The sequence below is a fragment of the Streptomyces sp. TAA204 genome, assembly GCF_000424965.1.
The window spans coordinates 1-57,671 of record NZ_KE384281.1; the positions used below are offsets into that span (position 1 = coordinate 1).

Genomic DNA, 57,671 nt, shown 5'->3' on the forward strand with positions numbered 1-57,671 from the left:
GATTGCCCACGTGTTACTCACCCGTTCGCCACTAATCCACCCCCGAAAGGGCTTCATCGTTCGACTTGCATGTGTTAAGCACGCCGCCAGCGTTCGTCCTGAGCCAGGATCAAACTCTCCGTGAATGCTTCATCAGCAACCACCGAAGAGCGGCACCACCGGGAGGAATCATCCCGGCATGCACAACATCCTCGCTGATCAATCTCAAAGAAACCCCACCCCACAAAACTATGAGGCACGAGGTATCAACATATCTGGCGTTGACTTTTGGCACACTGTTGAGTTCTCAAAGAACGGACGATCCCTTCAAAACCCCTCACAGGGCCTCTCCGGACGTTTCCCTCTCGGTGAAACCGACCTTACCAGAATTGCTTTCCGATTCCGTTCCCGGGTCGGTCCGCGGATTCCAGTGCGCGGGCGCCTCCGGACGAAGATCGTCCGGTACCCGCTGAGGTGGAGCCGTAAACGTACTCGAGCGGAGCGCCAGGAAGCAAATCGAGGCGCCCCGCCCGGTGTTGGGCGTCAGACCTCCACGACCACGGGGAGGATCATCGGCCGGCGGCGGTAGGTGTCGGACACCCACTTGCCCACCGTGCGCCGGACCAGCTGCTGCAGTTGGTGCGTCTCCGCGACGCCGTTCTGCGCCGACTTGGCCAGGGCCTCGCCGATCTTCGGCACGACCTGTTCGAAGTCGGCGTCGTCGATGCCCGATCCGCGTGACTGGATGTGGGGACCGCCCGCGATCTTGCCCGTGCTGCTGTCCACCACGATGAAGACCGAGATGATGCCCTCGTCGCCCAGGATGCGGCGGTCCTTCAAGGAGGACTCCGTCACATCGCCGACGGAGAGGCCGTCCACGTAGACGTACCCCGCGTGCACCTTGCCCGAGATCTTGGCCTTGCCGTTCAGCAGATCGACGACCACGCCGTCCTCGGCGATGACCACCCGGTCACGGGGAACGCCGGTCTGAGCCCCGAGTTCGGCGTTGGCGCGCAGGTGGCGCCACTCGCCGTGCACCGGCATCAGGTTCTTGGGCCGGCAGATGTTGTAGAAGTACAGCAGTTCGCCGGCGGAGGCGTGGCCGGAGACGTGGACCTTGGCGTTGCCCTTGTGGACGACGTTGGCGCCCCAGCGCGTCAGGCCGTTGATGACCCGGTACACGGCGTTCTCGTTGCCGGGGATGAGCGAGGACGCCAGGATCACGGTGTCGCCCGGGACGATGCGGATCTGGTGGTCCCGGTTGGCCATCCGCGAGAGCGCCGCCATCGGTTCGCCCTGGGAACCCGTGCAGACCAGGACCACTTCGTCGTCGGGAAGGTCGTCGAGCGTCTTGACGTCGACGACCAGGCCCCCCGGGACGTTGAGATAGCCCAGGTCGCGCGCGATGCCCATGTTGCGGACCATCGAGCGGCCGACGAAGGCCACCCGCCGCCCGAACTCGTGGGCGGCGTCGAGGATCTGCTGGATGCGGTGCACATGGCTGGCGAAGCTCGCCACGATGATGCGTTTCTGCGCGCTCGCGAAGACCTGCCGCAGGACGTCCGAGATCTCCCGCTCCGGCGGGACGAAGCCGGGGACCTCGGCGTTCGTCGAGTCGCTCAGCAGGAGGTCGATGCCCTCCTCACCCAGGCGCGCGAAGGCACGCAGATCCGTGAGGCGCCCGTCGAGCGGGAGTTGGTCCATCTTGAAGTCGCCGGTGTGGACCAGCATTCCGGCGGAGGTGCGGATGGCGACGGCCAGCGCGTCCGGAATGGAGTGGTTGACCGACACGAACTCACAGTCGAAGGGCCCGATGCGCTCGCGGTGGCCTTCGGTGACCTCCAGCGTGTACGGGCGGATGCGGTGCTCCTGGAGCTTCGCCTCGATGAGCGCGAGGGTCAGCTTGGAGCCGATGAGGGGGATGTCGGGCTTCTCGCGCAGCAGGAAGGGGACGCCGCCGATGTGGTCCTCGTGCCCGTGTGTGAGCACGATGCCGTCGATGTCGTCGAGACGGTCCCTGATCGAGCTGAAGTCGGGCAGGATCAGGTCGATGCCGGGCTGCTCCTCCTCCGGGAAGAGGACGCCGCAGTCGACGATCAGCAGGCGGCCCGAGTACTCGATGACCGTCATGTTGCGGCCGATCTCGCCCAGGCCGCCCAGGGGTGTGACCCGCAGGCCGCCGTCGGGGAGTTTCGGCGGCGAGCCGAGTTCGGGATGCGGATGACTCAAAAGACTCTCCTCACCACGCGTGCCACGGCCCCCTGCCTCCGGCTCGGGGGTCCCTGTGGGGCACGTGGCACGCGCGATATTCGTTAATGCGTTTGATACGAATGATGCGAATTCGTCTGTCGACGTCTGTGCTCAGATCTGTACGCCGCCGTGTGCGAGGTCATGCCTGAGCTGGTGGGTCTCCTCGGGGGAGAGCTCCACCAGCGGCATCCGCAGCGGCCCGCCGGGCAAGCCGCGCAGCGTGAGGGCGGCCTTCGCCGTGATGACACCCTGGGTGCGGAACATGCCCGTGAAGACCGGCAGCAGCTTCTGGTGGATCTCGGTGGCCTTCGTGACGTCGCCGCTCAGGTGGGCCTCCAGCATCGAGCGCAACTCGGGCGTGACGAGGTGCCCGACGACGGAGACGTAGCCGACCGCGCCCACGGACAGCAGCGGAAGGTTCAGCATGTCGTCACCGCTGTACCAGGCGAGCCCGCTCGTGGCGATGGCCCAACTGGCACGCCCCAGGTCGCCCTTGGCGTCCTTGTTGGCGACGATACGCGGGTGCTCGGCCAGCCGGACGATCGTCTCGGTGTTGATCGGGACGCCGGACCGGCCCGGGATGTCGTACAGCATCACGGGGAGATCGGTCGCGTCGGCGATCGCGGTGAAGTGACGGAAGAGCCCTTCCTGCGGTGGCTTGCTGTAGTACGGCGTCACCGCCAGGAGGCCGTGGGCGCCGGCCTTGGCCGCGTCGCGGGCCAGTTCGAGGCTGTGCGCGGTGTCGTTCGTGCCGGCTCCGGCGACGACGTGGGCGCGGTCTCCGACCGCTTCGACCACGGCCCGTACGAGCTGGGCTTTCTCTACATCGCTGGTGGTCGGGGACTCGCCGGTGGTGCCGTTGACGATCAGGCCGTCGTTCCCGGCATCCACCAGATGGACGGCGAGCTGCTGCGCGCCGTCGAGATCGAGAGCGCCGTCTGCGGTGAACGGCGAGACCATCGCGGTCAGGACCCGCCCGAAGGGCGTGTGCGGTGTAGAGGTCGGAGCCATGGGGTCCACGCTACTCGCAGCCCGCCCTCTCGCGCCCCCTCGGGGCCGTGGTGAAGGTCATCCCGGATGCGGGCCCGCGTTCCGCAGGAGAGACCCGGCACTGCCCGCTCGGGGGTTCAAGCAGTGCCGAGCCTTGTTTTCAGCGTAGACGTACTTCACGAAAGCCCGCAATACGGACAGAGGGAGGCTACGGGGCCACCCGGCCGTTGGCGTTGAAGGCCGCGTAGGTCAGAGGCATCAGCTTCGCCCACTGCTCCTCCATCAGCTCCCCCACCATCTCGATCTCGCGCTGCGGGAAGGAGGGCACCTTCGCCTGCTCGTGCTGGGTGCGCAGACCGAGGAAGTGCATGAGCGAGCGGGCGTTGCAGGTGGCGTACATCGAGGAGTACAGCCCGACCGGGAGGACGGCACGAGCGACCTCCCGCGCGACACCCGCGTCCAGGAGCCGCCGGTAGGTCTCATACGACTGACGATAGGACTCCTCCATGGCGCCGGCCGTCAGCTCGTGCTGCTCCGGGGTCCCCTCGGTGAACTCGTACTTGCCGGGACGCCCCTGCTGGACGAGCTTGCGGGAGGCGGCAGGTGTGTAGAAGACCGGCTGGAGCTCGCGGTAGCGGCCGGACTCCTCGTTGTAGGACCAGCCGACGCGGTGACGGTGGAACTCGCGGAAGACGAAGAGCGGGGCGCTGACGAAGAAGGTCATCGAGTTGTGCTCGAAGGGACTGCCGTGCCGGTCCCGCATCAGGTAGTTGATGAGCCCCTTGGAGCGCTCGGGGTCCTTGTGCAGCTCCTCCAGCGACTGCTCTCCTGCCGTGGAGACCCGCGCCGCCCAGAGCACGTCCGTGTCGGCGGCACTGTGCTTGACGAGCTCGACGGTAACCTCACCGCGGAAGGCGGGGGCGGGAGCCTGATCGGGGGTTTCGGTCACTGGCGGGTCCTTCCGGTACGTACTGCTGCCAGGGCGCGCCCAGCCTACGGCGCTCCGTCGACAGTCCGCCGACGTACCACCGCGGGAGGCTCCGCCGCGGGAGTCAGGCAGTTGACGGACCGCCTCGCGCTCCTCGGCCGGGATCAGGGCCGCTCTCACTTCCTGCGCCTGAAAAGACCCTTTCGTCCGGACAAAAGGGTCTGTCTTTTGAGAAAGGGCACCCCGGTGCACGAAGTCGTCAGGGCGCTTGATATTTTTCACAGAACGTTCGCGGGATGAGGCACTTCACCGCCCTCCGCGGCGTTCTTCCCCATGAACCCCGTTTCTACGATCCCGACAGGAGTCGCCTGCCCATGCCCAGCCGCGGAGAGTCCGTACCGTTCGCGTTCATTGCCGACGCCGACCGGTTCCGCAGCAATGTCACGCCCCCGCCGCGTGCCGAACGCAGCCTCACCCAGCGGGCCGGCAGTGCGCTGTTCGGCCTGACCGTGGTCGCGGGGCTGATCGGCTCACTCCTTCTGGGCGTTCCGGCTCTCGATCCGGACGAGCAGGATCGTCAGGGCGGCTCATCCGCCGCCGAGGGCCGCTGAGCCCCTGCCGCCGCAAGGCCGCCTCCCGTGCGCCCCGCCACGGCCGGAGACGTCCCGCCTCCGGCCGTCCGGCACCCTCTGACACGCCGCCCGGACCAGCCGGGCTGGCCGGTGCCCGTATAGCTCGCTAGTGTCCTCGCGCACCACCCGATCGAGTCCACATGCGAGCGAGGACCAGCAGTGCCCCTGCAATTTCTCACGGCCGAAGGCCAAGCAGGCACGGCCGAGGCGGCGGAGACCCCGCTGCCGCACGACGCCCGCGAGCGCTGGCGCCGCCCGTACCGTCCCGGTCCCTGGCGCGTGGCAGCCGGAGCGCTGCTTCTGCTGCTCGCCTCCTACCTCCTCTTCTCCGCGCTGATCATCGCGCTCGCCGGTTCGCTGCCGGGCGCAGCGGTGTGTCTGGGCTCCGCGCTGCTGGTGGTCGCCCTCGCACTGCGGCTGCTGCGCATGGGCATGTGGGTGTGCGCGCACGGGCTGCGGCGTGTCGGGCTGCTGACCACCGTGACCCTGAACTGGGGCGAGGTGGCGGCTGTCCGTACGGTGCAACAGCCCGTCCGGTGGCTGGGGCTGCCCCGTACCGTGCAGGGCCAGGCGCTGGCCGTCGTACGCGCAGGTGACGGCGAACCGCTGCGCACCCTGTTGACGGACCACAACGCGGACTTCCTCGCACGGCCCGAGGCTTTCGACCGCGCGGCCGACGTCCTGGAGGGCTGGGCCGCGGAGTCACGCCAGTGCCACGACGGCTAGGACGCGGGGCTGTCCTGGCCCTCGCCGGCGCCGTCGCGTGCCCCGTCGCAGCCACTGTCGGCATTGCCGTTGCCCTTGCCCTTGCCCTTGCTGGCGCCGTCGCCGTCGCCGTCGCCGTCGCCGTCGTGCAGTGAGATCGCACGCTGCATGGCCCTGCGTGCCCGCGGGGTGTCACGTGCGTCGTGGTAGGCGACGGCGAGGCGGAACCAGCTGCGCCAGTCGTCGGGAGCCCGTTCGGTCTCGGCCTGCCTTCTGGCGAACACCTCGTCGGCGGAGTCCCTGTCGATGCGCCCCGACGGCGTGCGCCTCAACTCGTCCACTGGGAGCTCGCCCTCGGCCTCCAGTTCACGGGCGAGCCGGCCGGCGTTCCGGGCGAAGCGCGTGGTGTGCCACAGGAACCAGAGGCCGATCAGCGGCAGGACGAGCACCGCGAGACCGAAGAGCACCGTGACGGGCGTCCCCTGCTGGATCAGCAGCACTCCGCGGCTGCCGACCAGCACGAAGTAGAAGACGAGCAGGAGCGCCAGCGTGAAGTAGGTGATCTTCGCGCGCATGTGCTTCATCGGTCCAGGTCGAGGAAGTGCTCCAGCCCGAAGGTGAGCCCGGGGACGGAGCCGACGCGGCGCACTCCGAGCAGCACACCGGGCATGAAGGAGCTGCGGTGCAGCGAGTCGTGCCGGATGGTGAGCGTCTCGCCCTCGCCGCCGAGCAGCACTTCCTGGTGCGCGACGAGCCCGCGCAGCCTTACGGCGTGCACCGGTACCCCGTCGACGTCGGCGCCGCGCGCCCCCTCCAGGGAGGTGGTCGTGGCGTCGGGCTGCGCGGGCAGTCCGGCCTCCTCGCGGGCCGACGCGATCAGCTGCGCGGTGCGGGCGGCCGTGCCGCTGGGGGCGTCGGCCTTGCCGGGGTGGTGCAGCTCCACGACCTCCGCCGACTCGAAGAAGCGGGCTGCCTGCGCGGCGAAGCGCATGGCCAGCACGGCGCCGATGCCGAAGTTGGGGGCGATGAGCACACCGGTCGCCGGTGAGGCGGCCAGCCGGTCGCGTACGGTCTGCAGCCTCTCCTCGGTCCAGCCGGTCGTGCCGACGACTGCGTGGATGCCGTTGGCGACGCAGTGCTCCAGGTTGCCCATGACGGCTTCGGGGTGAGTCAGGTCGACTGCGACCTCGGTGCCGGCGGCGGTGAGTGCGTCGAGGCTGTCGTCGCGGTCGAGGGCGGCGGCCAGCTCCATGTCTTCGGCGGCCTCCACGGCACGTACGGCCTCGGACCCCATTCGTCCGGCGGACCCCAGTACGGCCACACGCAGCTTGCTCATTGTCTCGATTCCTTCGCGGTGTGCACGGGTCGGGAGGCGGAGGGCGGTGCCGGCTCGGGCGGGTCAGGCGACCGCGTCGTGGAGCCGGTCCGACTGGCGGTCGGTGAGGGGGCCGATGACGGCGAGCGACGGGCGCAGACCCAGCACGTCGCGGGCGACGGCCCGTACGTCGTCGGGTGTGACGGCGGAGATCTTGGCCAGCATGTCGTCGACGGACAGCTGCTCCCCCCAGCACAGCTCGCTCTTGCCCAGGCGGTGCATGAGAGCGCCGGTGTCCTCCATGCCGAGGACGGTGGAGCCGGCCAGCTGCCCGACGGCACGCTGCAGTTCGTCGTCCGGCAGCCCGTGGGTGGCCGCATGGTCCAGCTCGTCCCGGCAGATCTTCAGCACATCGGCCACCTGACTGGGGCGGCACCCGGCGTAGACGCCGAAGAGGCCGCAGTCGGCGAAGCCGGAGGTGAAGGCGTACGTGCTGTAGGCGAGCCCGCGCTTCTCGCGGATCTCCTGGAAGAGGCGGGAGCTCATGCCGCCCCCGAGGGCGGTGGTGAGGACCCCGAGCGCCCAGCGGCGGTCGTCGTTGCGGGAGACGCCCGGCATGCCCAGGACGAGGTGGGCCTGTTCCGTGCGGCGGTCGGAGAGTTCGACGCGTCCGCGTGCGCGTACGGGGCGCGCACCGGTGCGCGGCCCGGCCGGTTCCGCGCCGGCGTCCGCGGTGCCGAGGGCACCCGCCCGGTCGAAAGCGGTCCGCACCTGCTCCACGACGGTGTCGTGGTCGAGGTTGCCCGCCGCGGCCACGACCAGGCGCGGCGGGTCGTAGTGCTTGCGGTAGAAGCGGGCGATGCGCTCACGCGTGAGGCCGTTGACCGTCTCGACGGTGCCCAGTACGGGACGGCCGAGCGGCGAGTCCCCGAGCATCGTGTGCGCGAAGAGGTCGTGAACGCAGTCGCCGGGGTCGTCCTCCGTCATCGCGATCTCTTCGAGGATGACGCCGCGCTCGGACTCGATCTCGGCGGGGTCGAGCACGGAGCCGGTCAGCATGTCGCCCACGACGTCGATGGCGAGGGGGAGGTCGGTGTCGAGGACGCGTGCGTAATAGCACGTGAACTCCTTGGCCGTGAAGGCGTTCATCTCGCCGCCGACAGCGTCCAGCGCGGCGGAGATCTCCAGGGCGCTGCGCCGCCGTGTCCCCTTGAAGAGCAGATGCTCCAGGTAGTGGGTGGCTCCGTTGAGCGCCGGGGTCTCGTCACGGGAACCGACGTGCGCCCAGATCCCGAAGGTGGCGGAGCGCACGGTGGGCACGGTCTCGGTGATGACCCGCAGTCCGCCCGGCAGGACGGTCTTGCGGACGTCTTCGCCGCCGGACATCTGCTTCACCCTCGCTGTTGTACGGGCGACGGCCCGCCCCTCCGTGATGGTGGGGCGGGCCGTCGCACGGTGCGTACGTGTCACTGGTCACCGGCGGCGGCGTCCGCCGACGCGCCGTCCTGCTCCGGGGACGCCTCGGAACCCTCGGCCTCCTCCTCCAGGACGGGGATCAGCGAGAGCTTGCCGCGCTGGTCGATCTCGGCGATCTCGACCTGGACCTTCTGGCCGACGCCGAGGACGTCCTCGACGTTCTCCACACGCTTGCCGCCGGCGAGCTTGCGGATCTGCGAGATGTGCAGCAGACCGTCCTTGCCGGGAAGCAGGGAGACGAAGGCACCGAAGGTGGTCGTCTTCACGACCGTGCCCAGGTACCGCTCGCCGACCTCGGGCATCGTCGGGTTGGCGATGCCGTTGATCGTGGTGCGGGCGGCCTCGGCGGCCGGGCCGTCGGCGGCACCGATGTAGATGGTGCCGTCGTCCTCGATGGTGATGTCGGCGCCGGTGTCCTCCTGGATCTGGTTGATCATCTTGCCCTTGGGGCCGATGACCTCACCGATCTTGTCCACGGGGATCTTCACGGTGATGATCCGCGGGGCGTTCGGGGACATCTCGTCCGGGACGTCGATGGCCTCGTTCATCACGTCCAGGATGTGCAGACGCGCGTCGCGGGCCTGCTTGAGCGCCGCGGCCAGCACGGAGGCCGGGATGCCGTCCAGCTTGGTGTCCAGCTGGAGAGCGGTGACGAACTGGCGCGTTCCGGCGACCTTGAAGTCCATGTCGCCGTAGGCGTCCTCCGCACCGAGGATGTCGGTGAGGGTGACGTAGTGCGTCTCGCCTTCGATCTCCTTGGAGATCAGGCCCATGGCGATGCCCGCGACCGGTGCCTTCAGCGGCACACCGGCGTTCAGCAGCGACATGGTCGAGGCGCAGACCGAGCCCATGGACGTCGAGCCGTTGGAGCCCAGCGCCTCGGAGACCTGGCGGATCGCGTACGGGAACTCCTCGCGGGTCGGCAGCACCGGCACGAGTGCGCGCTCGGCGAGGGCACCGTGGCCGATCTCGCGGCGCTTGGGGGAGCCGACCCGGCCGGTCTCACCGGTGGAGTAGGGCGGGAAGTTGTAGTTGTGCATGTAGCGCTTGCGGGTCACCGGAGAGAGGGTGTCCAGCTGCTGCTCCATGCGCAGCATGTTCAGCGTGGTCACGCCCAGGATCTGGGTCTCGCCGCGCTCGAAGAGCGCCGAGCCGTGCACCCTCGGGATGGCCTCGACCTCGGCGGCGAGCGTCCGGATGTCCGTGACGCCGCGGCCGTCGATGCGCTTCTTCTCCTTGATGACGCGCTCGCGGACCAGTTCCTTGGTCAGCGTGCGGTACGCGGCGGAGATCTCCTTCTCGCGGCCCTCGAACTGCGGGATCAGCTTCTCGGCGGCGAGGCTCTTGACCCGGTCCAGCTCGGCCTCGCGCTCCTGCTTGCCGGCGATGGTCAGGGCCTGTGCCAGCTCGTCGCGTACGGCCTCGGTCAGGGCGTCGAGCACGTCGTCCTGGTGGTCGAGGAAGACGGGGAACTCGGCGACCGGCTTGGCGGCCTTCGCGGCGAGGTCCGACTGGGCCTTGCACAGCACCTTGATGTAGGGCTTGGCCGCATCGAGACCGGCGGCGACGACCTCCTCGGTCGGCGCCTCGACGCCGCCCTTGACGAGTTCGACGGTCTTCTCGGTGGCCTCGGCCTCGACCATCATCACCGCGACGTCGCCGTCGGGCAGCGTACGGCCGGCGACGACCATGTCGAAGACGGCGTCCTCGAGCTCGGTGTGGGTCGGGAACGCCACCCACTGACCGCGGATGAGGGCGACGCGGGTGGCGCCGATGGGGCCGGAGAAGGGCAGGCCCGAAAGCTGAGTGGAGCAGGAGGCGGCGTTGATCGCGACCACGTCGTAGAGGTGGTCGGGGTTGAGCGCCATGATCGTCTCGACGATCTGGATCTCGTTGCGCAGGCCCTTCTTGAAGGAGGGGCGCAGCGGGCGGTCGATCAGGCGGCACGTGAGGATCGCGTCCTCGGACGGGCGGCCCTCACGGCGGAAGAAGGAGCCGGGGATCTTCCCGGCCGAGTACATCCGCTCCTCGACGTCGACCGTCAGGGGGAAGAAGTCCAGTTGGTCCTTGGGGTGCTTGGAGGCGGTGGTGGCCGACAGCACCATGGTGTCGTCGTCCAGGTAGGCCACAGCCGAGCCGGCTGCCTGCTTGGCCAGACGGCCGGCCTCGAAGCGGATGGTGCGGGTGCCGAACGTGCCGTTGTCGATGACGGCTTCGGCGTAGTGGGTCTCGTTCTCCACCAGGGATATCTCCTCGTCTGCGTCCGCCGCCCGTGTGGCGGCGGACCGTCTGCGGAGGAGCGCTCCGTGTGCGAACCGGTCTTCGATCGAAGCACCCGGAACCGTCTGGGTGTCCGGGGGCCACTACCGAGGACCGGCGACGGGCGGGGCGCCCCTGCCGCGTCTCTGTCTGCTGTGCGGTTGTTCGGTTGTTCGGTCGTGCCTTGTGGATCTGTGCCGGGGCGCCACTTCGGACGTCCCGCACGACGACGTCGTGCACGCCGTGCTGGGACCAGACTACAAACCTTCCGGTCCCCGGAGATACGGCGAAGGGAGCGGCCCCCTGCGAACGGGAACCGCTCCCCTCACCGGTGTCTCAGCGGGCGCCCGCCGCGCCGCGGCGGATGCCGAGGCGCTCGACGAGGGCACGGAAGCGCTGGATGTCCTTCTTCGCCAGGTACTGCAGGAGGCGGCGGCGCTGGCCGACCAGCAGCAGCAGACCACGGCGCGAGTGGTGGTCGTGCTTGTGGCTCTTCAGGTGCTCGGTCAGGTCCGAGATCCGGCGGGAGAGAAGCGCCACCTGGACCTCGGGGGAGCCGGTGTCACTCTCCTTGGTGGCGAACTCGGAGATGATCTGCTTCTTGGTCGCGGCATCGAGAGACGACACGCGTACTCCTCTTGGGGTTCTTGCCGACGAGCGCCCCTGGTCTTCGTCTCAGGGGATGCTTCGGATACTCGTGGGGCCGGGTCAGCTTACCAGCGCGGAACGGGCGTCCCGCCGCCCCCCTGCCGGGGCGGACAGGACGCCCGTCACACGCGTCGCGCCCGGGTGGAGGCGTCAGCTCGTCATGCTGCGCGCCGCGGAGTAGATCTCCATCACCGCCAGGCACAGCGGCAGCAGCGACAGGAGCACGAACGTCTCGAAGATCTCCAGGAAACGGCCCCAGAAGGGGGTCAGACCCTTGCGCGGGACGATCAGTCCGACAGCGGTGACCAGTGCCGCAGCCGCAGCTATGGAGGCCGTCAGCCAGATCGTACGCAGGTCGAGCGCGCCCGCGTCACCGGCGGCGATCTCCCGCAGGATCTCGGCCGGGGGGTTGAGGGAGAGACCCAGGGCCAGCAGCGAGATGGCCGTGATGCCGGCGACGAGGGCACAGCTGACCTGGGAGGTGTACCGGAAGAGACGGGCGCGCAGCAGCATCGCCATACCGGCGGCCAGGGCGAGCAGCTGGCCCCAGCCCGAATCGGAGAAGCCCAGCACGGCGGAGGCCGCCACGACCACGGCCGCACATCCGCCGACGAGACCGACCAGCATCTCGTGGCCGCGGCGCGCCTGGGCGGCGATGCGCTCGGCGTCGACGGGGCCGCGGGTCTCGGGAGCCGCGTCGGGGTCGGTGTCGTAGTCGACGGCGGACGTGCCGGGTGCCTCGTAGCCGATCGGCAGCCGCGCGAAGCGCGCGGAGAGGCCGGGCAGGAACGCGACGGTGCCGACGGCGAGGGGGACGCAGATGGCGGCCGTCTCTACCGCCTCGATGTCCGTGATGCTCGCGACGAAGGTGACGAGGGTGCCGATGACGGCGGCGAAGGCGACGGCCACGAACGGTCCGTCGCCGTTGGGCGTCACCGCGATGAGCACGACGGAGGCGACGAGGACGGCGACGCAGCCCAGCAGGAACTGCAGCCGCCCGATGCCCTCCCCCTCGGACAGGGGCAGCAGACCGGAGCCGGCGATCATCACGTGCGGCATGGCGCCGAGCCCGAGGGCGATCGCCGAGGCGCGGTCTTCGTAGACCCTTCCGCGTACGGCGGCGAGAGCGACGAGCATCACACCCGCAACGGTGGCGAGGATGCCCGGGAGGCTGTGCATGTCGTGCGCGACGGGGTCGGCGTACCACAGCACGAACGCCATCAGCGTCAACAGCACGCCGCCGCCGATGAGTCCGGCACCGCGCAGGAGGCTGTCGCCCCACAGCTTGCGGTCCCGGGTGACGGCCGAGGCGACCGCGTCGGAGACGTCGTCGAAGACGGCGGGCGGCAGCGACTCCGCGAACGGCCGCAGGCTGAGCACCTCGCCGTCGAAGATGCGCTGGGCGACGAAGGAGCGGGAGCTGTCGAGCACCGTGCCGTCACGGCGCACCAGGTGGTAGCCGACCGGCGCGCCCTCGCCGGGGGTCTGCCCCGACAGCCGGAGGATCTCCGGGTAGATGTCGGCGACCGGAATGTCCTCCGGCAGCGCGACGTCGATGCGGCTGTCCGGCGCGACGATGGTGACCCGGCAGAAGCCCGTACCGGACGGGGCGCCGGAGCCGCCGCCGGAGCTGTGGCCGGTGGCCGCCGCAGAGGCCGTCGTACTCACCTGTGAATCCCCCTCATTCGCCTTCTCCCACCGCCTGTGCCGGGACGCCTGAACACGTGGCGCGCACCATGGGCACGCATCGCACACCGGATGCTCACACGCTCGTCATCCGCCCGCCCGACGAGGGCCGCCGGGGCGCCGATTCGCAGGTGTGCACACAATGCGCGTCACCCTACCGCTCCACGCCGGCTCGTAGTGCAAGTAGGATCCACTCGCGCGGATGGAGTCCGTCGCCACGGGGGCGTCGGCATCGAATTGTCCCGTCCGTACGAGGGAATTGGTGCGCACGTGAGCCAGATCGTCGTCAAGCGTCCGCCAAGGGCTCTGCCGCCTGACGTACCCACCGAGCAGGTGCAACTGGAGCCTCCCCCCGAGCTGCCGCGCGGCCAGCAGGAGGGCATGCTGCTGCAGATCATGCCGATGCTCGGCATGGGCGGCTCGGTGGTCTTCTTCTTCATGCCGAACGCTCACCCCTTCATGCGCATCATGGGCATGGTGATGATCGCTTCGACGGTCGCCATGGCCGTCGCCATGATCATCCGTCACCGCCGCGGCACCCAGGGCCAGTTGGGGCAGACGCGGCGGGACTACCTCAAGTACCTGGCACAGACCCGGCGGAAGGTGCGCAAGACCGCGCGCAAGCAGCGCGACGCGCAGTTCTATCTGCACCCCTCCCCCGACCAGCTGTGGGCGCTGGTCGCCGAGGGCAGCCGCGTGTGGGAACGGCGCGCAGGGGACGAGGACTTCGGGCAGGTACGGATCGGGCTGGGCGCACAGCAGCTCGCCACGCCCCTCGTCGCGCCGGAGACCGCCCCCGTCGACGAACTGGAACCGCTGACTGCCGGCGCCATGCACCAGTTCCTCAACACGCACGGCACGCTGGACGGACTGCCGATGGCGGTGTCGCTGCGCGCCTTCTACCACATGACGATCAGCGGCGACCCGGAGTCCGTACAGGGCACCGCCCGCGCGCTGGTCGCCTCGCTCGCCGCGCTGCACTCACCCGACGACCTGCTGATCGGGATCGCCGGCGGACGCGGCGCGGTGCGCAAGTGGGAGTGGGCCAAGTGGCTCCCGCACGCGCAGTCGTCCGACTCGACCGACGGGGCGGGGGCCTCGCGTCTGATCACCGACGACGCCGGCGAGCTGGAGGACCAGCTGGCCTCCCGGCTGGAGGGCAGGCCGCGCTTCAACGCCGCCGGCCAGCCGCTGCTGGAACAGCCGCACGTACTGATCGTGCTCGACGGTGCGATGGTGCCGCCGAACTCCATGCTCGCGGCCGCCGAAGGGCTGCAGGGCGTCACGGTCGTCGAGGTCGTGCCGGGAGAGATGGAGGGCGCGCGCGGCGGGCTGTCCGTCGTCGTACGCCCCGGCACGCTGGAACTGCAGTCGGGGCAGGGCCTGGTCTACGACGGAACGCCGGACGTCCTGTCCGAGGAGGCCGCCGAGGCCGTGGCGCGGCAACTCGCCCCACTGCGCATGGGATCGGGCGGCGACGACGACGAACCGCTGCTGGCGAACCTGGAGTTCACCGAACTGCTCAACCTCGGAGACGCCGCCTCCGTCGACGTCTCCCGCACCTGGCGGCCGCGCTCCGTGGCGGAACGCCTGCGCGTACCGATCGGTGTCGGTGAGGACGGCCAGCCCGTCATGCTCGACCTCAAGGAGGCGGCACAGGACGGCATGGGCCCGCACGGTCTGTGCGTGGGCGCCACCGGTTCCGGCAAGTCGGAGTTGCTGCGCACGCTCGTGCTCGGCCTGGCCGTCACCCACTCCTCGGAGACCCTCAACTTCGTTCTCGCGGACTTCAAGGGCGGCGCGACCTTCGCGGGCATGGCGCAAATGCCGCACGTTGCGGCTGTGATCACAAACCTCGCGGACGACCTGACGCTCGTCGACCGCATGGGCGACTCCATCCGGGGCGAACTCAACCGCCGCCAGGAGATGCTGCGCGACGCGGGCAACTACTCCAACATCCACGACTACGAGAAGGCGCGTGCCGCGGGCGCACCGCTCTCCCCGATCCCCTCGCTCGTCCTCGTCATCGACGAGTTCAGCGAACTGCTCACCGCCAAGCCCGACTTCATCGACATGTTCATCCAGATCGGCCGCATCGGCCGGTCGCTGGGCGTGCATCTGCTGCTGGCGTCGCAGCGGCTCGAGGAGGGCCGCCTGCGCGGCCTGGAAACGTACCTGTCCTACCGCGTGGGCCTGCGCACCTTCTCCGCAGCCGAATCCCGGGCCGCGCTGGGCGTGCCGGACGCGTACCACCTGCCGTCCATCCCGGGCTCGGGCCTGCTGAAGTTCGGCACGGAGGAGATGACGCGCTTCAAGGCGGCCTACGTCTCGGGCGTCTACCGTTCGGGATCGGGCGAGGACCGCCTGCCCTCCGGCCCGATTCCCGCCGACCGGCGGCCCGTTCCCTTCACCGCCGCCCATGTGCCGGTCGTGAGCGTGGAGCCGGACCCCAAGGCCGCGTCCGTACCGGCGCCGCGCCCGGCCGAGGACGACGCGCTGGCCGACACCGTGCTCGACGTCGTCGTGCGCCGCCTCGAAGGCCAGGGCACTCCCGCGCACCAGGTGTGGCTGCCGCCGCTCGACAGCAGCGCCCCCATGGACGAACTGCTCCCCGGGCTCGCACCCGTCGAGGGCCGCGGCCTGACACAGCCCGACTATCCGCACCTCGGCCGGCTGGTGGTGCCGCTCGGCCTGGTAGACAAGCCCTTCGAGCAGCGCCGTGATCCGCTCTACCGGGACTTCTCCGGGGCGGCGGGCCACATGCTCGTCATCGGCGGTCCCCAGTCCGGCAAGTCGACGCTGATGCGCACGCTGGTCTCGTCGTTCGCGCTGACACACACCCCCTACGAAGTGCAGTTCTACGGACTGGACTTCGGCGGCGGCGGCATGTCGGCGGTGGCGGACCTGCCGCACGTCGGCGGCGTCGCCTCCCGCCTGGACCCCGAGCGCGTACGCCGTACGATCGCCGAGGCCTACGGCATCCTCTCGCGCCGCGAGGAGTACTTCCGCGCCAACAACATCGACTCCATCGCCACCTTCAGGCGGCGTCGCTCGCGCGGTCAGATCACCGACCAGCCGTGGGGCGACGTCTTCCTCGTCATCGACGGCTGGGCCAACTTCAAGAACGACTACGAGGGCCTGGACGGAGTCGTCACCGACATCGCCGCGCGCGGACTGGGCTACGGCGTGCACCTGGTCATCACGGCCACCCGCAGCATGGAGGTCCGAGCGGCGCTGAAGGACCAGTTGATGAACCGGCTGGAGCTGCGCCTCGGCGACACGATGGACTCGGAGTTCGACCGCAAGGTCGCCGCGAACGTGCCCGCCGGCGTCCCCGGCCGCGGCCAGACCCCCGACAAGCTGCACTTCATGGGTGCCGTCCCGCGCATCGACAGCATCCACTCGGACGACGAGATCTCCGAGGCCACCGCGGCGATGAACAACGAGGTCACCCGGCACTGGACGGGCCCGTCCGCACCCGCCGTACGGCTCCTGCCGCGCGAACTGCCCGCGAGCCAGCTGCCGAAGGGCGGCGACCAGCCGGAGCGCGGCGTCGCATTCGCCATCGACGAGAACAACCTGGAGCCCGTGTTCGTCGACTTCGAGACGGACCCGTTCTTCCTGGTCTTCGGCGAGAGCGAGTCGGGCAAGACGGCAGTGCTGCGGCTGCTGGCGAAGCAGATCTCGGAGCGGTACGCAGAGAACGAGGCGAAGATCGTCGTCGGCGACTACCGCCGCTCGCTGCTCAGCGCGATCCCGGAGTCGCACCTGCTGGAGTACGCACCGATGTCCAACTCCATGGAGGCGCACATGAACGCCCTCCAGGACCTGATGCAGCGCAGGGCACCCGCCTCGGACGTGACACCGCAGCAGCTGCGGGACCGCAGCTGGTGGACCGGGCCGACCATCTTCGTCATCGTCGACGACTACGAACTGGTCGCCACCTCCAGCGGGAACCCGATGTCCGCGCTGACGGAGAACCTGCCCTTCGCCCGTGACGTGGGCGTCCGCTTCATCATCGCCCGCAGCTCCGCCGGCGCCTCACGCTCGATGTTCGAGCCGTTCATGCAGCGCATCAAGGAACTCGGCGCGCAGGGCGTCGTGCTCTCCGGCGACCCCGGCGAGGGCGACGTACTCGGCAACGTACGGCCGCGGCCGATGCCGCCCGGACGGGGATTCTTCGTCTCACGCAAGCGGGGAACGCCGCTGGTTCAGCTCGGATGGATGCCGGACAGCATTCAGTGACCGACAGTGAAGTACCGTAGCGGTCAGTGGATTTCACCGGATCTCACCGAGGCTTCACCGAGGTCCGGCCTCAGCTCCCCCGCAGGGGCGCCGGGTTGGTTGCACTCTCTTGCAACACCGGCGCCCCGGTCCGTGCACATCGCCGAAAGGACGCCTGGTCAATGGCTACCGAGCAGGAAAAGGACGAGCTGTACGCCATGGACATCTCCGACGCCGTGTGGGAGAGCGCTCCGGGAGGCCCCGAGGAGGAGAGGGTCGAGATCGCTCACCTGCCGGGCGGTGCGGTGGCGATGCGCAACTCCAAGGACCCGGACACGGTGCTGCGGTACACGCAGGCCGAGTGGCGGGCGTTCGTACTGGGGGCGCGGGACGGGGAGTTCGACCTGGAGCAGTGAGGCGACGGGCCGCGCCGGTCCCCGGCCTGTCACCGGGCACGGCCCCGGGTCGCGCGGAGCCGGGTTCGAGCGCGGCCGGGTCGCGCGGGGCCGGGTCGCGCGGGGCCGGGTCGCGCGGGGCCGGGGGACCAGGAGGCTAGAAGACCGGCATCGCCGTCAACTCCCCTTGGCGAAGTACGAAGACCCGGTTTCCCGCTGCCGCCATCCTCTGCTTGCCGCCCTGGCTCGCGCTGTGCAGCCAGGCCTCGGACCCGTTGCTCGTCCGGACGGTCGCGATTCCGGCGGCGCCGGACCGGTCGAGCCCGATCCACACGCTGTGGCCCTGGACCACGGGCGGGTCGAGCGGGGGGAGGTCGTAGGAGAGGCCGTAGGCCCAGGACTGGCTGCCGTCCGAGGCCCTCCGCCGCTGGAGCTCCAGCCCGTCGGCGGCGTACACGGAACCGCCGTGAACAGCGGGCGCGGTCCAGCCGTCCGAATCCTGTGAGCCCCGGGAGACGGAGGGGAAGGACCACCGCTCCTTGCCGCTGGTCAGGTGAAGCGCTGTCAGAGAGTGACCGCCGAGATAGACAACACCGTTCCGGACAACCGGAACGAGAGACTTGCCGCCCTGCCCCCGTCGCTCCCATGCACGTTCGCCAGACCGGGAGTCGAGCGCCACGACTGATCCGTCATGGCCCGAGAGGACCAGTCGGCCGTCCTCGGCAGCCGCTTCGACGGGCGCCTCGTTCGACTCGGCCACAGCAGCAGCTACTGTCCAGAGAACTTTGCGGGACTTGAGAGCGACGGCCCGGTACTGCCCGTCACGGGTGACAAAGTAGACGGCGTCTCCGTCGGCAGCGAGCAGCCTGCTCACAAGGGCTTTCGACGTCCACAATCGCTTGCCGCTCAAGCTCGCGACCGCCGTCAGCGAGCCGCCGCCGTCGACACCCAGAACCATACTGTTGCCGAGGGCCGGGAGAAGACCTGCGCTGGGCGAGAGCCCGTTGATCTTCCATTCACGATTGCCGTCGGCAACGCTGTACGCCTCCACCCCGCCCTGCGTACCGACGACCACAACGTCCCCCAAGGGCAGCGGTGCGGGAGATGCCTTGTCCGCACCTTTGACCGGTCCCCACAGCGCACGTGGCGGATTGTCCCGGGCTCCCGGAGGAGAAAGGAGCTTCGCCGCCTTCGATGCGCGCTCCCCCTGCTCATCCGGCCTCAGCAGCCACCATGCGCCGGACCCCAGTACCGCAGCCAGAGCGGTCCCACCGCCGGCGAACAGCGACAGAGCCCGTCGGCGACCGGCCCCGGGGCTGGAGGTTTCGTCGGCCGGGAAGGCGACGAGGCGGTCGGCCTGAGCTTCGCGAGCGCTGATGTCCTCCGCGAGTGAACCTTCACGCCAAGCCTGATCAGCACGCCGCGGAGGTGCGAGGACCTGGATCAACCGGTCTGGGGATGGCCGATCGGCGGCATCCTTGGCGAGACACGTCCCGATCAGCGACCGCAGCCGAGGAGGGACGGCGTCCAGGCGTGGTTCTCCGTGGACCACCTCATACTGGACAGCGGCGATGTGGCCGGCCTCGTAGGCTCGTTGACCACTCGCCGCGTATGCGAGGACGGCGCCGAGGGAGAAGACGTCGGCCGGCGGCCCGGTGCGCTGCCCGAGCACCTGCTCGGGAGCACCGTAGCCGGGGGTGACCGGAGCCTGGCCGGTGGTGGTCAGGGTCAGGCCGTGTTCCGGACGTGCGATGCCGAAGTCGATCACTCGGGGGCCCGACGAAGTCAGCACGACGTTGGGCGGCTTGAGATCCCGGTGCACGAGCCCTGCCGCGTGCACGTCCTGCAGCGTATGCGCCAGCGCGGCTCCCAGAGCACGGACTGCGGCTTCGGGGAAGGCACCGTACCGCTCCACGGCATCGTCGAGGGTGGGCCCTGCGAGGAACTCCGTCGCGATCCAGGGACGTCCGCCCTCCGTCTGCGCTCCCAGAACCCGTGCGACACCTTTGCTGCGCACCGACGTGGCAGCCTCCGCCTCCCGTACGAACCGGCGCGCCATGCCCTGATCGTGCGCGAATTCGGGCTTGAGCACCTTCACCGCCGCGGCACCCCCCGCGCTGTCCCTCCCGAGGTAGACCTGTCCCATCCCCCCTGCTCCGAGGATGCCGATGAGACGGTACGGGCCGAGGCGGACGGGATCGCCGGGGCCGAGAGGGTTCATGATGTGTGCCTTCCGGAAGGAGAACGACAGGGACGAACAGGGGACGCGATCATTCGAGCGGGACAGCCGCAACCGTGTTACCGCTGGCGACGATCACCTTCCCCGCATCCCTGTGCACGACCGCCGACCTGAGAACGCCCCCGCCTCTCGGCCCGTTGACGGGCCACGCTGTCGCGTGGGTGCTCAGATCGACAGCTTTGAGCCATCTGCGTTCGTCGACAGTCCCGTACACGTACTTCTTTCCGACCACAGGAGGGCTTTCGAACTCCGGCACCAGCGAGTTGTTCCTCTCCTCCCAGGAGATCTCGCCGGTACCCGCGTCCAGTGCGACGAATCCGCGCTTGCCCTCGGCGACGTAGACCACGCCGTCCTTCACCGTGGGCGGTCCGTACCGACGGTTCCCCTTGACGAAGTCCTGCCCCATGTCCCGCTTCACGCCGAAGCTCCAACTCCTCCGCCCATCGCGCAGGCGGACGGCCCACACTTCACCGAAGCCGACAAACGCATGGGTGTCCGTTGCCGCGATCCGGCCGGGGGTCAGCCTGGAGTCGGCGGCGTATGAACCGGCCGGGAACGTCTTCTTCCAGAGCAGCTCACCCGTGCGAGTGTCCCGCACGGACATCTCGTTCAGCTTCGCCAGGAGCAGATACCGGCCCGCGACGGATGCGATAAGTGCCTCAGGGCCTTCGGACTGTGGAGCGCTGCCGATCGCCTGCCGCCACTTCACCTCTCCGGAGCGAAGGTCGAACCGGACGAGGCGATACCCCTTCTTGATATCGCTCACATCCGGATCGCGGGTCACCGCGTAGAGCGAGCCGTCGGCAACCGTCAGGAGTGAACTGGCGGATCCCTCGAATTCAGCGGCCCGAATCGCCGATCCCTTGAATCCTCCGGATTCAAGGTCCACTTCGGCGATTTCGAGTCCTCGCGCCGCCAAGTCGGGCATGGCCCACAGTTTCTCCCCGTCCGTGGTGACCGTGTAGCTGTACACGTCCTCCGTCATCGTCCATCGCGGTTTGCCGCTCTCGGCGTCCAGCCCCACGAGCCCGTCCTCGGTGAAAACGGCCAGCATGGACCCGACGGTCAGGGGGGCGCTGAGGCTGCTGATCTCCGCGGTGTCCCGCTTCCAGGACAAGTCCGGCGGTACGTTCGCCGGGCGGGACGACGTGGCCGGTCCGGAACCGTCCTCCGAGCCGTCGCCAGAGGCCAGGTTCCAGGCACCGAAGCCGGCACCTGCCAGCGCGAGTGCCCCACCACCGTAGACGGTCAGGATCCTGCGCCGGGGCATCCCCGGGGAACGGCCGGCAGGCAGGGTCACTTCCTCCTCGTCACTCGGCGCAGGCAGTCGCTGCGGGACGGGCTCCCACACATCGGCACACCGACGTGCAATGTCCGCGAGTACACCGCTGGGCAGGTGGTCGGCGAAGTCACTGTCACGTGCCCCAAGTTCCGCACCCAACTCCGCAGTTCCGGGCCGTTCGTGAGGATCCTTCGCCAGACACCGCGCCAGCGCGGGCACCAGTCCTGCCGGTACCCCTGACAGGTCCGGCTCGCCGTATCGCACGCGATACAGAAGATCGGCCGGCTGTCCACTCCCGAAGGGGCCATGTCCCGTGGCAGCGAATATCAGGACGCCTGCGAGGGCGAACAGGTCACCCGCTGCAGTGTGCTCCTGCCCCGTCGCCTGCTCGGGTGACATGAAGGCCGGAGTGCCCGCCGCCGCACCAGTGTTCGTCAGCCGGTCGTCACCGATCGCCCGGGCGATGCCGAAATCGATGACCTTCGGCCCGAACGCTGTGAGCAGGATGTTGGAGGGCTTGAGGTCCCGGTGGAGAACGTCGGAGCCGTGGAGTTGTCGGAGCGCTTCACAGAGCATCTGGCCCAGTGCCCGGACGCACTGTTCAGGCAGCGGCCCGCAGAGCGCGACCGCGTCGTCCAGAGGTGGTCCCAGTACGAACTCCGTTGCCAGCCAGGGAATTTCAGCGATGGGGTCGGCGTCGACGACCTCGGCGCCGTACCTTCCGCCAATGACACGCGCTGCGTCTGCCTCGAGCCGGAAGCGGGTGCGGAAGGCGGTGTCGGCCGCGATACGCGCATGCATCGTCTTCAGCGCCACCGAACGTCCACGGGGCGAGCGGCCCAGGTACACGACTCCCATACCACCGCTGCCCAGGCGGGCGACGAGGCGATAGTCGCCCAGATTCTCCGGGTCCTGGTGCGTCAACGGGTAAAGCAAGGTGATCAGTCCACTGGGAGGGCGTATACGGACTTCTTGTTCCGGACGAGTGCCTGGCCCCTCGTCCGTCCGACGACTGTTCCTGCGAAGCTGCGCTGCTTGCCGTCCCCCACGGGGGTGAAGCGCCACAGGAGTGAGCCGTTCCGCGCGGCGTGGGCGTCCACCGACGTGCCGTTGGACGCGAGAACTGTGCGACCGGAGTGACTCAGCGCGGTCGGCGGAAACTCCAGCGAAACGGAGACGAGACCGGTCTCGTTGCCGTTGTCCTTCTTCCATTTCACGGCACCGTTCGCGGCGTCCAGCGCGTAGGTGTACTTGTTGGTGTCCGTCACGTACAGAGTCCCCTTGTGGTGAACCGCTTCGCCCAGATGTCCCTCCGCCGAGGTGAAGGTCCACTTGGGGTCGCCGTCGCGGGCCGCGAAAGCTGCCAGTGTCTTCTCCACTGAGGCGACAAGCAGATCTCCGGGAGCACCGATTGTGAGGGTGTCGTCACCGGCGCCGATGCCCTTGTACCTCTGCTCCCACTTCTTCTTTCCGCTGCGACGGTCCAATGCGAAGAAGGAGCCGTCCCCCGCCTGTACGAGGAGGAGCTCACGTCTGAGCACCGAGTTCGCCTTGCCCAGGGGCTGCTTGAGGGGGACGCGCCACAATTCCTCACGCGCGGCAGCGTCGTACGCCACAACGGTGCAGTCCTCCTTCGCCGGGTCGTGGGAACGGGGTCTTGCGTCGAACCACAGAACACCATCGGAGTAGGCGAGCGGGGCGTGCAGAGCCAGGCCGTCTCCGCGGCCGTACCGTCGCTCGGACCAGTGCACCTCTCCTGTCTCGGCGTCCACCGCCTTGAGGGAGGCGCCGGGCAGAAGCAGCATGCCGTGACCGAGTGCTTCTGGCCGGCCTGTGAGCGGGAGTTCACCGAACTCCCAAATACGTTCGCCCGTACGAAGGTCGATACCCACCGCGCCCTTCCCGGTGGGGAAAGCGGCCACCCGCTCTTCCCAGATGACCGGCGGCAGTGAACTTCTCCCGGCCGGCAGGGGGGACGACCACGACGGTTGGGGCGCCGCTCCCTTGACACGACGAGGCCGTGCGGACGGTGCGGTGTCATCGCCGTCAGCGAAGGCAAAAGCGCCCAGCCCTCCAACCGCCAGCCCTGTCATGCCTGCCACGGCACCGATCAAGAGTGAACGGCGACGGGGAGTCGTGCCGTACGAAGCGGCGTCCGTCTGCGTCTCGCCGACGGGCGGAGCGGTCGCATCGGCAGCTGTCAGCGCGGAGCGCACCATCGTTTCCTGCTGCTCGATGGCTGCGGAGACCGAAACTGGAAGCCAGCTCTGGTTGGGACGGGTCAGGGCCGCCAACTGCACGGCGAGCGCCGTGCCTTGGGGGCGCTGCAATGGGTCGGGGTTCCAGCAGGCACGGATGATCGGACGCAGTTGCTCGGGTAGCGAGGACAGGTCGGGGTTCGGCCGGCCGCCGGCCGCGTATGCGAGCACCGAGCCCAGGGCATGAACATCCCCTGCCGGTTCGGGATTCCCACTGCGTGCGTCTTCCGTCGGCACACCACACTCCGGCCGGACATGAGAGTTGCTTCCCGGGCGCGATCCCGCAGCGCGCAGGAAGCCGAAGCCGAGGAGCCGTGGACCGTCGTTGCCGAGGAGGACGGATGAGGGGCTCAGTCCTGCGTACACGATTCCGCTGGCGTGGTTGGCTGCGAGCGTACGCGCGATCGCGGCTCCCAGCGCCCCGACCGTCGATTCGGGAAGGGGCTCGCCGAGCGCCGCCAATGCATCGGGCAGGAGCAGGGAGGGGACGTACGGCGTAGCCGTCCATGGCAGTTCGGAGTCGGCCGGGGCGACCGCGGTGGCCGGCAGAGAGGCCTCACCGAGCAGTCGCTTCGACTTCTCCCCCTCCGCACGCATGAGGATACGAAACGCCACATCGCGCTCCAGCGAACGGGGCGGGACGGTGACGATGACGGGGCCGCTCGAAACCTCAGTCCCAATGGCGAGGAAGTGCCTGGCGACGCGGGCCTCCCCGTCACCTCCCAGTTCACTGATGACCTGGAACGGCCCTATGTACTGCGGCTGTTCCACACCTTCCCCTTCCTCTCCTCGGCTGAGATTCGACGGCGGGTGCAAGGACTCAGCCGCCGAGATTCGCACGAATCACGTACCTACTCGACGGGCAGTGCGTACACGGATTTGTTGTGGAGCACGAACATCGTCCGGTCTGCGAAAGTGATCAGACGTCCGGGGTCGACAGCGAACCCCCCGAACGTTCCACTGACATCGGAGAAACGCCACAACAGGTCGCCGTTGCCGGCCTCGACCGCCACAATCTCGTCCTTGTTGACGATCAGGACCGTCTTGCCCGACTGGGAGACGCGCACAGAAGCGGGGTCACCGAGATCTTCCGCAGCGAGAAGCCCGTGGTCACGGTGCCAGACGAGGTCTCCGGTGTTTTCCTCCACCGCGTACAGGTTCGCCAGCGAATCCACTGCGTACACGCGGCCGTCATGTACTGCGGGCTCCCCGAACTTGGTCGCCTGGGACCGTGTCTTGAGAATCCAGAGTGTCTTACCGTCGGTGAGGTTCACTGCTCGCAGATTCTCCGGTGTCGGCATGACGAAGGCTCCCCCGGCCAGCGGCACCACGTGGGTCTCCAAGGTGACGCCGTCATAGGTCTTGACTCGGCCCGTTCGGCCGTCCTTCCTGGCGACCTTGATAAAGCGCTTCTTCTCCTGCGGGCTCGCCAGCGAGTCGTTGCCGTAGACCTCCGGGAGCACGAAAGAGTCCCCATCCGGGACCACCTTCCGGCCCTGTCTGTGACGCGGCTCGAGTGGCTGCAGCGAAAAACCATCCGGTAGGTCGCTGCGCCATTTTTCGCGTCGCTCTCCGGGGTCGAACGCGACGAGGGCAGTCGAACCGTCCTGGGCTTCCACCGTGAACCAGATCACTCCGTCCCAGGAACCGATCACGTTCTGGAGGTCTCCCTTGGCCTCCGTGTTGTCGTACTCCTGCGCCCGCCAGCGCACCTTTCCCGATTTCGGAGAGAGGAAGTTCGGCGGCCCTGTGTCGGCCAGCATGATCAGGTTCGCTCCGGCGCCGACCGGTGGCCCCAGGGGCGACATGCCGTCTGTGTTCCACAGCTTCTTCCCGGTGCGGGCGCTCAGACCTACGCACTCGCCCGCTCCCGTGACCACGAGGATCTTGTCGCGCCAGACGTACGGGGCGTTGTTGGGCGCATCACCGGCAATTCGATACGCCCACAACGGTGTCGGTGGGACTCCCGAGACCTCCCGGTGAGACGGTCCGGTCCCACCGACGATTCCCAGAGCCGACGCAGCCGTGAAACCGGACGCACCCAGCGCAATTCCCGCTGCGCCGCCTGCGGTTCCGGTGAGCAGACTCCGGCGCGAGGGTAGCCGGACGCCGGGGAGTCGGATCGCCGTCGTAGCAGCGGAACTGGATGAGCCGCGCACACCAGGCGAGTCTGCCCCGGTCGGGACCGCTACGGCGTGGCCCGGTTCCACCACTGGCCCCGCCTTCTGCGCGGCCTGGCCCGGAATCTCGTCGTTCTCGGCCGCCAATGTCAGGGCAGTCTGCTCGGCGATCGCTGCGATGACCCGTCCCGGCAGCCACCCAGGCTCCAACAATCTCGCCGAACCACTTGTTCCGCCGTCCAGCATCGTGACCGGCCGGGACGGCCCGCCTGTCGTGGCCGAGGGACCAAGCCCGTCCAGTTCGGTCGGCGGAGCCCCGGCGGGAGCTCGGTTCTCGGTACCCGGGCGGGGCGTCAGCCCCTCCAACAACTGCGCCGAAGTGGGGCGGGCCGCCGGGTCCCGCCGCATGCAGGCCAGGATGATGTCCTGCAACTCGTCGGGAAGTTCACTCCGCTCAGCTGTCATGTGCCCGGTGGCCGCGTAGGAAAGCACGGCCCCCAGGGCGTACACGTCCCCCAGTGGTCTCGGCCGTCCACCGACCAGTTGCTCGGGTGCCATGCATTCCGCCACGAGGCCGGGGGCGCCGGAACGATCTTGGCCGTCGGGCACAGCGCATCGCACTGCCCCGAACCCCTCCAGCCGGGGGCCGTCCGCCGCGATCAGGAACGATGTGGGGGTGATACCCGCGTGCGAGAAACCTGTCGAATGGAGGCTTGCGAGTGCCTCAGCCGCCACGGCACCCAGGGCCCTTACTGTCCGCTCGGGAAGTGGGCCCCTGTTCGCGGTCAAGGCCTCGGTCAGAGGGAGGGCGGGGCTGTACCGAGTGACGTACCAGGCGGGCCGGTCAGCCTTCTCAGCGATATCCACCACCTGTGTCAGCCAAGTGTGGTGTGAAGAAGCGAGGCGCCGCACCTGCTCCGCCTCTGCGCGGAAACGCGCTTCGTAGGCCCCGTCATTCGTGAACTCGTTTCTGGGCACGGTGACCACTACGGTTTCATCGCCGTCCGCTGTGCGCCCAATGTACCGTTGCTGAGCCGAAGGCAGTCGTCCCATCGACCGTTCGAAACGGCCGACAACCCTGTACGGGCCCAGTCGGCGGGGGTCGTCCAGCCGCAGCGATTCCATTCACTCCCCCAGGTAGAAATTCCCCGTGGACTCTAGTCGGCGTGCATGAATGCAAGAACGGCAGGGAGGGGCCTGGGGGACGCACGTCAAGTGGCGGTCCATGTTCCACTGAGCGGCCGGGAGTTGGTCACCTGCTGCGGTGCTGGTTACTCCTGCGTGCTGGTGCCGGGCCCGGGGAGCAGGATGTGCCTGCCTGTCCTTGCGGGCGAACACTCTCAGTGACACATGGCCGAAAGGACGAAGAGCGGCCTGATGTCTCCGCGGGCACGCTGCAACAGTTGCGTACACCCGGCTCGCGCCCCGGACCTACGTCAGACGCCCCGTCCGGCAGCTGCATTCGGGCCAATTGGTGCCCCGCCTGATGGACTGCACACAAGGCAGAGGCGTGGGCGCCTCCCGCGCACGCCCACGCCTTCCCTGCACCGACGAGTTGCGGCCTCAGAACTGGCCGGCAGCCTTCTTGTCAGTAGCGCTGTAGTCGCCACTCGCGCGCCTGACCTTGTTCGCGATGTCGCTCAGGATGTTGTGGATGTGGTCAGCCTTCTGATTCCACTTCTGCTGCATCGTGTTGTACTGAGTCTGGGCTTCGCCCTCCCAGTTGGCACTGACCCGCTGGACGGCCTGCCGAATGTCCTCCAGGTCACCACGGAGCCTGCCGGCCTGCCTGTCGATGTTGCCCGCTGCCTCCTCAAGGCTGGAGTACCTTACTGCAATCTCATCGCCGGCGCTCTGGTTGTTGGATCCCACGAGAGTTCCTCCTGTTTGTCTCTAAGTCGATCGAGTCGGAAAACGAGCCTGACCGCTTGTCAGTACGAGCTCAGCTTGGAAGTGGCCGCGCCTTCGGCGCTGCCGGTGTGGCCACCCGCGACATCGACACCGCGCATCGCGGCAGCCGCTTCGTCATCCGTGTTCCCGGTCATGGTCCGCGTGGCCTTGATGGCTTCCTGGAAGTGCGTGAGCATCTGGCCCATGCGCCTCATCTCGTCGTTGACCTCGATCTGCTTCGCGTTGAAAGCGCCGGCGCCGATACCGCGCCATGCACCTTCGAGGCCGTCGATGTTCGCCTGCAGTTGAGAGAGCTGCCCCTTGATGGAGTCGAACTTCTCGCCCAACTGCCGCTCGATTTTCGCGAGCTCACTGTCCGAAAGCCTCTGCTGGCCTGCCATTTGTTGTCTCCTGTCGTGATTTCGTCCGCCTGAGAGACGCCGGTTCGTTTACATCTGGTTCCGCCTCATCCGCATGATGGCGAATGCGCTGACCAGCACAGCGACGACCCCGGCACCCAGGCCGGAGATCGTCGAGATCTGCTTGCCGTCACCCGGCTTCGAGGAGTCTGCCACCTCGCCCTTGCCGAAGGCAGGGTCTTTCCCGGAGCCGGAAGACGCCCTGGAGCCTGTTCGCTTGCCCGTGAGCGGTCTCACCCCGGGAGCCCCCGGATCTCCTTGCCCGTCCACCAGGCTGACGGGAGCACAGATCGCACCGTAAGCGTCGCAACCGACATGCCTGCTCGGGCTCTTGCTCTTCGCCTCACGTCCCACCGCGTCGATCATTACGCGAAGGACCTGATTCACAATCCGGTCGGAGTGTTTCAACCAGATCAGGGCAGCTGACACTGACGTGGGAACAGACGCAAAGCTCGTGCCGCGTTGACACTCGCAGTACCTCTCGAAGCCTCCCTTGCAGAAGGATCCGATCTCCTCACCCGGCGCTACCGGGTCGACGTCGTCGGCGATTGCGACCTTGCCACCCTCGCCGGTCTGCATGGCCTCGAAACACCACTGCTGCTCGCCGACCCTGGCCGAACCGCCCCCCTCGGCAGGCCTCATCACGGTGCTCCCCCTCCACCCGTTCTGCCTTCGCGGACTCCGAGATGCTGAGGACGTCCGATGCCACTCTAGCCACTGGCCATCGGTGTTCCAACTGCAAACCCGGGCATACGACTTGTCCCGACCGACGGGACAGTCTCCGCCGAAGCGTGTGTCCCGTTGTCAAGGGGGCGTCTGCAACAGGAGCGAATCAGCCTGTCGACGGCGAGGCGTCGGAGCTTCCTGCGGCCTTTCAACAAGGCCGCCCCGGTGGCGAATTGCCCCGCTTCCGACCTCGCCTGTGAAGACTCCGTGACGATTCCGGCATCACATGGAAGCACCGCCTCCGTCCGCGGTGCGCCCCGTCCGCCGGCGCCAGTCGCGGTAGACCTGTGCGGTACCCATGATGACGGTCACCAGTACCGCAGCGGCCACCACCGCATAGGTGCCGATGCGCTCGTTGCGCTCCTGCGCCGTCTCCCCGAGTTCCATCGACGCCGGTGTGGGCGCCTCGGCCTGGGAGATGCCCTGGTCGGGACTCGGTGTGCTGATCGGCTTCTCGTCCTCGGTCAGAGCACGGAGCGGATCGACCACGCCCCAGCCGACGAGCCGGTCGCGTCCGGCGATCGACCGCTCGGCGGTCTGCTCGATCTGTGCTATGACCTGCTCGACGGTCCAGCCGGGGTGCTCCTCCACGAGCAGTGCGGCGACGGCTGCCACGTAAGGAGCGGAGAAACTCGTCCCGTTGTCCGTGCAGTGCCCCTTCTTGGGGACGGTCGAGACCATGTCGACGCCGGGGGCCGCCACGTCGACGAAGTCGCCGGACTGCGAGAAGGGCGCGCGTTCGTTGTTGCGGTCGGCCGAAGCCACGGCCAGCACACCGGGGTACGAGGCCGGGTAGGTGTCCTTCTCCTCGCCGCCCAGACCGTCGTTGCCCGCTGACGCGACGACCACCACACCGGCTTCGATCGCCTGCTCGACGGCCCGCTTCAGTGTGGAATCGGGCTTGAGTGCTTCGGCCGTGTCCTGGGAGATGTTGATGACGTCGGCGTCCTCGCCGACGGCGTGGTCGATGGCCTTGGCGAGCGTCGCGGCCGTGCCCCTGCCGTTCTCGTCGTTCTGCCGGATCGGGATGATCTCCGAGTGGGGAGCGAGGCCGACGAAGCGGGTCACGTCGTCGTCCATCTTGCGGGCGGCGATGATGCCGGCGACTTTGGTGCCGTGGCCGAGGGTGTCCTGCGTGCCGTTCTGCTTGCCCCGGACGACGCCGGGTTCGTCCTTCTTCTTCGTCTTCGGCAGCGTGTTGTAGCCGCTGCCCGCGTCGACGGCGTCCTTGAGCTGCGGATGCTCGGCGTCCACCCCGGTGTCGATGACGGCCACACGGACACCTCGCCCCGTGGCCTCCGCCCAGAGCTTCTCCAGGTCGACGCTCTCCAGCGACCAGGGAAGTTCCTTGTGGTTCTTCGACGGGATCTCGCACTGCTCGGACGATTCCGCCGCCGCCGGAGCGGCGGTGAGCATGCCGAGCGTGCTCACCGCGAGCACGCCGGCGACAGCCGTCGCCACCCGGCGGCGCAGGCGCACCGCGCCGCCGGACGTGCCGCGCCTGTTCGCGCTGTACGTCATTCGTCCCTCCCCCGGATCAAGAACCCTGCGGCTGCCTGGCGGCCGCGGTCGACAACCGCGGGCCGGTCGGCAGGAACTGCGACCAGGTGCTGGGGATGCGCGTCGCCTTCACGTTTTCGAACCCGAGCCGTGCCAGCGCCGATTCGTTCTTCTGCCCCGCGCCCTTCGATTCCTTGCCGTCCTTGCCGATCCCGGCGTCCTCTCCCCCGCTGTCGCCGCTCTTCTGGAGTGCGTAGCGAAGGCCCGTGTCCGTCACCAGGAAGTAGCCCCCTTCCGTCGAGGTGCCGCGCACCTGCCGGAAGAGCTGCCCGGAGCCGGGGCTGACGTACGCGCTGGCGGAGCCCGTGGGGAGCTGGGCGGGGAAGCTGTCGCCCGCCCAGGTGCTGAGCTTGGTCGTGTTGCCGCTGCCGACGCCGTGCAGCACGTTGCAGAGGGTGTTGCGGCTTCCGTCGGAGAGGCTGGGCGAGTTGACGCTGCCGGAGGTGGTGCTGGGCCACTTCTTCCCGGCCAGGAACGGCTCTCCGGCGTCCCGCACCTTTGAGCCGATGACGTTGTGCGCGGTGCCCGCCTGTTTCAGGGGTTCTGCCGCCGGGCTGTTGAGCAGGAGGTTCGCCACGAAGTCCGTCACGGGGGCGATCCTGTCCTCCAGCACGACGTAGTGCTGATGCCCCCCGGCCGCCGATGCCTTGAGCACCATCCCGACCTGGTTGTACGCGTCGAGTTCGTCGAACCTCGCCTGGCCGCCCATCCCGGGCACCGTGGGGAAGCTGATGGGGTCGCCCTCCTTGAGCGTCTCCAGCCACTCCCGCGAGACGCGCTGCGGACGGTCGGAGTCGACGACCTGGTTCAGCAGGCCGCGGTCGTTCTCGACCGGGTACTTGATGCCGCTCCCGTCGACGGCGTACAGCTGGCTCTCCCCCTGCCCCTGGACGTACATCAACTCGCCGCCGCGCAGCTTGTCCTTGCCCGCGACCTTCTTCTCCTCGCGTTCGTTGAAGACGAAGGCGGCCTTCTGGGTGGCCGAACCGCCCTCGCCGCGCGGCCGTTCGCACACCACCCAGGTCTTCTCCTTGCCGGCCTCGGCTGCGTCGGGGAGGCGGTCGGGGGCGTAGGGGATTCCGATGGTGGCGCCGTGCGTCATCTCGCCCTTGTCGAGGAACTTCTCGTCGACGCTGATGGGCTTGGAACCCTGGTTGGGGTCGATCAGCAGTTTCGCCGAGGTGAGGTTGAGAACGGGGTGCAGCTGCGGTTCCTTCTTCTTGCCGGTGGTCAGCACGACGTATCTGGTGGTGGACTCGCTGCCGATGATCACGTTCTTGCCGGGCTCGTCCCACTCGTTGGGGGCCTTGGGCTTGAACATCCCCCACGCGCCGAACCCGGCCATGATGAGAACACCGACGATCAGGCCCGGTACGACCCCGCGGAGCGGCCGCGGAGCGCCCTCTTCCGTGCCCGTCGGGGAAGGCTGAAGGAACTGCGCAACCAGACGCCTCTTCGCGAAGGTGTACGCGTTGAGCTCGTCCCGCCGTGATGCCATGAGTGAATTGCCTCTCCCCGCTGACCGGTTGCCGTGGGCCATCGGACACCGTCACTGGTGCCGATTGTCGGACCGTCCCCCTACTATGCCGGTTGACGATCCTCTCCCGCTGCTCCGGTAGGGTGATCGCCCGGCCAACGCCCCGTGGGTTCAGGGGCGAATACGGACAAGAGGGGGCTTAGCGGCGATGGGAACAGCAACGCGCGCCCGGGGTGCCGCAGCCGGTCCCGGCGACCGGCCTCCGAACGGCCCTGCGGGCGCCGGCGGACCGGCACGTCCCCGCACCCCCGCCTCGACGGTGCTGCGCACCGAATCGCGTACGACGCGGGTCGGCCCGTTCCAGTTGCAACAACTCGTGCTGATCGAACTGGCACTTGTGGTGCTGGTGGTGGCCGCGGCGATCGACGAGCTGATGCTCCTGCCGGCCGGTGTCGCCGCCGCCGTGCTGCTGCTGTTCGCGCTGATGCGCCGTCACCAGCGTTCCATCCGTGACTGGCTGTCCACTCTCCTCGAACTGCGCGCGCGCAGGCGGATGGCCGCCCTGCCGCTCACCGAACGCCTCGACCCGAGCCTCGGTCCGGCGGTGGAGTGCGCGCCCGGTCTGCGCACGTACGCCTTCCTCGACCGCGACCGCCGCACGATAGGCATGCTGGGCGACGGCAGTTTCCTCACCGCCGTGGTGCGGGTGGAGGCCGGTGTCAGCGCGCTGAGGCCCGCGTTCGGAGCACGTGCGCTGCCGCTGGGGCTGCTGCGTGACGCCCTGGACGTGGACGGCATCACCCTCGAGTCCGTCCAGGTCGTGCAGCACGTGCAGCCGGCCCCGGCACCGCATCTGCCCGATCAGTCCGTGGCCAGGCGCAGTTACGCACCCCTTCAGGAGCAGACCGGCTCGCCCGCGCTGCGGCTGACATGGGTGGCCCTGAAGCTGGACCCGGAGCTGTGCCCCGAGGCTGTCGAGGCGCGCGGCGGCGGCGTCGAGGGCGCTCAGCGCTGCCTGACGCGCGCGGCCGACCAGTTGGCGAGCCGGATCACCGGAGCGGGCTTCCGTGCCTCCGTGCTCAACGAAGAGGAACTGATCGCCGCCGTCTCGACGTCGGCCTGTGCGAACCCGCTGGCGACAGCGCGCGCGAGCCAGCCCGACGCCCCTCCGGTGCGCCGCACCCAGGAGAACGCGAGGGCCTGGCGATGCGACGACCGGTGGCACACGACGTACGGGGTGGGCCGCTGGCCCGAGGTCGGCAGGGCGGCGACACCGCTCCCCCGGCTCGTCTCCTTGCTGACGGCCGTGCCGGCGCTGACCACGACCTTCAGCCTGACCATCGGCCGTGCGTCCCGGCGCCAGTCCGTCTCCGTCAGCGGACATGTGCGCGTCACCGGCCGCACCGACAACGAACTCACCCACACGCGCCGTGAGCTGGAGCGCGCCGCCAGGTCCGCGAAGGTGGGCCTGATCCGACTGGACCGCGAGCAGCTCCCGGGCGTACTCGCGACGCTGCCGCTGGGAGGTGCCCGCTGATGGCACGTGGCATGGGTCTGCTGCAGGGGCTGCGGGGGCCGCAGCGTGCGGGGCATTCGCTGCCCGCCGACGATCTGGCCGCGCTCTCCCTCCCGATAGGGGACGACGGCGTGGTCGTCGGGAGCGACGCGGAGGGGCGTCCGCAAGTGGTCGGCTTCCACCACCCCGTTCCCTACGACGTCGTGCTCATCGGCGGCCTGTGGACGGCACAGGTGCTCGCGCTTCGCACCGCCGGTACGGGCGCGAGGGTGGCCGTCGAGACGGGTCGCGCGGCGGTGTGGACGAACCTCGTCCAGGCCGCCGGTGCGGGCCAGGAGTGCATCACCCTGCACGACGTGGCGCGGGTGCCGCCGATGGGCCCGACCGTGGGAAGCCCCGTACTGGTCGTGCGGGACTGCGGAATGCGGCCTCCGCGCGGACGGGTCGCGTCCTCGGCGTGGCAGTCGGTGCTGACGCTGCTGCCGTACCTGAGCCCCGTGGCACCGCGGTTGCTGCGCAACTCCTCGCTGGTGGGCATTCAGCGGGTCTCGCCCGACGAGGCCAAGCAGATCGGCCGCATCCTTCAGCTCCCGCAGCACGAGGTCGAGGCGCTGTCCACCCTCGGGGACGGGGTGACCCTGTGGTGCACGCGGCGCGACCGGCACTACGCACTGACGCAGCCCACGGACGCGGAATCCGGCCTGCTGGGCGCCCCGCGGCGGCTCGACTGACGGCGCCGGGCGCGCCCCTCGTGAGCGAGGAGCCCCGGAGCGTGTGAGGTCGGAGGTCACGGCCCTGCCACGGTCGGCGGAACACCGGACGACAGCGGGTTCACACCCGGCGGTGAGCCGAGACGGAACCGAGACCTCGGGCTGGTTGAGTCGGTGACAGGGTCCGTCCCCTTGTGAGACCGGGCCGCTCTGCCGTGCCCGGAGTTACGGTGATTAGGCTTGATGGGCGCGCAGCAAATCGGGGTGCATGACCACAGCAGCAGGAGGCATTGTGAGCAGCGATCGGGACGAGATCCGCGACGGCGGGATGGTGCCCGACACCGATCGGCCCGATGCGGAAGCTGAGTCCGAGCACGACACGGAATCGACCGGCCAGTTCACCATCGACTACACGCCGCCCGCGTGGTACATGCAGGACGCGAACAACGCCTCCTCCGGCGCGTATCCGGCCGCACCCGAGGCCGGCCCGGGGAGCGCCGGCCACCCCTCCGGCACGGGTGGACTTCACGACACACCCCACCAAGTCGCCGACACGGGGAGCCAGGAGCCCTGGGCGGGGAGGCCCGCGGGTGCGGAAGCCCCGCAGGAGAGCGCTCCCGGCGCGCAGGGCGACTTCCCGCTGCCCACGCCCGGAGGGGAAGGCCAGCAGTCCGCGCCCGAGGGCCCGTCGGGCACCGGGCAGGACCGGGACGACGACGGCCCCCGTACGGGCGCTGCCGGGCCCGCCGAGCCCGCTCCTGCGGGACCTTCCGCGCAAGAGGGGCCTGAGGGGCCTGCCGGGCCTGAGGGATCTGCCGGAGAACAGGAAACGCCGGGCACCTCGTCCGGGCCGGGCGCGGGCACTTCGGGCGGTCCGCACGAGCCGGCCGACGGCGCCGGTGACATCGAGGACGGCGCGACGATGCGGTTCTCCGCCGCCGCTCTGCGCCGTGAGATCGCCGAGGTCGCCGCGGCCAAGGAGCGTGAAGGGGCCGGCGCGGAGGGTGCTGCGCCGGGGGACGCAATGAGCGGGTCCTCCTCCGGTACGGACGGGAGCGGCGGCAACGCGGCCCGGCAGGCCGGTACTTCAAGCGGATCTTCCTCCGCCCCGGGCGCGGACGGAACCGACGGAACCGACAGCGGCGCACCCGGCGGGCCGCAGGACGCCGTGCCGCCGTACGCGTCGTCCGACGGCCGGCAGCAGCCGCAGTGGCCCGGTGTGCCGGACAGTGCCTCCGGTCCCGCTCCCGGCCCGGAGCAGCCGCCCGGTGTCCCTCCGCTGCCACCCGAGTACCAGCCCGCCAACCCGCCCTCGGCGGGCGATCCTTGGTCCTCCACCCCTCCCGGGCACACACCGCCCGTACCGGAGCAGCGCGGTCACCACCAGCCCGGACAGCACCAGCCCGGTCAGCCCCTGCCCGGGCAGCAGCACGGCTACGGCTTCCCGCAGCAGGCCGGGCCGCCGCAGCCGGGACAGCAGCCCAGCGGCGACGCGGTGCCGCAACCGCCCCCTCAGCCTGGCCAGGTGCCCGGCCAGGCCGTCCCCCCGGCACCGTCGGCTCCGCCCAACCCGCCCCAGCAACCCGGCGGTTACGGCTATCCCCAGCAGCCCGCGGGGTACGGGTACCCCCAGCCGGGCGGTTACGGCTATCCCCAGCAGCCGGGAGCGCAGGCACAGCAGCCCTACCCGCAGCAGGCGGGGCAGCAACAGCCCGGCCCGCCCCCCGGTGGCTACGGTTACCCCCAACAGCCGGGGCAGCAGCCGGCGCAGCCGCAGCAGCCCGGTCAGGCACAGCCCGGTCAGCCCGACCCCGGTCAGGCACAGCCACAGCAGCCCGTCGACCCCCGCCGCCAGAACCAGGGCGGCTCGCCCCTCGGTTACACCGCCGCGGTCGAGCTCTCCTCGGACCGGCTGGTAAACAGCAAGCGGAAGCCCCGTTCGCAGAACCCGGCCCGCAGCTCCCGCTTCCGACTCGGCAGCAAGAAGGAGGAGGCCGAGCGGCAGCGCAAGCTGGATCTCATCCGCACGCCGGTCCTCTCGTGCTACCGGATCGCGGTCATCAGCCTCAAGGGCGGCGTGGGCAAGACCACCACGACGACGGCTCTGGGCTCGACCCTCGCGACCGAGCGCCAGGACAAGGTCATCGCGATCGACGCCAATCCGGACGCGGGCACGCTCGGCCGCCGGGTGCGCCGTGAGACCGGGGCGACGATCCGCGACCTGGTCACGGCGATCCCGTATCTCAACAGCTACATGGACATCAGAAGGTTCACGTCGCAGACGAGCGCCGGTCTGGAGATCCTCGCCAACGACGTGGACCCGGCCGTCTCGACGACCTTCAACGACGACGACTACCGCCGCGTCATCGACGTCCTCGGCAAGCAGTACCCGATCATCCTCACCGACTCGGGCACGGGTCTGCTCTACTCCGCGATGCGCGGAGTCCTCGACCTCGCCGACCAGTTGATCATCATCTCGACCCCTTCCGTGGACGGCGCGAGCAGCGCGAGCACCACGCTCGACTGGCTCTCCGCGCACGGGTACGGCGAGTTGGTGCAGCGCAGCATCACGGTCATCTCGGGCGTCCGCGAGACCGGAAAGATGATCAAGGTCGAGGACATCGTGTCGCACTTCCAGACGCGCTGCCGCGGCGTCGTCACGATCCCCTTCGACGAGCATCTCTCCGCCGGCGCCGAACTCGATCTCGACATGATGCGCCCCAGGACCCGCGAGGCGTACTTCGACCTGTCGGCGCTGATCGCCGAGGACTTCGCTCGTGCCCAGCAGGAGCAGGGCCTGTGGACGGCGAACGGGCAGCCGCCCCCGCAGCTGGCCCCGCCGATGCCGGGACAGCCCGGCCAACCGCCCATGCCGGGAGGGCAGTTCCCACCTCAGCAGTACCCGGGCCAGCCACCGCAGCCACCGCAGCAGCCCTACGGGCAGCCTCCGTACGGGCAGCCACCGCAGCCGCCCTACCCGCAGCAGTAGGGGCGCCCACAGCCACGTCACGCGGCGGCGACAGGACGATGATCCGTCGCCGCCGCGGAAACGTCACGTGCTGCGTGCTGCGTGACGGACGGCGACACCGTCCGTCAGCGTCTCACCGCTGCCCTCGGTCCGCCTTCGCCACCAGGTCACGGCAGCGGTCGACGTCCTCGGCCATTCGCTCCAGGAACGCCTCCAGCGTGCCGAACTTCTCCTGTCCGCGGATGTAGGTGAGGAAGTCGACGGCCACGTGCATCCCGTACAGATCGAGGTCCACACGGTCGATGGCGTACGCCTCGACCGTCCGCTCGGTCCCGTTGAACTGCGGATTCGTGCCCACCGAGATCGCCGCCGGCATTCTCTCGCCGTCCGCGGTCAGCCAGCCCGAGTAGACCCCGTCGGCCGGGACGGCGGTGTGCGGGACCGTCTCGACGTTGGCCGTGGGGTAGCCCAGTTCCCGACCGCGCTGGGCGCCCCGCACCACCACGCCCTCGACGCGGTGGGGACGCCCCAGCACCTCGCTCGCGCCCTCGACTGCGCCCTCGGCCACCAGTCGCCTGATCAGGGTCGAGGAGAACGGCTGGCCTCCGCCGGCGTCTCCCCGCTCGAACAGGTCCACGACGACCACCTCGTAGTCGTACGTCCCGCCCAGTTCGGCGAGGAAGGTGACGTCGCCCGCCGCCCTGTGCCCGAAGCGGAAGTTGGGGCCCTCCACGACGCTCAGGGCGTGCAACTTGTCGACCAGCACCTTCACCACGAAATCGGAGGGCGTGAGCTGGGAGAACTCGGACGTGAACGGCAGCACGAGCACCGCGTCCACCCCCAGCTCGGCCATGAGTTCGGCGCGCCGCGCGTGCGGGGCGAGCAGCGGCGGGTGGCTGCCCGGGCGCACGACCTCGCTCGGATGCGGATCGAAGGTGACGACGACGGCGGGTACGCCCAGTTCGCGGGCGCGCGCCACGGTCCTGCCGATGATCAGCTGGTGCCCGCGGTGGACCCCGTCGTACGAGCCGATGGTGACGACACTGCGCCCCCAGCCCTCGGGGATGTCCTCCAAGCCACGCCAGCGCTGCACGTCACTGCTCCTCGCCGATACCGATGGTTCGCCGGTCCAAGGGTGCCATGCCGCTGAGCAGCGCCCTCACCGGACCCGCGCCTGCGCCCCGCGGCTACGCCTGCCCGTGTGCGGTCCCGCACACGCGGCGTGCGCCCGGTCCCGCGACCGCGCTCCACGCTTCGGGAGCGGCAGTGGTCCAGGTGCGCAGGGCCCCGGCGAAGCCGGGCACCTCGCGCGCCAGCTCGACCAGGCGGCGGTCGAAGTACGCCGCGCCCTCGGACGTACGTGCCATCTGCGTCCCGATCCGCCGCACCAGCTCGCCCACGCCGTCCGCTTCGCCCTCCGCCCCGCCGATCGCCCCGCCGTCCGACCCCCCTTCCGACGAGCCTCCGTCCACCGGGCCGCGCACCCCGCCGAACTTCCCGCCCTCCCGTCTCTCCTCTCCCGCGATCGTTAGCCCGCCGCCCGTCACCACCGCTTCGAGCCCCGCGTCGAGCACCGTCAAGTCGCGTTCCCCCACGAGCAGTAAGTCCAGCAGTTCGTCCCGCACCGGCCCGCTCTCCGCGGCCCCGAGCGTACGGGCGAGACTGGCCCGTACAGGTGCGTGCGGCGTGCACACCAGCGCGTCGGTGAGCGGCTGGAGCCCTGCGCGGCCCTGCACACCGTGCGTGAGCCGGCATCGCACGAACGCGCCCAGCGCCTCACCCGCCCTCTCCGGGCGCAGCTCCGCGTACTCACGCACCAGCTCCGCCGTGGGCCGCGCCAGCTCCTCCTGGCGTACGACCCCCAGCGCCTCCACCAGGTGGTGCGCGCCGCTGCCCGGCTCGCACAGTCTCCTGCGGAAGGCGGCCAGCACCGGCCCGGGCCGGCCGTGGAGAAGCCCGGTGAGTGCGTCGGCGAGGTGCGGCGCTCCCGTGGCGGCCAGCAGGTCGACGGACGCGTCGAGGTACGGCTCGGGGTCGGCGGAGATCCGCAGCATCAGTGCGAGCGAAGGCGCGTGCGTGGGCTCCTCCGGATCGCCAGGGCGGCTGCCGAGCAGGGCTCGTGCGGCACTCTCCAGATGTGCGCGGTCGGCGTCCGTACGGGCGTACCGGGCCGTCAGCAGTCCGTACTCGGCGGCGGCGGTGCGCCGAAGGCTCCGCTCGTCACCCGCCCAGCGTTCGACGGCACGGCACATGGCGGCGGGTTCGTCCTGCGCGAGCTCGGCGAGCAGTTCGTCCGCGCGCGGGTGGCAGGTGTCGGTCAGCAGGTCGAGCAGCGCTTCGGTGGTACGCCGCCGGTGCGCGTAGAGGAGGGCCTGCGCGGCCGCCGCGACGGTCGGCTGCGGCACGCCCTCCGCGCCCTCCGTGCCCTCCGTGCGGGCGGGTCCGCTCAGAGGACGGCGGTCGGTGAACCAACCGCACAGCAGGGGCGCGACTGTGGCTGGTTCGGCGGCCGTCAGTTCGTCGACGAGGTTCAGGCAGCGCTCGCTTCCGCGGGCACTCTCCGCCCCGTGCGGAGGGTCGGCGGGCAGAAGTACGCGCAGCAGTTCGATCAGCTCGGTGGTCGGCAGCGCCAGCCGCCGCCAGAACCACGGCCCGAAACCCGCCGCGTCACGCCCCGCGGCGATGCGTCCGGCCAGGGCGTGCAGCACACCGGTGTACGGTCCGGCGTCCGCCGCGCTCAGCAGCGTCTCCCCGAGCAGATGGGCGGCCCACCAGGCGCTCTCCGCGTCCGCGTCGAAGCAGGCGTCCGCCAGCGGACGCAGGCGCCGCTCCAGCGCGTGCGTGCCGTCCACCCGTTCACACATCAGGAGTGCCTGCACGACGGGACCGATGCGGTGACGGGGCACCCGCGGTGCCGCGACGGCGCCCCGCGCGCGGCCGCCGGGACCGGACCGCCCGGCGTCCGCGCAGGCCGGCGGGCCCACGAGGCTCTCCACGGCCGCGTCCACGTCCAGGTGCCGGCCCTGCAGCCACTGGCCGAACTCCTCGTCGGCGAAGCGGTATCCGCCGCCCGCCGGTTCGAGGACGCCTTCGGTGAGCACAGCCGACGCCCAGCCGCCCCGCCGTGGGAAGGCGTCCTCGAAGCCGGCCGGGTCCACCGCGCCCTGCCCGCGCGCGAGTGCGCTCCGCGCCGCCTCGTGCAGCCCTCCGGCAGCCAGCGCGGCCAGCCGCCGTACGGCGGCGCCACGTGCCGTACGGCCCTGTGCGGCGGCGACCGTGCGGGCGATCCGGAGCGCCGCGAGGTCGAGGTGTGCGGAGAAGATCTCCCAGCGGCGCGGCGGGGCGGAGCCGCGCACTGCGGAACCACCCAGCTCTGCGCGCAGATCGCCGAGCATGCGCACCGTGAGCGGATGGGCCGCGTCCGCCTCGGCGAGAGCGCCCTCCTCAAGGCCGTACCGTTCGCGGGCACGCTCGGCCTGCGCCTTGGACAGGTCGCCCATGAGCACGCAGGGCGGCAGAACGGTACCGCCGTGCGTGCCCGTCCCGACGGAGCCGCCACCGAGTATGGCGGGCGGGTACAACGCCCCTGCCTCTTCCCAGTGTTCGGGCCCGCAGGCGATCACCATCCGGGCGCCGGACGCCCGCAGCCAGCTCGCCGTTCCCGCGGTCCACCGCCGCAGCTGACGGGCGAGTTGCTCCGGCATCTCCTCGGGTGCGTCCAGCAGCACCAGGAGCGGACGTTTCGCGTCCCGTGCGAGCCGGGCCACGACATCGGCCCGCGGCGCGCCGTCGTCGCAGCCGTCCGCTCCCCCGTCCTCCGAGCAGGCCTCCGAGCCGGCATCCCGGCCGTCCGCTCCCCCGGTCCGGCAGCCCGCTCCCCCGTACTCGCCGGTGGCGCCGAGCGGGTCCTCTCCCGCCGCCCCGGCGACCGCGCGGTCCGCCCGCGTCAGCGCCCGTCCCACGGCCTCACGAAGGCTGCCGTCGCCGGCTCTCAGGTCTGCGCCGCGCAGCCACACGGTGGGAGCGGGGGTCGCCTCCTCCGCGCGCCGCTCGGCGAGTGCGGCGAGCTCCGTCGTACGCCCCGACCCGGGAGGCCCCACGAGAGCCGCCGTGGAGGCGTCGCTGTCGAGGAACCGGCGTAAGGCGTCGGAGACTTCGGCGCGGTGGACGCGCCGCACAGACCGCACCCGCCCCACGGCAGGACGCACCGACTCGGCCGTCAGCCGCAGTGCTCCGGCCAGGTTGAGGTCGGGGCCGAATCCTGCGACCGTCGCGCCGTTACGGGCGATCAGCGCGCCCAGCGGCCCGTCCGGTTCCCAGCGGCCCGCTGCCCGCAGCGGCACCGCGAAACCGGCGGAGCGGCCCGGCACGTGCAGAGCCGTACCGAGCACCGCGAGCACCGCTCCGCTCGCCGCGTCCAGCACGGGCGAGCCGGAGGCGCGTCTGCTCAGGCGCAGTTCGACCGCGGCGGCCTCGGGCAGGGCCAGTTCCAGAACCTCTTCGAGTGCGTGGAAGCGGTCGGTCGAGGTGTAGGTGACGGTGGCGGTCCCGGCCAGGTGTGCGTCCGTCCAGCCCGCCCGCAGGGCCGGTGAGTGCCCGGTGCCCAGCCGGACGGCGGTACCCGCCGGTTCCGCACGCTCCGCGGCGATGACGAGCGGGGCCAGGCCGAGCCCTTCCGTACGGATGAGAGCGAGGTCCCATTCGGGGAGCGGGGTGATGTCGGCCGTCTCCGCGAGGTGGCTGCGCTCCTCGGCGGTGCTGACGACGACGCGGCCGAGACCGTCCACGGCCTCGTGGCTGGTGACCACCGTGCCGAGTTCGTCGGCGAGGAAGCCCGTGCCGCGCGGGCGTCCGGCCAGATCGCAGATCCGCACCAGCGCTGGATCCGTCAGCACCGCTCCCATCAGCACCGCCCCTCGCCCGAACCCTGCCGCCGGGTTCCGTCCCAGCTCCCCGACGGTAAGGGGAAGTTGATCAGCCGGAACAGGCCGCTCGGCGAACGCGCCCCCGGCTGCGCCCTCGGCTCACCCCGAGCGCCCGGCCGTTGGAGTGAATACCCGCCCGGGCGCGGAATTCTGCACGCGGGGCTCTACACGAAGACGGCGAGGCTCTTCGCCCGGCCCCCGTGCTCCTCCACCAGCGCCACGAAGCGGCCGTCCGGCCCGAAGACCGCGACCGGCGTCCCCGGGCCCCCCGGCTCTCCCGGCTCTCCCGGCTCTCCCGGCACGAACTCCTGTGCGGGCATGCGCAGTTGTGCTCCGTTGCCGATCAGCCGGGCCTGCTCCGCGTCCACGTCCCAGCGGGCGAAGACCGCCGCTGCCGCCTCGTCGAGCGGAAGCACCCCGAGCGCCGCACCCCCGTCGAGGTCCTGCTGCAACTGCTCCAGGGTGCGGGCCTCCTGGAGCCGGTACGGCCCGACGCGCGTACGGCGCAGTGCCGTGAGGTGACCCCCTGTGCCGAGGTCGGCGCCGAGGTCGCGCGCCAGCGCGCGTACGTACGTGCCCGACGAACACACCACCGAGACCAGCAGGTCCGTGACCGCCGTGCCGTCCCCCGCCTGCTCCTGGCGCACCTCGTGCACGGCGAACGAGGAGACGGTGACCGCACGGGCGGCGAGTTCGACCTCCTGGCCCTCGCGCACACGCTGGTAGGAGCGCTTGCCGTCGACCTTCACCGCGCTGACCTTCGAGGGCACCTGCTCGATGTCGCCGGTGAGCTTCGCCACGGCAGCATCGACATCCTCACGTGCGAGGCCGAAGGCCCCTTCGGTCGCGGTGAATTCACCCTCCGCGTCATCCGTGAGGGTGCTCTGTCCGAGCCGGACCGTGGCGACGTACTCCTTCTCGGTGAGGGCGAGATGACCGAGCAGCCTGGTGGCCTTCTCGACGCCGATGACGAGCACGCCGGTGGCCATCGGGTCCAGCGTCCCCGCGTGCCCCACGCGCCGCGTACGGGCCATGCCGCGCAGCTTGGCGACCACGTCGTGCGACGTGAAACCGGCGGGCTTGTCGACGATGACGAGCCCGCCGGGTCCGTCGTCCTTCTTACGTGCCACGGGTCATTCGTCCTCGGCCTGCTCGTCGTCCGCGGGTTTGCGGTAGGGGTCGGCCCCGCCCGCGTAGTCCGCGCCCGATGACGCCTTGCGGACCTCCTCGTCCGAGGCCTTGGCCCTGGCGAGAAGGTCGTCGATGGTACGGGCGTTCTCCGGCAGGGCGTCCGCGACGAACGTGAGGCTCGGGGTGTGCTTGACACCCGCCGCGGCACCCACGGCCGTCCGCAGCATCCCCTTGGCGCTCTCCAGCCCGGACGCCGCGGCCTTGCGGTCCTCGTCGTCCCCGTAGACCGTGTAGAAGACGGTCGCCTCCCGCAGATCGCCGGTGACCCGGGTGTCCGTGACGGTCACGTGTGTGCCGAGCCGCGGGTCCTTGATCCCTCGATGAAGCTTCTCCGCGACCACTTCACGGATGAGGTCTGCCAGCCTCTTCGCCCGCGGGTTGTCGGCCACTGGTCCCTCTCCTTGCTAATCGTCGTCTTCTCCGTGGAAGCGCCGCCGAACCGACAGCAGTTCCACCTCCGGGCGCCCGGCGATCAGCCGTTCGCACCGGTCCAGTACGTCCGTCACATGCCCCGCGTCCCCCGACACCGCCGCCACTCCGATCGTGGCACGGCGGTAGAGGTCCATTTCCGCCACCTCGGCCACGCTCACCGCGTACTTGCGCTGCAGTTCGGCGACGATCGGGCGGACGACGGAGCGCTTCTGCTTGAGCGAACGGACGTCGCCCAGCAGCAGATCGATGCTCAAAGTCCCCACATACACAGGGATGATCGTAGAAGATGCGGGCGGGGCCGATCGACGGAGTTTGTCTCCGCCGACCGGCCCCGGACCGGCTACGGGTTCAGCGCGCAGCGGCGTCAGCCGCGGGGCTTCTCCCGCATCTCGTACGTCGCGATGACGTCGTCGATCTTGATGTCGTTGAAGTTTCCGAGGTTGATACCGCCCTCGAACCCGTCGCGGATCTCGGTGACATCGTCCTTGAAGCGGCGCAGCCCCTGAATGGTGAGGTTCTCCGCGACGACCTTCCCGTCGCGCAGCAGACGGGCCTTGGTGTTCCGCCTGACCTCGCCGGAGCGGATGAGAACACCCGCGATGTTGCCGAGCTTGGAGGAGCGGAAGACCTCGCGGATCTCCGCCGTACCGAGCTCGACCTCTTCGTACTCCGGCTTGAGCATGCCCTTCAGGGCCGCCTCGATCTCCTCGATGACCTGGTAGATCACCGAGTAGTAGCGCACGTCCACGCCCTCGCGCTCGGCCAGCTGCGTCGCACGCCCCTCGGCGCGGACGTTGAAGCCGATGACGATCGCGTCGGAGCCGGTCGCCAGGTCGATGTCGGTCTCGGTGACCGCACCCACACCGCGGTGCAGGATGCGCAGGTCGACCTCTTCGCCGACGTCCAGCTGCAGCAGCGAGGACTCCAGCGCCTCGACCGAACCGGACGCGTCGCCCTTGATGATGAGGTTGAGCTGCTGCACCTCGCCGGCCTTGAGCACCTTGTCCAGGTCCTCCAGGGAGACCCGGCGGGTGCGCTTGGCGAACGCGGCGTTGCGCTCACGCGCGGCGCGCTTCTCGGCGATCTGACGGGCCGTACGGTCCTCCTCGACCACCAGGAAGTTGTCGCCGGCGCCCGGGACGTTGGTCAGGCCCAGGACCAGGACGGGAGTCGCGGGACCCGCTTCCTTGATGTTCTCGCCCTTGTCGTCGAGCATCGCCCGGACCCTGCCGTAGGCGTCGCCCACGACCATGGTGTCGCCGACGCGCAGCGTGCCGCGCTGGACCAGCACGGTCGCCACGGCGCCGCGACCACGGTCGAGGTGCGCCTCGATCGCGATGCCCTGGGCGTCCTGCTCCGGGTTGGCCCGCAGGTCGAGCGCGGCGTCCGCGGTCAGTACGACCGCTTCGAGCAGCGCTTCGATGTTCTCGCCCTGCTTGGCGGAGATGTCGACGAACATGGTGTCGCCGCCGTACTCCTCGGCCACCAGGCCGTACTCGGTCAGCTGACCGCGCACCTTGGTCGGGTCGGCACCCTCGACGTCGATCTTGTTGACCGCGACCACGATCGGCACCTCAGCCGCCTTGGCGTGGTTAAGCGCCTCGATCGTCTGCGGCATGACGCCGTCGTTGGCCGCCACCACGAGGATCGCGATGTCGGTCGACTTGGCACCGCGGGCACGCATGGCGGTGAACGCCTCGTGACCGGGGGTGTCGATGAAGGTGAGCTTGCGCTCCTCGTCGTTCACCTCGGTCGAGGCCTGGTAGGCGCCGATGTGCTGGGTGATGCCGCCGGCCTCGCCCGCGATGACGTTGGTCTTGCGGATCGCGTCCAGCAGACGCGTCTTGCCGTGGTCGACGTGACCCATGACGGTCACGACCGGCGGACGCGGCATGAGCGCGTTCTCGCCACCCTCGTCCTCGCCGAACTCGATGTCGAAGGACTCGAGAAGCTCGCGGTCCTCCTCCTCCGGGCTGACGATCTGGACGACGTAGTTCATCTCCTCGCCGAGCAGGCCCAGCGTCTCGTCGGAGACGGACTGCGTCGCGGTGACCATCTCGCCCAGGTTGAACATCACCTGGACCAGCGACGCCGGGTTGGCGTTGATCTTCTCCGCGAAGTCGGTGAGCGAGGCGCCGCGCGAGAGCCGTACGACCTCGCCCTTGCCGCGCGGAAGCATCACGCCGCCGACCGACGGCGCCTGCATCTGCTCGTACTCCTGACGGCGCTGCCGCTTCGACTTGCGGCCACGACGGGCCGGACCGCCGGGACGGCCGAACGCGCCCTGCGTGCCGCCGCGGCCACCGGGACCGCCCGGACGGCCTGCGAAACCGGGACGACCGCCGCCGCCACCACCGGGACGACCGCCGAAGCCGCCGCCACCACCGGGACGACCGCCGCCGCCACCGCCGCCGGGACGACCGCCGAAGCCGCCGCCACCACCGGGACGACCGCCGCCGCCACCGCCGCCGGGACGCGGACCGCCCTGGCCGCCGCCACGGCCCGGGCCCGGACGCGGAGCGGCAGCGGGACGCTGCGGCATCATGCCCGGGTTGGGCCGGTTACCGCCGCCGGGACGCGGACCACCCTGGCCGCCGCCCTGCGGACGCGGCATGTTGCCCGGAGTGGCACGGCCACCCGGAGCCTGCGGGCGCGGACCGCCCTGGCCCTGACCGGGCTTGGGAGCGCCCTGACCGGGCTGCCCCGGCTTCGGCGCGCCACCGGGACGGGGTGCCTGCGGGCGCGCCATACCGGTCGAACCACCGGACGTGAAGGGGTTGTTGCCCGGGCGCGGACCCGTCGGGCGACCGCCGCCCGGCTTGGGCGCGCCACCGGGACGTGCGCCCTGGCCGCCACGGCCGCCCTGGCCCTGACCGGGCTTGGGAGCGCCCTGACCGGGCTTGGGTGCCTGCCCCGGCTTGGGAGCCGCACCGCCCGGCTTGGGGGCTTCCGCGTCGGCGGCGGGCGAGGTGAACTCCGGCTTCGCCGGACCCGGCTTCGGGGCGCCCGGCTTGGGCGCCTGAGTCTGGTCGGCAGCGGGAGCAGCCGGGGTCACGGGGCCTCCGGCCTCGCCCTCGGCGGCCGGTGCGGGAGAGGCGGGAGCCTCCGGTGCCGGCTTGGGGGCGCCCGGCTTGGGCGCCTGGGTCTGACCCGGCTTCGCGCTTCCCGCGCCGGGCTTGGGTGCCTGCCCCGGCTTGGGGGCGGCGGGCTTCGCGGCGGCCTTCTTCGGCGCCGACGGTTTCGCTGCGGACTTCTTCGCGCCGCCGGCTCCGCCGGAACCCGCGTCGAAGGCGTCGGTCAGCTTGCGCACTACCGGCGCCTCGATCGTCGAGGACGCCGAGCGGACGAATTCGCCCAGTTCGTTGAGCTTGGCCATGACGACCTTGCTCTCGACTCCGAGCTCCTTCGCGAGCTCATATACCCGGACCTTAGCCACTTCGCTCCTTACGGTCCGGGGGGCTCATCGCCGCCGGACCTTCTCTACTTATGCATGGGCGTACTCATCGCGTACTCATCGAGTGCTCATCGCAATCTCGACCTACTTCCGACTCGCGAGGTACCTCTCCGCACGGAGGGTTCCGAACGGACTGTCTTACGGTTTCGCCTGCTTGATCTGCTCCACCTGCTGCCGCAATTCCGCCAGATCGAACGGCCCCGGGCCACGGAAGGCCCGGTTGAACGCCCGTCGGCGGACAGCCTGGTCGAGGCATACCGACGTGGGATGCAGATACGCGCCCCGGCCGGGCAGCGTACCGCGAAGATCGGGGACGCACCGCCCCCGGCTCAGCACCACACGCAGCAGAGCGGGTTTGTCCGAGCGTTCCCGGCAGCCCACGCAAGTGCGCTGAGGGCATGCTCGGACACGCGTCCGGCCAGACACTGTAAGTCTACCTCCCCGCACCGCCATTCCCCCCGGGGGGTGAGCGGGCACCCCTCTGGTTTCAGCCCTGTTCGGCAGCCTGCCCGGGAGCCGGTTCCGGCTCGGCCGAGACGGCCTCACCCGCTTCGGCGGTGTCCGGGCGGATGTCGATGCGCCAGCCGGTCAGCCGGGCCGCGAGACGGGCGTTCTGGCCCTCTTTCCCGATGGCCAGGGACAGCTGGTAGTCGGGCACGGTCACGCGTGCGGACCGCGCCGCGAGATCGACGATCTCGACCTGATTCACACGGGCCGGCGACAGTGCGTGGGCGACCAGCTCGGCAGGGTCCTCGGACCAGTCCACGATGTCGATCTTCTCACCGTGCAGCTCCGCCATGACGTTGCGCACCCGGCCGCCCATCGGGCCGATGCAGGCGCCCTTCGCGTTCAGGCCGGAGCGCGTGGAGCGTACGGCGATCTTCGTACGGTGGCCAGCCTCCCGCGCGATGGCGGCGATCTCCACGGAGCCGTCCGCGATCTCCGGCACCTCCAGCTCGAAGAGCTTCCTGACCAGATTCGGGTGGGTGCGGGAGAGCGTCACCGACGGCCCCCGCACGCCCTTGGCGACGCGCACGACGTACGTACGCAGACGCGTGCCGTGCGAGTAGTCCTCACCGGGCACCTGCTCCTGCGGCGGCAGGATCGCCTCCAGCTTGCCGATGTCCACCAGCACGCTCTTGGGGTCCTTGCCCTGCTGGACGACACCCGCGACGACGTCTCCCTCGCGTCCCGCGTACTCGCCGAAGGTGACCTCCTCTTCGGCGTCCCGCAGCCGCTGCAGGATGACCTGCTTGGCGGTGGTGGCGGCGATGCGGCCGAAACCCGTGGGGGTGTCGTCGAACTCGCGCGGCTCGGAGCCCTCGGCCACCTCCGACGGGCCCTCCTTCGCCCAGACCGTCACGTGCCCGGTCTTGCGGTCCAGCTCCACACGCGCGTCGCGGTGGCTGCCGTCGGTGCGGTGGTAGGCGATGAGGAGGGCGGACTCGATCGCCTCCACCAGCAGATCGAGGGAGATCTCCTTCTCCCTCACCAGCCCCCGCAGGGCGCTCATGTCGATGTCCACGGCTACGCCTCCTCCTTGCCTTCCTCGTCAGCGGCCGCGGACCCGTGCTGATCTGTTCTCTCGGCGGCCTTGCGGTTGAACTCGATCTCGACGCGGGCCTTCGCGATGTCCGCGAAGGCGAGCCGGCGCGGGGTGGGCCTGCGTCCCTTCACGCCCGGCACCTCAAGATCGACGCCTTCGTCGTCGACACCGGTCAGACGGGCCGTCAGCTCGCCGCCTCCGGCCCGCTCCGCGAGGTGTGCCCTGACCAGCCGTCCGACGGCGCGGCGGTAGTGCCGCTGCTCGGTGAGGGGACGGTCGGCGCCCGGTGAGGTCACTTCCAGCACGTAGGGCGAGCCGCCCATGACGTCTGTCTCGTCGAGGACTTCGGAGAGCGTGCGGCTCAGCTCGGCGCAGGTGTCGAGCTGGACCCCGTCGTCGGAATCGACCACGACGCGCAGCACGCGGCGCTTGCCGGCGGGGGTCACCTCGATCTCTTCGAGATCCAGCCCCTTCTCGCCGGCGAGCGGCTCCAGCAGTTCGCGCAGCCTCTCGCTCTGGGTGGTGCTCATCCGGGTGACTCCTCGGCCGCGTGTGCTGTTGTAGGGGGCCTGGTGACGGGGGTGTCTGCCGGTCCAAGCCTAACGTCTGACGCGCGCAGCGCCGACCAGATGGGCGATCCCCGCGGGATGTCACGGACGTACGGGTACGCATGGGGCAGTGAGGGTGGCCCGGCGGCGCGTTCGAACGCTCGCGGGTACGCTCACGTGGCGGTGATCACCGCCACAGATGTTCGCCCCAGAATTCTGCCGCGCGATGCCGGCCTTCCCGAGGGAGTTGCCCCCATGCCGCTCACACCGTCACCGGAAGGCGGGCCGCCCAGGCGGTCGGTGCTGGCCGGGACGCTGAGCACGCTGGGCCCCCTCGGAACACTGTCCGTCCTCGGCACCACCACCGGATGTTCGAGCACACCGGACACCGAGGACGAGGCGCAGGCCGCCCGAACGGAGGACCGGCTGCGCCGGACGGCGACCCGGCAGAGCCGGACACTGCTGGAGCGGTACGAGGCGACGGCCGCGGCGCACGCCGGTCTCGCGGACCGGCTCCGTCCGCTGCGCGCCGCGACGGCACGCCACGCAGAGGCCCTGGACGGGAAGAGCGCGGGCAGGGACGGCAGCAACGGGGGCGAGCGGAACAGCAACGGCGAGGCCGGCAAAGACGGCAAGGACGGCAGCAAGCACCACAGCGAGGACGACAGCGGGAAAGGCGCGAAGGAGCCCGGCGGCGCCGTGCCGGGCGACGAGGAGGAGGCACTCTCCGCCCTCAGCGAGGCCGAGCGCCGCACCTCGCGCGAGCGTACGGCCGCACTCGTCACCGCCCCTCCGGGACTGGCGCGGCTGCTCGCGTCGGTCGCCGCGGCGGGCGCCGCCCACGCCTACCTGCTGGATTCCCACATGGGCGACGGGGAGGACGACGACGCATGAAGAAGCTGGTCGACGCCGTGCAGGCCGCGCTCGCCGCCGAACACGCCACCGTCTACGGCTACGGCGTCGTCGGCGGCCGCATCGACAGGGACCGCAAGGACGAGGCCCGGCAGGCACACGACGCACACCGCGCCCGCCGGGACGCCCTGCAGCGTGAGGTGCGCGACCTCGGCGCCGATCCGGAACCGGCGGCCGCCGCATACTCGCTCCCCTTCGCGGTGCCCGACAGCTCCGCGGCGGTACGGCTCGCCGCGGAACTCGAGGACCGGCTGGCCGGGGTGTACGCGGATCTCGTGCGGCACAGTGAGGGCGACCGCAGGCGGGACGCGGCGGCGGCGGTACGCGAGGCGGCGGTCCGGTCGGTGCGGTGGACGGGCAGCAGCGTAGCCTTCCCTGGTCTCACCGAACGCACCGCGTCCGAGAGCCCGGCACCCTCCGGGTCGCCCGCACGCAGTGGGACGTCCGGCTCGCTCTGACCGCACGCCGTACGGAGAGCCGCCGGTACCCGAGAGCTGTCCGACCACCGCCGGCGAGAAAGGTCCACGTCTCCGCATGCCTTCTGCACTGCCTCTCGACCCTCCGCAGCGGCTCGTGCGCTCCCTCGGTTCGCAGCAGGGCCACGTCGGCGAGCAGCTGGGACTGGCGGGCGAGGGCTGGCTACGGGAGCTTCCCGGACTGCTGGAGCGGACGCTGGAGCGGTGGGAGCTGAGTCCGGAGCGCGTGGTCTCGCCGGGCGGCAGGAGCAGTCTGGTGGTGCTGGTGCGGCAGGCCGACGGCACGCCCGCGGCGCTGAAACTGCTCGCCCCGTACCTCTTCAGCGCGCCGGAACGCACCGAGAGGGAACGCGCGGCGCTGCTCCGCTGGAACGGCTGGGGCTCGGTACGGCTGTACCGCTCGGACGTCGGGAGCGGAGCGCTGCTGCTGGAGCGGCTGCACGGTGAGGTGTCGCTGCGGTCGCTGCCCGAGGCGAAGGCGATGCTCGAAGCCGCCTCCGCCGCGCGGCGGCTGTGGGTTCAGCCCCAGGACGCGGACGAGGACCGCGGCGCCCCGGCGCTCGGCACGGTCGCCGCGCACACGGCCGCGAGCAGCGCCTTCCTGCGCTCCTCCACCCCCGAGGAGGCGTGGCCGCTGCGGGACGAGGCACTGGATGTGCGCGAGGGGCTGCTGGCCGACACGGCCGAAGAGGTGCTGCTGCACGGGGACTTCAGACAGGGGGCGGTCCTCTCGTCCGACTCCGAGCGGGCGCCGTGGCTCGCGACGGGCCCGGACCCCCTGCTCGGCGAGCGCACGTACGACCTGGCGCGGCTCGTACGCGACCGGCTGCACGACCTGGTCGCCTCCCCCGGTGCCGCCTCGGCGACCCGCCGGCGGCTGCACAAGCTCGCCGACTCGCTGGAGGTGGACCGGGAACGGCTGCGGGGCTGGTCGCTCTACCGTGCGGTCGAATCCGGCGTACGCCATCTGCGGAGCGGGAACCGGGAGGACGGCGAACTGCTGCTGGAGTTCGCGGGCTGGCTCTGACGCCCGGGCGCGCGCGTACGCACGGGCCCGGGGACGCGCGTGGCCCACGGTCCTGCGGTCTGCGGTCCCGAGGGGCGCCGGTTCACAGTGAGATGGCGCCGGTCAGGAAGGCCGCTGCCGTCATCACCAGAGTGGTGCCGAAGGCCCAGCCGAAGATGAAGCGCTGGTGTTCACCGAGCTGAACACCCGTCATGCCGACGAGGATGAACGTGGAGGCGGTGAGGGGGCTGAGCGGGAAGCCCGTTGTCATCTGCCCCAGGATGGCCGCCCGGGCGACTTCCGCCTCCGGGGTGCCGAATCCCTGTGCCGTCTCGGAAAGCACCGGCAGCACACCGAAATAGTAGGCGTCCGGGGTGAGCGCGAGGCTGAGGGGCATGCCCGTCACGGCCACGGCTCCGGGGAGATGACCGCCGACGGACGCCGGGATGACGGAGACGAGAGCCCGCGCCATCTCTTCGATCATCTTCGTCTCGGTCAGCACGCCCGTGAGTACGCCGGATGCGAAGATCATCGTGGTGACCAGTACGACGTTCTTGCCGTGCTTGTCGAGCAGCGCCTGCTGATCCTCCCACCGTGGGTGGTTGACGAGCAGCGCCACGGCGAAGCCGAGGACGAACAGCACCGGAAGCGGCATCACCTGAAGCACCAGGCAGACGAGCAGGATGAGTGTGAGCGTCGCGTTGAAGACGGCCAGCCAGGTGCGGGGACGGCCGGTGGCGGTCTGCGGCGCGGAGCTGTCACCCGCCTCACCCCGGCCGCCGACGCCCTCGCCCTCGCTCTGGCCGTCCCCGTCGGCGGCGGTCACCGCGCCGATACGGCCGAGGCGGTTCCGCTCACGGCGCCCTATCAGGTACGTGGCCAGCAGGACCCAGGCGATGCCGCAGGCCATGGCGGGGAGCACGGGAACGAAGACCTCGGAGATGTCCAGCTCGAGTGCCGCCGCGGCACGGACGGTCGGCCCGCCCCAGGGGATCATGTTCATCACGCCCGCGCCGAGGCAGATGATGCCGCTCAGCACCAGGGGGCGCATGCCCAGCCGGCGGTATACCGGCAGCAGGGCGGACACGGTGATCAGGAAGGTGGAGGCACCGTCGCCGTCGAGGGCCACGCACATCGTCAGTACCGCCGTGCCCATGCATATCCGCAGCGGATCCCGCCGGGCCAGGCGCAGGATGCCGCGTATGAGGGGGTCGAAGAGCCCCGCGTCCACCATCAGGCTGAAGTAGAGGACTGCGAAGGCGATCATGATGCCCGTCGGCGCGACGGTCGAGAGACCGGAGAGGATCATCTCCCCGAGCCGGTCGCCGAAGCCGCCCACCAGCCCTGCGAGCACCGGCAGGAGCACCAGGGCGACGAGGACCGAGACCCGTTTGGTCATGGTGAGCAGCAGGAAGAGGCCGATCGTCGTGAAGCCCAGGGCTGCCAGCATGGTCTCTCGCTCTCCTGTGTCCCGGTCCCGGCCGGCGGCGTACGCCGGTGGCGCCGTCGCGTTGCCCGAGAGTCTCGGAGCAGCGTCGAATCACTGTCCAGCATCGAACCGAGATCTATTCATGCAGCCTGCGCATGAGTTTCGTTCCAAGGGCGCCTAAGCTCACCGGCCATGGATGCCACACTGCGTCAGCTGTCCGCCTTCGCCGCCGTCGCACGGGCGGCGAGCTTCACCGCCGCGGCGGCCCGACTGCACGTCTCACAGTCGTCGCTCAGCCGCGCGGTCGCCGACCTGGAACGCCTGCTCGGCACCCAGCTGCTCGAACGGGACACCCGGAACGTCCAGCTGACGGCCGCCGGGGCGGAGACCCTGCGGGTCGCCGACCAGATCGTCAACGCGCACCGGGCGGGCATGAAGGAGCTGGAGCGCTTCCTCCTCGGGGAGTCGGGGGCGGTGGCCGTGGCCACACTGCCCTCGGTCGCCGCGGTACTGCTGCCGAGAGTGATCTCCGGCTTCCGCAGGCAGCGTCCCCACGTGACCGTGCGGATCATGGACGGACTGGAACGCTCCGTGCTGGACCGGGTTCTGGCGGGGGACGCGGACTTCGCCATCACCACCTTCGGTGAACCGTCCGCGCAGCTTGAGCACCGTCCTCTCGTGCGCGACCGGTTCGTGGCCGTGCTGCCGCCGGAGCACGAACTCGCCGACGGCGGGGAGGTCGCATGGGAGGACCTGGCCGTGCATCCCTATCTGGCCGTCGGGCGCGACTCGAGCGTACGGCGGCTCGCCGACGCGACGTTCGCACAGATCGACGCCACGGTGCTTCCCGCAGCCGAGACCGCGAACGTGGCGACGGTCGGGGGCCTGGTCGCCGCCGGACTCGGGGTCTCCGCCGTGCCCGCGCTCGTGCTTCCCCTGCTGGGAGCGGGCCCGCTCGTCTCGCGCCCACTCGTCCGCCCCGTCGTCCACCGGCGGCTGGATGTGGTGACACGCGCACGGCGCACCGTTCCGCTCGCGGCACACCGCTTCCTGGAGACCCTGGACGGACTGCGGGAGAACGGGGACGCCCTGCCGGACGGCGTCCAGTGGGCCTGACGGAGCGGACGTGCTCCGAGCCGGCGGGCCCACAGCACCATGCAAAAAGCGCATCGATTGATGGCACTTTCTTGCTGGACAGGCATTTCTTCGCTCGGGGACGCTGAAGACCCCTGCAGCGTACGGCCGTCGCCGTGCGCACACGGGCCCCCAGCCGAGCAAGGGAGCAGCGCTGTGCCGAACGACCACCGACACACCGACCCGGGCAGCGGGCAACTCCGCGATCTCAAGGTGGTCGAGTTCGCCCACGTCGTGGCCGGCCCGCTGGCCGGGTCGATGCTCGCCGACCAGGGTGCGCAAGTCGTCCACGTCGAGCCGCCCGGCTCGGGGGACGCGGCCCGGTCGATGGGTCCGCAGCGGGACGGGGTGCCCCTGTGGTTCAAGGTGGCCGGGCGCAACAAGCGTTCCGTGACCCTCGACCTGCGCCGGGACTCAGGACGCGAACTCGCCCGCCGCCTCGTCGCGTGGGCGGACGTCGTGATCGTCACCTTCCGGCCCGGCAGGCTGCGCGAATGGGGCCTGGACTGGGAGTCGGTGCACCGTGTGAACCCCCGGGCGGTGCTGCTGCAGATATCCGGCTACGGCGCCACCTCCTCCCAGGCAGACCGGCCCGGCTTCGGAAAGATGGGAGAGGCCCGCAGCGGAGTCGTCCACCTGACGGGCTTCCCCGACGGCCCACCCGTCCACACCGGCTTCTCCCACGGCGACGCGGTCAACGGCCTGATGGGCGCCTACGCGGTCCTCGCGGCCCTGCACCGCAGGGAGCGCGACCCGGACTTCGACGGGGAGTGGATCGACCTCGCCCTCTTCGAGCCGCTCTTCCGGCTCGTCGAGTGGCAGGTCATCGTGCACGACCAACTGGGGACGGTGCCGGAACGGGCGGGCAACCAGCTCGCGGTCGCCCCCGCCGCCGTGATCAACACCTACCGCTCCGCCGACGACGAGTGGATCACGGTGACCTCGGCGACACCCCGCTCGGTGCGCAACGTCGCCCGTCTGCTGGGACTGCCCGAGGAGGACTTCGCCACGGTGGAACAGCAACTGGCGGGCCGGGAAAGGCTGGACGAGGGGCTGCGCGCCTGGGTGGCACAGCACTCCACCGCCGAGTGCCTGGAGGAGTTCGCACGCGGCGAGGTGGTGGCCTCCCTGGTGTTCGACGCCGCCGACATCGCCGGCGATCCCGTCTACGCGGAGCGGGAGGACATCGTCACGGTGGAGGACCCCGACCTGGGGCCCGTACGGATGCAGGCCGTCATCCCCCACTTCCGGCAGAACCCCGGCAAGGTGTGGCGGACCGGCCCCTCCCTGGGCCAGGACAATCGTCTCGTCTACCGGGACTGGCTCGGCCTCGGCGACAGCGAACTGGCGGAGCTGGAGCAGCAGGGTGTCGTCTGACAACGGCGGGGCGAGGGGCGCCGACGGCCCCGGCGAGGCCCCGGGCCGTCCTGTGCTGCGCTCGCTGCTCTTCGTGCCCGGCAACAGGACGGAGTGGCTGGCGAAGGCGGAGGCGTGCGGGGCCGACGCGGCGATCCTCGACCTGGAGGACGCGGTCGCGGAAGGCGGCAAGGCAGCCGCCCGTGCCGGCGTGAGCGACCTCCTCACGCAGCGCGCCGCACGGCACGCGGCCGGTACCGGCGGGCGGGGAGGGACCGCAGCGCAGGACATGGCGCTGTTCGTACGCGTCAACCCGCTGGACGGCTGGTCCGCCGCCGGGGAACTCCGGGCGGTCGCCACTCCCGGACTCACGGGCGTCGTTCTGCCCAAGGTGCGCGGCGCCGAGGACGTACGCTTCGCCGCCCGGCTGCTGAGCTGGTGCGAGCACGAACAGGGTCTCCCGGCCGGCACCATCGCGCTCGTGCCCCTCCTGGAGACCGCCGAGGCCCTGCGCGAGGCCTACGACATCGGACGGGCCTCTTCCCGCGTCGCCTACATGGGCGCCCTCACCGCCCCCGGAGGAGACGTCGAGCGCGCCGTCGGCTACCGGTGGAGTCCGGAAGGCACCGAGACACTCGCGCTGCGCTCCCGCGTACTGCTGGACTCCAGGGCCTCGGGCGCCGCACACCCCGTCACCGGTCTGTGGACGCAGATCGGCGACCTGACCGGGCTGCGCCGCTTCGCCGAACAGAGCCGCTCGCTCGGCTACGCGGGCATGGCGGCGATCCACCCGTCGCACGTCCCCGTCATCAACGAGGTCTTCTCCCCCGGGCCCGACGAACTCGCCCGCTGCGCCCGCCTGGTCGAGGCCGTGCGGGAGGCACAGGCGAGGGGGGCGGGCGCGGTGGCGTTCGAGGGGCGGATGGTGGACGAGGCCATGGCCGCGACGGCACAGCAGGTGCTGGACCTGCACAGACGGCGGACCGGGTGACCCGATCGGGGGCGCTCAGCTGCCGGACAGCCTCGCCACCGCGTCCTCGACGGTCAGCACCTCGCGCTCGCCGGTGCGGCGGTCCTTCAGCTCGACCAGTCCGTCCTTGGCGCCGCGGCCCACGATCAGGATGGTGGGAACGCCGATCAGTTCCGCGTCGGTGAACTTCACTCCCGGCGAGACGCCCGTACGGTCGTCCACCAGCACGCGGGCGTTCGCCGCGCCGAGCCGGCCGGCGACGTCGAGTGCGAGCTCGGTCTGCAGGGCCTTGCCCGCCGCGACGACGTGGACGTCGGCCGGGGCGATCTCCCGGGGCCAGCACAGTCCCTGCTCGTCGGCGGTCTGCTCGGCCAGGGCCGCGACGGCCCGGGTGACGCCGATGCCGTACGAGCCCATCGTCACGCGCGCCGGCTTGCCGTCCTGACCGAGCACGTCGAGTTCGAAGGCGTCCGCGTACTTGCGGCCGAGCTGGAAGATGTGGCCGATTTCGATCGCCCTGTCGAGCTCGATGCCCGAACCGCAGGAGGGGCAGGGGTCACCCGCCTCGACGACGACCACGTCGAGATAGTCGTCCACGTCGAAGTCGCGGCCGCACACGACGTGCCGTGCGTGCTTGTCCTGCTTGTTGGCGCCGGTGATCCACTCCGTGCCGGGGGCGACGCGGGGGTCGGCGATGTAGCGGAATGCCTTGCCGGCCATGCCGTTCTGCGGGCCGACGTAGCCGCGCACGAGGTCGGGGCGGCCGACGAAGTCCTCGGCGGTGACGAGTTCGACCTGGGCGGGCGCCAGATGTTCGGCGAGCTTGCCGAGGTCGACCTCGCGGTCGCCGGGGACGCCCACCGCCGCGATCTCGCCGTCGATCTTCACCAGGAGGTTCTTGAGCGTGGCCGAGGCGGCGACGCCCAGGTGGTCGGCGAGAGTCTCGATGGTCGGGGTGTCGGGGGTGTCCAGCTCCTCGACCTCCGGGTGGCCGGAGGACGGGGCGCGCACGACCGCGACGGTCAGCGCCTCGGTGTTCGCCGCGAACCCGCAGGACCGGCACTGCGCGAAGGTGTCCTCACCCGCGGCGGCCGGAGCGAGGAACTCCTCGGAGGCCGAGCCGCCCATGGCGCCGGATACGGCCGAGACGATGCGGTAGTCAAGGCCCAGCCGTTCGAAGATGCGCCGGTACGTCTCGCGCTGCTGCCGGTAGGACTCGCCGAGGCCCTCGTCGGTCAGGTCGAAGGAATAGGCGTCCTTCATCGTGAACTCGCGGCCCCGCAGGATGCCGGAGCGGGGACGTGCCTCGTCCCGGTACTTGGTCTGAATCTGGTAGAGCGTCACCGGCAGGTCCTTGTAGGACGTGCACTGGTCCTTGACGACCTGGGTGAAGATCTCCTCGTGCGTGGGGCCGAGCAGGTAGTCGGCGCCCTTGCGGTCCTTGAGGCGGAAGAGCAGGTCGCCGTACTGCTCGTAGCGGCCGGAGATCTCGTACGGCTCCTTCGGCAGCAGCGCGGGCAGCAGCACCTCCTGGGCGCCGGAGGCGTCCATCTCCTCACGCACGACCCGCGTCACGTTCTCCAGCACCTGCAGACCGAGCGGCAGCCACGTCCAGATGCCCGCTGCCGCCCTGCGTACGT

General features: G+C 70.3%; 41 protein-coding genes, 1 rRNA gene and 1 pseudogene (1 of these 43 running past the window's edge). 13 read left to right on the plus strand and 30 right to left on the minus strand.

Translation table 11 applies throughout. The annotated features are described in order from the left end of the window. The 4 genes from H343_RS0124675 to thyX form a co-directional block, all read right to left on the minus strand. A 16S ribosomal RNA gene (locus tag H343_RS0124675) occupies window positions 1-125 on the minus strand; the annotation flags it as partial. Between the two features lie 397 nt (window positions 126-522). Continuing rightward, the gene (locus tag H343_RS0124680; protein ID WP_028433293.1) at window positions 523-2,208 is read right to left on the minus strand and encodes a ribonuclease J; all 1,686 of its coding nucleotides are present in this window, start codon (window positions 2,206-2,208) and stop codon (window positions 523-525) included. 132 nt (window positions 2,209-2,340) lie between these two features. Beyond that, window positions 2,341-3,240, minus strand: coding sequence for a 4-hydroxy-tetrahydrodipicolinate synthase (gene dapA / locus H343_RS0124685; RefSeq protein ID WP_028433294.1), 900 nt, complete (start codon window positions 3,238-3,240; stop codon window positions 2,341-2,343). A 187-nt stretch (window positions 3,241-3,427) separates the two neighbouring features. Continuing rightward, window positions 3,428-4,168: an FAD-dependent thymidylate synthase gene (thyX, locus tag H343_RS0124690; RefSeq protein WP_028433295.1), complete on the minus strand. Its 741-nt coding sequence runs from the start codon at window positions 4,166-4,168 to the stop codon at window positions 3,428-3,430. Window positions 4,169-4,521: 353 nt separating this feature from the next. Between thyX and H343_RS0124695 the strand changes: the two genes are divergently transcribed. Beyond that, entirely contained in the window at window positions 4,522-4,758 is a 237-nt protein-coding gene (locus H343_RS0124695; protein ID WP_028433296.1) for a hypothetical protein, read from the plus strand. 180 nt (window positions 4,759-4,938) lie between these two features. After that, complete coding sequence (locus tag H343_RS0124700) at window positions 4,939-5,505, plus strand: hypothetical protein (RefSeq protein WP_028433297.1); 567 nt, start codon at window positions 4,939-4,941, stop codon at window positions 5,503-5,505. Between the two features lie 119 nt (window positions 5,506-5,624). On the opposite strand, the pseudogene H343_RS32755 reads toward H343_RS0124700, so the two are convergent. The 6 genes and pseudogenes from H343_RS32755 to eccD form a co-directional block, all read right to left on the minus strand. Then, window positions 5,625-6,059: pseudogene (locus H343_RS32755) on the minus strand (hypothetical protein); the annotation flags it as partial. A gap of 5 nt (window positions 6,060-6,064) precedes the next feature. After that, complete coding sequence (gene dapB / locus H343_RS0124710; RefSeq protein WP_028433298.1) at window positions 6,065-6,820, minus strand: 4-hydroxy-tetrahydrodipicolinate reductase; 756 nt, start codon at window positions 6,818-6,820, stop codon at window positions 6,065-6,067. A 63-nt stretch (window positions 6,821-6,883) separates the two neighbouring features. Further along, window positions 6,884-8,269, minus strand: a complete 1,386-nt coding sequence (locus H343_RS0124715) for a M16 family metallopeptidase (protein ID WP_028433299.1) — start codon at window positions 8,267-8,269, stop codon at window positions 6,884-6,886. Beyond that, window positions 8,266-10,515 (minus strand): polyribonucleotide nucleotidyltransferase, encoded by a 2,250-nt coding sequence (locus H343_RS0124720; RefSeq protein WP_028433300.1) that lies wholly within the window; start codon window positions 10,513-10,515, stop codon window positions 8,266-8,268. The genes H343_RS0124715 and H343_RS0124720 overlap by 4 nt, the downstream gene beginning before the upstream one ends. Before the next feature lie 355 nt (window positions 10,516-10,870). Further along, window positions 10,871-11,161 (minus strand): 30S ribosomal protein S15, encoded by a 291-nt coding sequence (rpsO, locus tag H343_RS0124725; RefSeq protein ID WP_028433301.1) that lies wholly within the window; start codon window positions 11,159-11,161, stop codon window positions 10,871-10,873. 171 nt (window positions 11,162-11,332) lie between these two features. Continuing rightward, entirely contained in the window at window positions 11,333-12,850 is a 1,518-nt protein-coding gene (eccD, locus tag H343_RS0124730) for a type VII secretion integral membrane protein EccD (RefSeq protein ID WP_028433302.1), read from the minus strand. 288 nt (window positions 12,851-13,138) lie between these two features. Here eccD and H343_RS0124735 point away from each other — a divergent pair, with 288 nt between their 5' ends. After that, on the plus strand, window positions 13,139-17,113 hold the full coding sequence (locus H343_RS0124735; protein ID WP_028433303.1) for a type VII secretion protein EccC: 3,975 nt from the start codon (window positions 13,139-13,141) through the stop codon (window positions 17,111-17,113). Window positions 17,114-17,274: 161 nt separating this feature from the next. After that, a complete protein-coding gene (locus H343_RS0124740) occupies window positions 17,275-17,508 on the plus strand; it encodes a DUF397 domain-containing protein (protein ID WP_028433304.1) in 234 nt (77 codons plus the stop codon). Window positions 17,509-17,644: 136 nt separating this feature from the next. Here the strand turns inward: H343_RS0124740 and H343_RS0124745 are convergent, their stop codons facing one another. From H343_RS0124745 to eccB, 9 genes are all read right to left on the minus strand, one after another. After that, window positions 17,645-19,708 (minus strand): serine/threonine-protein kinase, encoded by a 2,064-nt coding sequence (locus tag H343_RS0124745; protein ID WP_028433305.1) that lies wholly within the window; start codon window positions 19,706-19,708, stop codon window positions 17,645-17,647. A 49-nt stretch (window positions 19,709-19,757) separates the two neighbouring features. Next, window positions 19,758-21,944 carry a protein kinase domain-containing protein gene (locus tag H343_RS0124750; protein ID WP_028433306.1) on the minus strand — a complete coding sequence of 729 codons (2,187 nt, stop codon included), beginning with the start codon at window positions 21,942-21,944 and terminating at the stop codon, window positions 19,758-19,760. Window positions 21,945-21,949: 5 nt separating this feature from the next. Continuing rightward, window positions 21,950-24,037 (minus strand): outer membrane protein assembly factor BamB family protein, encoded by a 2,088-nt coding sequence (locus H343_RS33685; protein ID WP_051265978.1) that lies wholly within the window; start codon window positions 24,035-24,037, stop codon window positions 21,950-21,952. Window positions 24,038-24,117: 80 nt separating this feature from the next. Next, window positions 24,118-26,511, minus strand: coding sequence for an outer membrane protein assembly factor BamB family protein (locus H343_RS34540; RefSeq protein WP_078506089.1), 2,394 nt, complete (start codon window positions 26,509-26,511; stop codon window positions 24,118-24,120). Window positions 26,512-26,949: 438 nt separating this feature from the next. Next, a complete protein-coding gene (locus H343_RS0124765; RefSeq protein WP_051265981.1) occupies window positions 26,950-27,258 on the minus strand; it encodes a WXG100 family type VII secretion target in 309 nt (102 codons plus the stop codon). A 59-nt stretch (window positions 27,259-27,317) separates the two neighbouring features. Beyond that, complete coding sequence (locus H343_RS0124770) at window positions 27,318-27,677, minus strand: WXG100 family type VII secretion target (protein WP_028433309.1); 360 nt, start codon at window positions 27,675-27,677, stop codon at window positions 27,318-27,320. Window positions 27,678-27,725: 48 nt separating this feature from the next. Next, the gene (locus H343_RS0124775) at window positions 27,726-28,337 is read right to left on the minus strand and encodes a hypothetical protein (protein ID WP_028433310.1); all 612 of its coding nucleotides are present in this window, start codon (window positions 28,335-28,337) and stop codon (window positions 27,726-27,728) included. Between the two features lie 306 nt (window positions 28,338-28,643). Further along, window positions 28,644-29,942 carry a type VII secretion-associated serine protease mycosin gene (mycP, locus tag H343_RS0124780; RefSeq protein WP_078506090.1) on the minus strand — a complete coding sequence of 433 codons (1,299 nt, stop codon included), beginning with the start codon at window positions 29,940-29,942 and terminating at the stop codon, window positions 28,644-28,646. Window positions 29,943-29,958: 16 nt separating this feature from the next. Further along, window positions 29,959-31,479, minus strand: a complete 1,521-nt coding sequence (gene eccB, locus H343_RS0124785; RefSeq protein WP_028433312.1) for a type VII secretion protein EccB — start codon at window positions 31,477-31,479, stop codon at window positions 29,959-29,961. 187 nt (window positions 31,480-31,666) lie between these two features. On the opposite strand from eccB, the gene eccE reads away from it, so the two are divergent. From eccE to H343_RS0124800, 3 genes are all read left to right on the plus strand, one after another. Next, the gene (eccE, locus tag H343_RS0124790) at window positions 31,667-32,995 is read left to right on the plus strand and encodes a type VII secretion protein EccE (RefSeq protein ID WP_028433313.1); all 1,329 of its coding nucleotides are present in this window, start codon (window positions 31,667-31,669) and stop codon (window positions 32,993-32,995) included. Further along, the gene (locus H343_RS0124795; RefSeq protein WP_028433314.1) at window positions 32,995-33,705 is read left to right on the plus strand and encodes a hypothetical protein; all 711 of its coding nucleotides are present in this window, start codon (window positions 32,995-32,997) and stop codon (window positions 33,703-33,705) included. Before eccE ends, H343_RS0124795 begins: the two co-directional genes overlap by 1 nt. 271 nt (window positions 33,706-33,976) lie before the next feature. After that, complete coding sequence (locus tag H343_RS0124800) at window positions 33,977-36,673, plus strand: SCO5717 family growth-regulating ATPase (RefSeq protein ID WP_028433315.1); 2,697 nt, start codon at window positions 33,977-33,979, stop codon at window positions 36,671-36,673. 112 nt (window positions 36,674-36,785) lie between these two features. On the opposite strand, the gene H343_RS0124805 is transcribed toward H343_RS0124800, so the two are convergent. The 9 genes from H343_RS0124805 to rimP form a co-directional block, all read right to left on the minus strand. Further along, window positions 36,786-37,745, minus strand: coding sequence for a bifunctional riboflavin kinase/FAD synthetase (locus H343_RS0124805; protein ID WP_028433316.1), 960 nt, complete (start codon window positions 37,743-37,745; stop codon window positions 36,786-36,788). Between the two features lie 94 nt (window positions 37,746-37,839). After that, window positions 37,840-41,547 (minus strand): trypsin-like peptidase domain-containing protein, encoded by a 3,708-nt coding sequence (locus H343_RS0124810; protein ID WP_158679617.1) that lies wholly within the window; start codon window positions 41,545-41,547, stop codon window positions 37,840-37,842. Between the two features lie 194 nt (window positions 41,548-41,741). Further along, entirely contained in the window at window positions 41,742-42,707 is a 966-nt protein-coding gene (gene truB, locus H343_RS0124815; protein ID WP_028433318.1) for a tRNA pseudouridine(55) synthase TruB, read from the minus strand. A gap of 3 nt (window positions 42,708-42,710) precedes the next feature. Beyond that, the gene (rbfA, locus tag H343_RS0124820) at window positions 42,711-43,157 is read right to left on the minus strand and encodes a 30S ribosome-binding factor RbfA (protein ID WP_028433319.1); all 447 of its coding nucleotides are present in this window, start codon (window positions 43,155-43,157) and stop codon (window positions 42,711-42,713) included. Window positions 43,158-43,172: 15 nt separating this feature from the next. Continuing rightward, a complete protein-coding gene (locus tag H343_RS0124825) occupies window positions 43,173-43,469 on the minus strand; it encodes a DUF503 domain-containing protein (RefSeq protein ID WP_028433320.1) in 297 nt (98 codons plus the stop codon). Between the two features lie 95 nt (window positions 43,470-43,564). Beyond that, window positions 43,565-46,636 carry a translation initiation factor IF-2 gene (infB, locus tag H343_RS0124830; RefSeq protein WP_028433321.1) on the minus strand — a complete coding sequence of 1,024 codons (3,072 nt, stop codon included), beginning with the start codon at window positions 46,634-46,636 and terminating at the stop codon, window positions 43,565-43,567. 156 nt (window positions 46,637-46,792) lie between these two features. Then, entirely contained in the window at window positions 46,793-47,080 is a 288-nt protein-coding gene (locus H343_RS0124835; protein WP_078506091.1) for a YlxR family protein, read from the minus strand. A 61-nt stretch (window positions 47,081-47,141) separates the two neighbouring features. Continuing rightward, a complete protein-coding gene (gene nusA / locus H343_RS0124840; RefSeq protein WP_028433323.1) occupies window positions 47,142-48,179 on the minus strand; it encodes a transcription termination factor NusA in 1,038 nt (345 codons plus the stop codon). 2 nt (window positions 48,180-48,181) lie between these two features. Beyond that, window positions 48,182-48,730 carry a ribosome maturation factor RimP gene (gene rimP / locus H343_RS0124845; RefSeq protein ID WP_028433324.1) on the minus strand — a complete coding sequence of 183 codons (549 nt, stop codon included), beginning with the start codon at window positions 48,728-48,730 and terminating at the stop codon, window positions 48,182-48,184. A gap of 273 nt (window positions 48,731-49,003) precedes the next feature. Here rimP and H343_RS0124850 point away from each other — a divergent pair, with 273 nt between their 5' ends. The 3 genes from H343_RS0124850 (at window position 49,004) to H343_RS0124860 (ending at window position 51,163) form a co-directional block, all read left to right on the plus strand. Continuing rightward, window positions 49,004-49,642, plus strand: coding sequence for a hypothetical protein (locus H343_RS0124850; protein WP_051265987.1), 639 nt, complete (start codon window positions 49,004-49,006; stop codon window positions 49,640-49,642). After that, entirely contained in the window at window positions 49,639-50,118 is a 480-nt protein-coding gene (locus H343_RS0124855; RefSeq protein WP_028433326.1) for a ferritin-like domain-containing protein, read from the plus strand. The genes H343_RS0124850 and H343_RS0124855 overlap by 4 nt, the downstream gene beginning before the upstream one ends. 76 nt (window positions 50,119-50,194) lie before the next feature. Then, window positions 50,195-51,163 carry an aminoglycoside phosphotransferase family protein gene (locus tag H343_RS0124860; RefSeq protein WP_028433327.1) on the plus strand — a complete coding sequence of 323 codons (969 nt, stop codon included), beginning with the start codon at window positions 50,195-50,197 and terminating at the stop codon, window positions 51,161-51,163. Window positions 51,164-51,245: 82 nt separating this feature from the next. On the opposite strand, the gene H343_RS0124865 is transcribed toward H343_RS0124860, so the two are convergent. Beyond that, complete coding sequence (locus H343_RS0124865; RefSeq protein WP_028433328.1) at window positions 51,246-52,592, minus strand: citrate:proton symporter; 1,347 nt, start codon at window positions 52,590-52,592, stop codon at window positions 51,246-51,248. Between the two features lie 171 nt (window positions 52,593-52,763). On the opposite strand from H343_RS0124865, the gene H343_RS0124870 reads away from it, so the two are divergent. From H343_RS0124870 to H343_RS32765, 3 genes are all read left to right on the plus strand, one after another. Then, window positions 52,764-53,687 carry a LysR family transcriptional regulator gene (locus H343_RS0124870; RefSeq protein ID WP_028433329.1) on the plus strand — a complete coding sequence of 308 codons (924 nt, stop codon included), beginning with the start codon at window positions 52,764-52,766 and terminating at the stop codon, window positions 53,685-53,687. A gap of 174 nt (window positions 53,688-53,861) precedes the next feature. Beyond that, window positions 53,862-55,082, plus strand: coding sequence for a CoA transferase (locus H343_RS0124875; protein ID WP_028433330.1), 1,221 nt, complete (start codon window positions 53,862-53,864; stop codon window positions 55,080-55,082). Then, the gene (locus H343_RS32765; RefSeq protein WP_051265990.1) at window positions 55,072-56,052 is read left to right on the plus strand and encodes an HpcH/HpaI aldolase/citrate lyase family protein; all 981 of its coding nucleotides are present in this window, start codon (window positions 55,072-55,074) and stop codon (window positions 56,050-56,052) included. Before H343_RS0124875 ends, H343_RS32765 begins: the two co-directional genes overlap by 11 nt. Before the next feature lie 15 nt (window positions 56,053-56,067). Here H343_RS32765 and H343_RS0124885 read toward each other — a convergent pair whose 3' ends face one another. Beyond that, window positions 56,068-57,671, minus strand: the 3' portion of a protein-coding gene (locus H343_RS0124885) for a proline--tRNA ligase (RefSeq protein ID WP_028433331.1). 106 nt of this gene lie beyond the right edge of the window; only the last 1,604 of its 1,710 coding nucleotides appear in the window; the start codon falls outside the window, past its right edge; its stop codon occupies window positions 56,068-56,070.

Bases quoted from the DNA above. Each gene is read 5' to 3' on its own strand.
- dapA (WP_028433294.1), bottom strand. From the start codon at position 3,240: ATGGCTCCGACCTCTACACCGCACACGCCCTTCGGGCGGGTCCTGACC.
- H343_RS0124695 (WP_028433296.1), top strand. From the start codon at position 4,522: ATGCCCAGCCGCGGAGAGTCCGTACCGTTCGCGTTCATTGCCGACGCC.
- dapB (WP_028433298.1), bottom strand. From the start codon at position 6,820: ATGAGCAAGCTGCGTGTGGCCGTACTGGGGTCCGCCGGACGAATGGGG.
- H343_RS0124740 (WP_028433304.1), top strand. From the start codon at position 17,275: ATGGCTACCGAGCAGGAAAAGGACGAGCTGTACGCCATGGACATCTCC.
- H343_RS0124745 (WP_028433305.1), bottom strand. From the start codon at position 19,708: ATGAACCCTCTCGGCCCCGGCGATCCCGTCCGCCTCGGCCCGTACCGT.
- H343_RS34540 (WP_078506089.1), bottom strand. From the start codon at position 26,511: ATGGAATCGCTGCGGCTGGACGACCCCCGCCGACTGGGCCCGTACAGG.
- H343_RS0124770 (WP_028433309.1), bottom strand. From the start codon at position 27,677: ATGGCAGGCCAGCAGAGGCTTTCGGACAGTGAGCTCGCGAAAATCGAG.
- H343_RS0124775 (WP_028433310.1), bottom strand. From the start codon at position 28,337: ATGAGGCCTGCCGAGGGGGGCGGTTCGGCCAGGGTCGGCGAGCAGCAG.
- mycP (WP_078506090.1), bottom strand. From the start codon at position 29,942: ATGACGTACAGCGCGAACAGGCGCGGCACGTCCGGCGGCGCGGTGCGC.
- eccB (WP_028433312.1), bottom strand. From the start codon at position 31,479: ATGGCATCACGGCGGGACGAGCTCAACGCGTACACCTTCGCGAAGAGG.
- eccE (WP_028433313.1), top strand. From the start codon at position 31,667: ATGGGAACAGCAACGCGCGCCCGGGGTGCCGCAGCCGGTCCCGGCGAC.
- H343_RS0124795 (WP_028433314.1), top strand. From the start codon at position 32,995: ATGGCACGTGGCATGGGTCTGCTGCAGGGGCTGCGGGGGCCGCAGCGT.
- rimP (WP_028433324.1), bottom strand. From the start codon at position 48,730: ATGAGCACCACCCAGAGCGAGAGGCTGCGCGAACTGCTGGAGCCGCTC.
- H343_RS0124850 (WP_051265987.1), top strand. From the start codon at position 49,004: ATGCCGCTCACACCGTCACCGGAAGGCGGGCCGCCCAGGCGGTCGGTG.
- H343_RS0124855 (WP_028433326.1), top strand. From the start codon at position 49,639: ATGAAGAAGCTGGTCGACGCCGTGCAGGCCGCGCTCGCCGCCGAACAC.
- H343_RS0124860 (WP_028433327.1), top strand. From the start codon at position 50,195: ATGCCTTCTGCACTGCCTCTCGACCCTCCGCAGCGGCTCGTGCGCTCC.
- H343_RS0124865 (WP_028433328.1), bottom strand. From the start codon at position 52,592: ATGCTGGCAGCCCTGGGCTTCACGACGATCGGCCTCTTCCTGCTGCTC.
- H343_RS0124870 (WP_028433329.1), top strand. From the start codon at position 52,764: ATGGATGCCACACTGCGTCAGCTGTCCGCCTTCGCCGCCGTCGCACGG.